This window comes from Roseateles sp., assembly GCF_052436255.1.
Lineage (GTDB): Bacteria > Pseudomonadota > Gammaproteobacteria > Burkholderiales > Burkholderiaceae_C > Pelomonas.
In genome coordinates, this window is record NZ_JBQVNP010000029.1 from 1 (window position 1) to 46,665 (window position 46,665).

49 protein-coding genes are annotated in these 46,665 nt (G+C 67.6%); 16 read left to right on the forward strand and 33 right to left on the reverse strand.

What is annotated here, in order from left to right; genetic code table 11:
• On the forward strand, nucleotides 1-297 hold a 297-nt coding region (locus ACT6S0_RS09200; RefSeq protein ID WP_444763602.1), incomplete at its 5' end, for an anion permease.
• Here the strand turns inward: ACT6S0_RS09200 and ACT6S0_RS09205 are convergent.
• Both ACT6S0_RS09205 and ACT6S0_RS09210 read right to left on the reverse strand, forming a co-directional pair.
• Entirely contained in the window at nucleotides 291-716 is a 426-nt protein-coding gene (locus tag ACT6S0_RS09205) for a hypothetical protein (protein WP_444763603.1), read from the reverse strand. The two genes, ACT6S0_RS09200 and ACT6S0_RS09205, sit on opposite strands and share 7 nt — an antisense overlap.
• Nucleotides 713-1,267, reverse strand: a complete 555-nt coding sequence (locus ACT6S0_RS09210) for a GNAT family N-acetyltransferase (RefSeq protein ID WP_444763604.1) — start codon at nucleotides 1,265-1,267, stop codon at nucleotides 713-715. Before ACT6S0_RS09210 ends, ACT6S0_RS09205 begins: the two co-directional genes overlap by 4 nt.
• 198 nt (nucleotides 1,268-1,465) lie before the next feature.
• Here ACT6S0_RS09210 and rpsP point away from each other — a divergent pair, with 198 nt between their 5' ends.
• From rpsP to ACT6S0_RS09255, 9 genes are all read left to right on the forward strand, one after another.
• Entirely contained in the window at nucleotides 1,466-1,723 is a 258-nt protein-coding gene (rpsP, locus tag ACT6S0_RS09215) for a 30S ribosomal protein S16 (RefSeq protein ID WP_056270756.1), read from the forward strand.
• Between the two features lie 80 nt (nucleotides 1,724-1,803).
• Nucleotides 1,804-2,319: a ribosome maturation factor RimM gene (gene rimM, locus ACT6S0_RS09220; RefSeq protein WP_444763605.1), complete on the forward strand. Its 516-nt coding sequence runs from the start codon at nucleotides 1,804-1,806 to the stop codon at nucleotides 2,317-2,319.
• A gap of 10 nt (nucleotides 2,320-2,329) precedes the next feature.
• Nucleotides 2,330-3,070: a tRNA (guanosine(37)-N1)-methyltransferase TrmD gene (gene trmD / locus ACT6S0_RS09225; protein WP_444763606.1), complete on the forward strand. Its 741-nt coding sequence runs from the start codon at nucleotides 2,330-2,332 to the stop codon at nucleotides 3,068-3,070.
• A 134-nt stretch (nucleotides 3,071-3,204) separates the two neighbouring features.
• Complete coding sequence (rplS, locus tag ACT6S0_RS09230) at nucleotides 3,205-3,558, forward strand: 50S ribosomal protein L19 (RefSeq protein ID WP_056270764.1); 354 nt, start codon at nucleotides 3,205-3,207, stop codon at nucleotides 3,556-3,558.
• 64 nt (nucleotides 3,559-3,622) lie between these two features.
• A complete protein-coding gene (locus ACT6S0_RS09235) occupies nucleotides 3,623-4,306 on the forward strand; it encodes a CoA pyrophosphatase (protein WP_444763607.1) in 684 nt (227 codons plus the stop codon).
• 29 nt (nucleotides 4,307-4,335) lie between these two features.
• Nucleotides 4,336-5,325 carry a CobD/CbiB family protein gene (locus tag ACT6S0_RS09240; protein ID WP_444763608.1) on the forward strand — a complete coding sequence of 330 codons (990 nt, stop codon included), beginning with the start codon at nucleotides 4,336-4,338 and terminating at the stop codon, nucleotides 5,323-5,325.
• Nucleotides 5,326-5,342: 17 nt separating this feature from the next.
• A complete protein-coding gene (gene cobT, locus ACT6S0_RS09245) occupies nucleotides 5,343-6,368 on the forward strand; it encodes a nicotinate-nucleotide--dimethylbenzimidazole phosphoribosyltransferase (protein WP_444763609.1) in 1,026 nt (341 codons plus the stop codon).
• 3 nt (nucleotides 6,369-6,371) lie between these two features.
• Nucleotides 6,372-7,136: an adenosylcobinamide-GDP ribazoletransferase gene (gene cobS / locus ACT6S0_RS09250; RefSeq protein WP_444763610.1), complete on the forward strand. Its 765-nt coding sequence runs from the start codon at nucleotides 6,372-6,374 to the stop codon at nucleotides 7,134-7,136.
• Nucleotides 7,136-7,666 carry a histidine phosphatase family protein gene (locus ACT6S0_RS09255; protein ID WP_444763611.1) on the forward strand — a complete coding sequence of 177 codons (531 nt, stop codon included), beginning with the start codon at nucleotides 7,136-7,138 and terminating at the stop codon, nucleotides 7,664-7,666. Before cobS ends, ACT6S0_RS09255 begins: the two co-directional genes overlap by 1 nt.
• On the opposite strand, the gene ACT6S0_RS09260 is transcribed toward ACT6S0_RS09255, so the two are convergent.
• The 5 genes from ACT6S0_RS09260 to ACT6S0_RS09280 all read right to left on the reverse strand — a co-directional run bounded on the left by ACT6S0_RS09260 (nucleotide 7,641) and on the right by ACT6S0_RS09280 (nucleotide 12,884).
• On the reverse strand, nucleotides 7,641-9,650 hold the full coding sequence (locus ACT6S0_RS09260) for a prolyl oligopeptidase family serine peptidase (RefSeq protein ID WP_444763612.1): 2,010 nt from the start codon (nucleotides 9,648-9,650) through the stop codon (nucleotides 7,641-7,643). The two genes, ACT6S0_RS09255 and ACT6S0_RS09260, sit on opposite strands and share 26 nt — an antisense overlap.
• A gap of 82 nt (nucleotides 9,651-9,732) precedes the next feature.
• The gene (locus tag ACT6S0_RS09265; protein ID WP_444763613.1) at nucleotides 9,733-10,623 is read right to left on the reverse strand and encodes a Tim44 domain-containing protein; all 891 of its coding nucleotides are present in this window, start codon (nucleotides 10,621-10,623) and stop codon (nucleotides 9,733-9,735) included.
• 56 nt (nucleotides 10,624-10,679) lie between these two features.
• Entirely contained in the window at nucleotides 10,680-11,384 is a 705-nt protein-coding gene (locus tag ACT6S0_RS09270) for an SDR family NAD(P)-dependent oxidoreductase (RefSeq protein WP_444763614.1), read from the reverse strand.
• A 7-nt stretch (nucleotides 11,385-11,391) separates the two neighbouring features.
• Complete coding sequence (locus tag ACT6S0_RS09275; protein ID WP_444763615.1) at nucleotides 11,392-11,982, reverse strand: RluA family pseudouridine synthase; 591 nt, start codon at nucleotides 11,980-11,982, stop codon at nucleotides 11,392-11,394.
• On the reverse strand, nucleotides 11,982-12,884 hold the full coding sequence (locus ACT6S0_RS09280; RefSeq protein ID WP_444763616.1) for a DMT family transporter: 903 nt from the start codon (nucleotides 12,882-12,884) through the stop codon (nucleotides 11,982-11,984). The genes ACT6S0_RS09275 and ACT6S0_RS09280 overlap by 1 nt, the downstream gene beginning before the upstream one ends.
• Before the next feature lie 62 nt (nucleotides 12,885-12,946).
• On the opposite strand from ACT6S0_RS09280, the gene ACT6S0_RS09285 reads away from it, so the two are divergent.
• Nucleotides 12,947-13,933 carry a quinone oxidoreductase family protein gene (locus tag ACT6S0_RS09285; RefSeq protein WP_444763617.1) on the forward strand — a complete coding sequence of 329 codons (987 nt, stop codon included), beginning with the start codon at nucleotides 12,947-12,949 and terminating at the stop codon, nucleotides 13,931-13,933.
• Between the two features lie 6 nt (nucleotides 13,934-13,939).
• Here the strand turns inward: ACT6S0_RS09285 and ACT6S0_RS09290 are convergent, their stop codons facing one another.
• Both ACT6S0_RS09290 and lspA read right to left on the reverse strand, forming a co-directional pair.
• Nucleotides 13,940-15,415: an ATP-binding protein gene (locus tag ACT6S0_RS09290; RefSeq protein ID WP_444763618.1), complete on the reverse strand. Its 1,476-nt coding sequence runs from the start codon at nucleotides 15,413-15,415 to the stop codon at nucleotides 13,940-13,942.
• Nucleotides 15,416-15,552: 137 nt separating this feature from the next.
• Nucleotides 15,553-16,044, reverse strand: a complete 492-nt coding sequence (gene lspA / locus ACT6S0_RS09295; RefSeq protein ID WP_444763619.1) for a signal peptidase II — start codon at nucleotides 16,042-16,044, stop codon at nucleotides 15,553-15,555.
• 134 nt (nucleotides 16,045-16,178) lie between these two features.
• Here lspA and ACT6S0_RS09300 point away from each other — a divergent pair, with 134 nt between their 5' ends.
• Nucleotides 16,179-16,685: a DUF1269 domain-containing protein gene (locus ACT6S0_RS09300; protein WP_444763620.1), complete on the forward strand. Its 507-nt coding sequence runs from the start codon at nucleotides 16,179-16,181 to the stop codon at nucleotides 16,683-16,685.
• A 3-nt stretch (nucleotides 16,686-16,688) separates the two neighbouring features.
• Here ACT6S0_RS09300 and ileS read toward each other — a convergent pair whose 3' ends face one another.
• The 11 genes from ileS to ACT6S0_RS09355 form a co-directional block, all read right to left on the reverse strand.
• Entirely contained in the window at nucleotides 16,689-19,511 is a 2,823-nt protein-coding gene (ileS, locus tag ACT6S0_RS09305) for an isoleucine--tRNA ligase (RefSeq protein WP_444763621.1), read from the reverse strand.
• Between the two features lie 72 nt (nucleotides 19,512-19,583).
• Nucleotides 19,584-20,612: a bifunctional riboflavin kinase/FAD synthetase gene (locus ACT6S0_RS09310; RefSeq protein WP_444763622.1), complete on the reverse strand. Its 1,029-nt coding sequence runs from the start codon at nucleotides 20,610-20,612 to the stop codon at nucleotides 19,584-19,586.
• Between the two features lie 22 nt (nucleotides 20,613-20,634).
• Nucleotides 20,635-22,608, reverse strand: a complete 1,974-nt coding sequence (locus tag ACT6S0_RS09315) for a hybrid sensor histidine kinase/response regulator (RefSeq protein WP_444763623.1) — start codon at nucleotides 22,606-22,608, stop codon at nucleotides 20,635-20,637.
• Between the two features lie 96 nt (nucleotides 22,609-22,704).
• Complete coding sequence (locus tag ACT6S0_RS09320; RefSeq protein ID WP_444763624.1) at nucleotides 22,705-23,439, reverse strand: pseudouridine synthase; 735 nt, start codon at nucleotides 23,437-23,439, stop codon at nucleotides 22,705-22,707.
• Nucleotides 23,436-24,002: a DUF3617 domain-containing protein gene (locus tag ACT6S0_RS09325; RefSeq protein WP_444763625.1), complete on the reverse strand. Its 567-nt coding sequence runs from the start codon at nucleotides 24,000-24,002 to the stop codon at nucleotides 23,436-23,438. The genes ACT6S0_RS09320 and ACT6S0_RS09325 overlap by 4 nt, the downstream gene beginning before the upstream one ends.
• Before the next feature lie 46 nt (nucleotides 24,003-24,048).
• Entirely contained in the window at nucleotides 24,049-25,176 is a 1,128-nt protein-coding gene (locus ACT6S0_RS09330; protein ID WP_444763626.1) for an acyl-CoA dehydrogenase family protein, read from the reverse strand.
• Between the two features lie 15 nt (nucleotides 25,177-25,191).
• The gene (locus tag ACT6S0_RS09335) at nucleotides 25,192-26,391 is read right to left on the reverse strand and encodes an acyl-CoA dehydrogenase family protein (protein WP_444763627.1); all 1,200 of its coding nucleotides are present in this window, start codon (nucleotides 26,389-26,391) and stop codon (nucleotides 25,192-25,194) included.
• A 144-nt stretch (nucleotides 26,392-26,535) separates the two neighbouring features.
• On the reverse strand, nucleotides 26,536-27,420 hold the full coding sequence (xdp1, locus tag ACT6S0_RS09340; RefSeq protein WP_444763628.1) for an exosortase-dependent surface protein XDP1: 885 nt from the start codon (nucleotides 27,418-27,420) through the stop codon (nucleotides 26,536-26,538).
• A 141-nt stretch (nucleotides 27,421-27,561) separates the two neighbouring features.
• Nucleotides 27,562-30,369: an XrtA/PEP-CTERM system TPR-repeat protein PrsT gene (gene prsT, locus ACT6S0_RS09345; RefSeq protein WP_444763629.1), complete on the reverse strand. Its 2,808-nt coding sequence runs from the start codon at nucleotides 30,367-30,369 to the stop codon at nucleotides 27,562-27,564.
• Between the two features lie 57 nt (nucleotides 30,370-30,426).
• Nucleotides 30,427-31,083 carry a retropepsin-like aspartic protease family protein gene (locus ACT6S0_RS09350; RefSeq protein ID WP_444763630.1) on the reverse strand — a complete coding sequence of 219 codons (657 nt, stop codon included), beginning with the start codon at nucleotides 31,081-31,083 and terminating at the stop codon, nucleotides 30,427-30,429.
• A 2-nt stretch (nucleotides 31,084-31,085) separates the two neighbouring features.
• Nucleotides 31,086-31,574, reverse strand: coding sequence for a YajQ family cyclic di-GMP-binding protein (locus tag ACT6S0_RS09355; protein WP_444763631.1), 489 nt, complete (start codon nucleotides 31,572-31,574; stop codon nucleotides 31,086-31,088).
• A gap of 71 nt (nucleotides 31,575-31,645) precedes the next feature.
• Here ACT6S0_RS09355 and murB point away from each other — a divergent pair, with 71 nt between their 5' ends.
• Entirely contained in the window at nucleotides 31,646-32,725 is a 1,080-nt protein-coding gene (gene murB, locus ACT6S0_RS09360; protein WP_444763632.1) for a UDP-N-acetylmuramate dehydrogenase, read from the forward strand.
• Between the two features lie 164 nt (nucleotides 32,726-32,889).
• Here the strand turns inward: murB and argG are convergent, their stop codons facing one another.
• From argG to ACT6S0_RS09375, 3 genes are read right to left on the reverse strand one after another with little or no spacing between them, the layout of a single operon-like run.
• Nucleotides 32,890-34,203: an argininosuccinate synthase gene (gene argG, locus ACT6S0_RS09365; protein WP_444763633.1), complete on the reverse strand. Its 1,314-nt coding sequence runs from the start codon at nucleotides 34,201-34,203 to the stop codon at nucleotides 32,890-32,892.
• A 12-nt stretch (nucleotides 34,204-34,215) separates the two neighbouring features.
• Nucleotides 34,216-34,482: a GNAT family N-acetyltransferase gene (locus ACT6S0_RS09370; RefSeq protein WP_444763634.1), complete on the reverse strand. Its 267-nt coding sequence runs from the start codon at nucleotides 34,480-34,482 to the stop codon at nucleotides 34,216-34,218.
• Nucleotides 34,479-35,039, reverse strand: a complete 561-nt coding sequence (locus ACT6S0_RS09375) for a YaeQ family protein (RefSeq protein ID WP_444763635.1) — start codon at nucleotides 35,037-35,039, stop codon at nucleotides 34,479-34,481. The genes ACT6S0_RS09370 and ACT6S0_RS09375 overlap by 4 nt, the downstream gene beginning before the upstream one ends.
• A 114-nt stretch (nucleotides 35,040-35,153) precedes the next feature.
• On the opposite strand from ACT6S0_RS09375, the gene ACT6S0_RS09380 reads away from it, so the two are divergent.
• From ACT6S0_RS09380 to ACT6S0_RS09390, 3 genes are all read left to right on the forward strand, one after another.
• Nucleotides 35,154-35,816 carry a hypothetical protein gene (locus ACT6S0_RS09380; RefSeq protein ID WP_444763636.1) on the forward strand — a complete coding sequence of 221 codons (663 nt, stop codon included), beginning with the start codon at nucleotides 35,154-35,156 and terminating at the stop codon, nucleotides 35,814-35,816.
• 81 nt (nucleotides 35,817-35,897) lie between these two features.
• Nucleotides 35,898-37,952, forward strand: coding sequence for a M3 family metallopeptidase (locus tag ACT6S0_RS09385; RefSeq protein ID WP_444763637.1), 2,055 nt, complete (start codon nucleotides 35,898-35,900; stop codon nucleotides 37,950-37,952).
• 61 nt (nucleotides 37,953-38,013) lie between these two features.
• Nucleotides 38,014-38,397, forward strand: a complete 384-nt coding sequence (locus ACT6S0_RS09390; protein ID WP_444763638.1) for a hypothetical protein — start codon at nucleotides 38,014-38,016, stop codon at nucleotides 38,395-38,397.
• Between the two features lie 18 nt (nucleotides 38,398-38,415).
• On the opposite strand, the gene ACT6S0_RS09395 is transcribed toward ACT6S0_RS09390, so the two are convergent.
• The 10 genes from ACT6S0_RS09395 to ACT6S0_RS09440 form a co-directional block, all read right to left on the reverse strand.
• The gene (locus tag ACT6S0_RS09395; protein ID WP_444763639.1) at nucleotides 38,416-38,784 is read right to left on the reverse strand and encodes a YbaN family protein; all 369 of its coding nucleotides are present in this window, start codon (nucleotides 38,782-38,784) and stop codon (nucleotides 38,416-38,418) included.
• Nucleotides 38,785-38,793: 9 nt separating this feature from the next.
• Nucleotides 38,794-39,564: an ABC transporter ATP-binding protein gene (locus ACT6S0_RS09400; protein ID WP_444763640.1), complete on the reverse strand. Its 771-nt coding sequence runs from the start codon at nucleotides 39,562-39,564 to the stop codon at nucleotides 38,794-38,796.
• A 10-nt stretch (nucleotides 39,565-39,574) separates the two neighbouring features.
• Nucleotides 39,575-40,699, reverse strand: coding sequence for a succinylglutamate desuccinylase/aspartoacylase family protein (locus ACT6S0_RS09405; protein ID WP_444763641.1), 1,125 nt, complete (start codon nucleotides 40,697-40,699; stop codon nucleotides 39,575-39,577).
• Between the two features lie 2 nt (nucleotides 40,700-40,701).
• Nucleotides 40,702-41,388: an ABC transporter permease gene (locus tag ACT6S0_RS09410; protein WP_444763642.1), complete on the reverse strand. Its 687-nt coding sequence runs from the start codon at nucleotides 41,386-41,388 to the stop codon at nucleotides 40,702-40,704.
• Between the two features lie 70 nt (nucleotides 41,389-41,458).
• Nucleotides 41,459-42,151 (reverse strand): ABC transporter permease, encoded by a 693-nt coding sequence (locus ACT6S0_RS09415; protein WP_444763643.1) that lies wholly within the window; start codon nucleotides 42,149-42,151, stop codon nucleotides 41,459-41,461.
• A 119-nt stretch (nucleotides 42,152-42,270) separates the two neighbouring features.
• Nucleotides 42,271-43,053 carry an ABC transporter substrate-binding protein gene (locus ACT6S0_RS09420; protein WP_444763644.1) on the reverse strand — a complete coding sequence of 261 codons (783 nt, stop codon included), beginning with the start codon at nucleotides 43,051-43,053 and terminating at the stop codon, nucleotides 42,271-42,273.
• Between the two features lie 19 nt (nucleotides 43,054-43,072).
• Nucleotides 43,073-44,029, reverse strand: coding sequence for an alpha/beta fold hydrolase (locus ACT6S0_RS09425; RefSeq protein ID WP_444763645.1), 957 nt, complete (start codon nucleotides 44,027-44,029; stop codon nucleotides 43,073-43,075).
• Nucleotides 44,026-44,763: a sulfurtransferase gene (locus ACT6S0_RS09430; RefSeq protein ID WP_444763646.1), complete on the reverse strand. Its 738-nt coding sequence runs from the start codon at nucleotides 44,761-44,763 to the stop codon at nucleotides 44,026-44,028. The genes ACT6S0_RS09425 and ACT6S0_RS09430 overlap by 4 nt, the downstream gene beginning before the upstream one ends.
• A gap of 22 nt (nucleotides 44,764-44,785) precedes the next feature.
• Nucleotides 44,786-45,886: an HD domain-containing phosphohydrolase gene (locus ACT6S0_RS09435; RefSeq protein ID WP_444763647.1), complete on the reverse strand. Its 1,101-nt coding sequence runs from the start codon at nucleotides 45,884-45,886 to the stop codon at nucleotides 44,786-44,788.
• 5 nt (nucleotides 45,887-45,891) lie between these two features.
• The coding region (locus ACT6S0_RS09440; RefSeq protein ID WP_444763648.1) for an ATP-binding response regulator at nucleotides 45,892-46,665 on the reverse strand (774 nt) is incomplete at its 5' end.

Sequence of the window (46,665 nt, forward strand, 5' to 3'; positions counted from 1 at the left end):
GGCGGCTGGCGCATCGTGCAGACCATGGGTCAGCGCATCACCAAGCTCAAGCCGGTCGGCGGCTTCTGTGCCGAGACCGGCGGAGCGATCACACTCTTCCTGGCCACGGCCATGGGCATCCCGGTCTCGACGACGCACACCATCACGGGCGCCATCGTCGGCGTGGGCTCGGTGCAGCGTGCCTCGGCCGTGCGTTGGGGCGTGGCGGGCAATATCGTCTGGGCGTGGATCTTCACGATCCCGGCGGCTGCAGCGATGGCCGCCGTCTGCTACTGGGCGAGCTTCATCCTTTACTGACCGGCCTGGGATTCGAAATAGCGTTGGGCGCTGAAGGCGATGGTCGCCATCAGCGCCGTGCCGCCGAACAGCAGGCAGAGCACGACGCCGATCACGGCGGCCCAGCCGCCCGACGCGGCCGGCCGGCCGGCGTTGAAGCGCGCGTTCCAGCGCTCATCCGGCATCAGGCCATAGACGATTCCGCCCAGCAGCGCCGCAACGAGGCTGACGCCTAGCCAGGGAATCAGCACCCAGGCCAGGCGATCATCCTGGCCGAGTTCTTCCATGCGCAGCATGCCGGCCAGCCCGAGCAGCGTCGGCACCGGAAAAACCCAGCCCCAGCGATCCTTCAGGCCGTGCAGGTAGAAGCGGTGCAGGCCCAGGGTGCCGCCGAGCAAGGCCAGCCAAGTCGCCGCCGCCTTGTGCCTGGTGCCATTCATTCAGGGGCCGCTGCGCTGTCGCCGAGGCCGAGCGTGCGCTGCATAAGCACGACGTCGAGCCAGCGACCGAATTTCCAGCCTGCGCTTTTGAGCACGCCGGTGTGCTCGAAGCCCAGCGCAGCATGGACACCCACCGAACCCCTGTTGGCCGCGTCGCCAATGACCGCCAACATCTGGCGGGCGCCCGCTGCCTCGCAGCGCGCGATCAGCTCGGCCAGCAACAGCCTGCCGACACCCTGGCCCTGGGCGGCGGGTGACAGATAGATCGAGTCCTCGACGCAGAAGCGATAGGCCAAGCGGGGACGGAAATAGTTGGCATAGGCATAGCCAAGCACGACACCGTCTCGTTCTGCGACCAGCCAGGGCAGGCTGCGTCCCAACACCTCCTGGCGCCGCCGGGCCATTTCGCCAATGTCGGGCACCTCGGTCTCGAAAGTGCCTGTGCCGTTCAGCACCGCCACGGCATAAATGGCCTGGATGGCGGGCAAGTCGGTGTCCGTACTGGGTCGGATGCGCAAGGCGGGCATGTGGGCCGAGGAGGGGAGAGACATATCTTCTCTTGAGTTGATGCTGATCGAGTTTATAATGCTGAGTTCTGGTGCCGGCCGCGGGGAGCTGCAGCGTATCTACGGCGCCAGAGACGGTGGCAACACCGGCGGGAACTCGCCGCGAACGATCTGCTCGCCCTGAGTGTCTCCTGGTGCGGTGATCGCCAAATCCATCATCACGTCATCAGTTTAGGAAACATCATGGTTGTCATTCGTCTTGCCCGCGGCGGTTCCAAGAAGCGCCCGTTCTACAACATCGTCGTCGCCAATAGCCGCCAGCGCCGTGATGGCCGCTTCATCGAGCGCGTCGGCTTCTACAACCCCGTCGCTTCTGGTGCAGCAGAAAAGCTGCGCGTCGAGCAGGACCGCGTGAGCTACTGGATCGGCGTCGGCGCCCAGCTGTCGCCCACGGTCGAGCGCCTGGTCGGCGACGCCAAGAAGGCCACCCCGGCCGCCTAAAACAAGTGGCAGGCAACAAGCCTCGGCAAGACGGCGCTTCGGCGCCGTCTTTTGCTTCCTGGCCCGAAGACTTGCAGCCAGTGGGCCGCATCCTCGACGCCTGGGGCATCAAGGGGGGCCTTAAGGTTCAGGCCTATTCCGTTGACGCGGACGCGCTGTTCAGCGCCAAGCGCTGGTATCTGAAATCCACCGGCCCCAAGCCGGCCCAGCTGGTGCTGGCCTTGCGGGCCGTTCGTGAGCAGGGTGAGGGCATCGTCGCAACGGCCGAAGGCGTGGATGACCGCAATGCCGCCGAGGCGCTGCGTGGCCATGAGATCTACGTCCCGCGCAGCGAATTCCCCCGTACGCCCGACGGCGAGTACTACTGGGTCGACCTGATCGGCCTGGAGGTCGTCAACCGCGAAGCGCAGCCCCTGGGTCGCGTCATTGGCCTCATTGACACCGGCCCGCATGCGGTGCTGCGCATCCTGCCGGCGGGCATCGACGAGCCGGCCAAACCAGACCAGGAAAGGTTGATTCCCTTCGTGGGCGCTTTCATCGACGATGTCAGCCTGGAGACAAGGCAGATCCGCGTCGACTGGGGCCTCGATTTCTGAAGGCCGAGGCATGCGCTTCGACGTCCTGACGATCTTTCCGGAGCTGTTCGGCCCGCATCTGACCCATGGCGTCACGCGGCGCGCCTTCGAGAGCCGGCAGGTCGACGTGCGCCTTTGGCCGCTGCGCGATTTTGCCGACGGCAACTACCGTCGCGTCGACGACCGCACCTTCGGCGGTGGCCCCGGTATGGTCATGTTGGCTGAGCCGCTTGAGAAGGCGCTCGCCGCCGTCACGGCTGAACGCTGCGAAGCGGCGCCGGCAGTCATCCACTTCACGCCAACCGGTGACCGCATCGACCAAGCCTGGGTACAGGCTCTCGCCGCTGGCCCCGGCGCCATCCTTCTATGCGGTCGCTATGAGGGCATAGATCAGCGCGTGCTGGACAGCCACGTGACGCTGGAGCTAAGCCTCGGCGATTTCGTGCTGTCGGGCGGAGAGCTTGCGGCGCTGGCATTGCTGGACGCCGTGGCGCGACTGCAGGATGGCGTGCTCGGCGACGTGCAATCGCACGAGCAGGACAGTTTTTCGGACGGCCTGCTGGATTGCCCGCACTACAGCCGACCCGAGGTGCTGTCGGATGGCCGCAGCGTGCCGCCGGTGCTGCTGTCCGGCCACCATGCCGACATCCGGCGCTGGCGCCGTGAGCAGTCGCTGGCGCTGACGGCTGCGCGTCGGCCCGATCTCATCCAGGCGGCACGGGCGGCCGGACGGCTGAGCAAGGCGGATGAGGCCTTCCTGGCCAAGCGCTAGGCAAAACCCGTAAGCCGCCGCTATACTCGCGGGCTGTCCGATCCTCTGGCGGGTCGAGTGGCTGGAACGTTCAAGACGTTCTGGCTGCAAACATCCCGATAAATAGCGCCCCGCCAAGATCCCCAGGAGCACAGATGAACCTGATCCAAACCCTCGAGCAAGAAGAAATTGCTCGCCTGAACAAGACCATTCCGGCCTTCGCCCCCGGCGACACGGTGATTGTCAGCGTCAACGTCGTTGAAGGCAGCCGCAAGCGCGTCCAGGCCTATGAAGGCGTCGTCATCGCCAAGCGCAACCGCGGCCTGAACAGCAGCTTCATCGTCCGCAAGATCTCCAGCGGCGAAGGTGTCGAGCGCACCTTCCAGCTCTACAGCCCGCTGATCGCAACCATCGAAGTCAAGCGCCGCGGCGATGTCCGTCGCGCCAAGCTGTACTACCTGCGCCAGCGTTCGGGCAAGTCGGCTCGAATCAAAGAGAAGCTGGCTTAATCAGCCGTCGCGCTTCACTGAAGCCGCCCGGAGCTACGCTCTCGGCGGCTTTTTGTTTTTTCGCATGAACCGACCTGCCATCACCCAGCCCCAGCTCGTGCCCGTCACGAGCATCGACGCGCATCTGCCGGCCGTTCCGGCAGACGCGCTGACGCCGCAGTCCATCCGCGCCAGGCTCGCCCCGCTGACCGTCTGGACACCCGAGTTCGCCGGTGACGGCAGCCCCTTCGCCGGCCGCGAGCCGGCCGGTGCGGCCGTCCTGGTGCCGCTGGTGCAGCGCGCTGCGGGCTTGAACCTGTTGCTGACGCGGCGCACCGACCATCTGCGCGACCACGCTGGCCAGATCAGCTTCCCGGGCGGTCGCGTCGAACCCGAGGACGACAGCCCGGTCGCAACGGCGCTGCGGGAGACCGAGGAAGAGATCGGTTTGTCCCGCGGCTACATCGAGGTCATCGGCCAGCTGCCCGTCTATTCGACGGTGACGGCCTTCCAGGTGACGCCGGTGGTGGCGTTGATCGAACCCGGCTTCACGCTCCAACTCGACGCCTTCGAAGTGGCCGAGGCTTTCGAAGTGCCGCTCGTCTTCCTGATGAACCCGGCGCATCACTGCCACCACACCTTCGAGTTCGCCGGGGCCGAGCGCCGCTTCCTGTCCATGCGCTGGCAGGGTGACGATCGCGAATATTTCATCTGGGGTGCAACGGCGGCGATGCTGCGCAACCTCTATCGCCTGCTCATCACCGGCTGAGCTGCGCGGCGCCACTATCATCCCGGCCCATGAATTTCTTCGCGGTGCTGCTGGCCCTGTTGTGTGAACAACTCAAGCCCTTGAGGCACGGCAACCGCGTGCACGAGTCCGTCATCGGCTGGGTGCGCTGGACCGGCCGCAACTTCGATGCAGGGCATGAACGCCATGCCGTGGTCGTCTGGGCCATCACCGTGCTCGTCCCGGGGCTGGCCATCACGGCGGTCTATCTGACGCTGCGCCATTTCAGCCTGCTGCTGGCGCTGGCGCTGGATGTGCTCATCCTCTACCTGACGCTGGGCTTCCGTCAGTTCAGCCATTACTTCACCGACATCCGCGACGCCCTGGAGCGCGGCGACGACGCGACAGCGCGTCAGCTGCTGGCCGAATGGCGCCATCTCGACGCCAGCGAGCTGCCGCGCACGGAGCTGATCCGCCATGTCATCGAGCACTCGCTGCTGGCGGCTCACCGCCACGTCTTCGGCGTGTTCTTTTGGTTCATCGTCTGCTCGACCTTCGGCTTAGGGCCCGCCGGCGCGGTCGTCTACCGCATGGCCGAGTTCGCCGGCCGCTACTGGGCCTTCAAGAGCCGCACGCTCGACGCGCCGACCAATCCGCGCCTGCTCGCACTGTCGCGCCAGGCCTTCACGGTCATCGACCATCTGCCCGCGCGGCTGACTGCGACGGGCTTTGCCATCGTCGGCAACTTCGAAGAGGCCGTGAACGGCTGGCGTCGCGACGCCAACCTCTGGCTGCATTCCAACGAAGGCATCATCCTGGCGTCCGCGGCGGGGGCGGTCGGACTGCAGCTAGGCGGTGCCGCGCCCCCCGGCATCACGCCGGACCGCAGCAAGACCTTCGATGCAGGCGCCGAACCCGATGCGACCGGCGCTGCCGGCTCGACCGCCGGGGCGCCACCGCAGCTTGGTCATCTGCAGAGCGTCGTCGGCCTGGTGTGGCGCTCCGTCGTCTTGTGGATGCTGCTGTTGGCGCTGTTGACGCTGGCCAACCTCGTCGGCTGAACGGCCGGACCGCCCCTATGAACTTCCCTGACCTGCCGGCGCTGGCCGAGCCCAGCCTCAGCGCGCGCGTGCGGCATGCGCTCGACCACAAGACCAAACCCCTGGGCGCCCTCGGCCGCATCGAGGCGCTGGCCCTGCAGATTGCGCTGATCCAGGGCGTCGAGCGGCCGGCGCTGCGTGCGCCTCAGCTGGTCGTCTACGCGGCCGACCACGGCCTGTCGCGCCGCGGCGTGTCGGCCTTTCCGCGCGAAGTCACGCCGCAGATGGTCGCCAACATGCTGGCCGGCGGTGCAGCCGTCTCGGTGCTGGCGCGCCAGCAGGGATTGGCGCTGAGCATCGCCGACTGCGGTGTCGACGCGCCGCTGGCCGAGGGCGCGATCGACCTGCGCATCGCACCCGGCACCGCCGACGCGAGCGCCGGCCCGGCGATGTCGCTGGAGCAGGCCGGGCGCGCCCTGCGCAATGGCATGGCCCTGGTCGAGCGGCTGCCCGGCAATGCGCTGCTGCTCGGCGAGATGGGCATCGGCAACACCTCAGCGGCCAGCCTGCTGATGCAACGCCTGACCGGCCTGTCCCTGGTCGATTGCGTTGGCCGCGGCACCGGGCTGGACGATGCCGGCCTGGCGCGCAAGCTCGCCGTGCTCGAGCAGGCGCTGGCCGCGAACGTCGCCGCGCAAGCCCCGTTGGAGCTGGCTGCGTCGCTCGGCGGCTTCGAGATCCTCACGATGGCGGGCAGCGTCATCACTGCGGCCGCACAGCGCCGCGTCATCGTTGTCGACGGCTTCATCACGACGGCCGCTGCTGCGCTGGCGCAGGCGCTGTGCCCCGGGGTGCTCACCGCCTGCGTGTTCGCCCATCGCTCGGCCGAGGGCCCGCATGCGCTGTGGCTGCAGGGGCTCGGCGTGCGTCCGCTGCTGGACCTGGACCTGCGGCTGGGCGAAGGCAGTGGCGCTGCCCTGGCCTGGCCACTGCTGACGGCGGCCTGCGCGCTGCTGGCCGACATGGCCAGCTTCGAAAGCGCCGGCGTCAGCAACCGGGACTGAGCCATGCGGCTGTTCCTTGTCGCGCTGCAGTTCCTGACCCGGCTGCCGGTGCGGCTGAGCCGCTTCGAGCCGGCGTGGCTGAACGACTGCGTGCGGCATTTCCCGCTCGTCGGCATGCTGGTTGGTGCGGTGGGTGCGGCGGTGCTCGTCGGCGCCGTGCAGTTCTGGCCCGCCTGGATTGCCGCGCTGCTGGCGCTGACCGCCACGGTCGCGCTGACCGGCGGCTTTCACGAAGACGGCCTGGCCGACACCTTCGACGCGCTCGGCGGCGTCGTGCCGCGTGACAGGGCGCTGGCCATCATGAAGGACTCGCGCATCGGCAGCTATGGCGCGCTGGCGCTCGGCCTGTCATTGCTGCTGCGCGCGGCGCTGCTGGCGGTGCTGGCGACCCGGCCCCTCTTGGGGGCGGTCGCGGCCCTGCTGGCCGGCCATGCGTTGGCCCGCGCGGCAGCGGTGGGCGTCATGGTCAGCCTGCCCTATGGCGGGGATGTCGAGCATGCCAAGGCCAAGCCATTGGCGCTTGCCGTCGCACCGCGCAACTTCGCCATCGCCATGCTCTGGTGCGGGCTGCTCACCGTAGCGCTTGCGGCTTGCGGCATCGCTTCTTGGTCGCGCCTGGGCGCCGCGTTGGCCGCCGCGGTGGCCACGGCGGGGCTGATGCGGCTATGGCTGAAGCGCCGCCTTGGCGGCTACACCGGCGACGGACTCGGCGCGACCGAGCAGCTTGCCGAGATCGCTGTGCTGCTGGCCTTCACGGCTGCGCTTTGATGCCTGCCCTGACGATCTGGCGCCACCCCAAGCCTTGCGGGGCCGAGGGGCGATGCATCGGCGGCGGCACCGATCTGCCCGTCGACCCACGCAAGGCCAAGCGGCTGGCGCACCGCATTCGCGCCCATGCCCGTCGGCACGGCCTGGCGCGCGAGGTGGTCACCTCGCCGCTGGCCCGCGCGGCCGACGTGGGCCGCTGCCTAAGACGTTGGGGCTTTCGCTGGCGCGTCGATCCGGCACTTGCCGAGATGGACTTCGGCGGCTGGGACGGCAGGCCGTGGTCGGCCATCCCGGCCGCCGGGTTCGACTGCTGGATGGCCGATTTTGTCCGCTTCGACTTCGAAGGCGGCGAGTCGCTGGAGGCACTGCTAGACCGTGCAGCGAAATGGCGGCCGACCTGCGCGCTGGCAGTTGGCCACGGCGGCTGGATCACGGCGCGCCGCTGGCCCGCCGGCGTTGTCCCGACGCCGGCGAGCTGGCCGCTGCCGCTCGCCTATGGCCGATCTACTTCAATACCGTCTGCTGCATGAACAGCACGGTCGCGTAGAACTGGAAGTCCTGGTTGTCCTTCTTCTGGAAACCATGTCCTTCGTTGTCGGCGCGCAGATACCAGACGGGCGTACCGCCCTTGCGCACCGTCTCGACGATCTGCTCGGCCTCGGTGTAGGGCACGCGCGGGTCGTTCTTGCCCTGGATGACGAAGAGCGGCTTCTTGATCTTGGCCGCATTGGTGAGCGGCGAGATCTTGTCGAGGTGGGCCTTCATCGCCGGGTCGCGCTCGTCGCCGTACTCGACGCGGCGCAGGTCGCGGCGGTAGCTCTCCGTGTTGTTCAGGAAGGTCACGAAGTGCGAAATGCCGACGACGTCGATGGCGCCGGCGATGCGGTCGGCATAGTTGGTCGACACGGCCAGCGTCATATAGCCGCCATAGCTGCCGCCGGTGACGAGCACGCGCGCAGCATCGAGGTCGGGCTGGGTCGCAATCCAGTCGAGCAGGGCGCCGATGTCCTTGACCGAGTCCTCGCGCTTGAAGCCGTTGTCCATGGCCAGGAAGCTCTTGCCGTAGCCGCTGGAGCCCCGCACATTGGGCTGAATCAGCGCCATGCCCAGTTCCTGCACGAAGTAGGCGCTGCGGCCCAGGAAACCGAAACCGGCCTGCGACTCGGGGCCACCGTGGATGGAGATCAGCACCGGGCGCTTGCCGGTGAACTTCTTCGGTGGCGCCGTCAGCAGGCCCGAGATCGTCGTGCCGTCGAAGCTCTTCCAGCGCACGATCTTCTGCTCGCTGAAGCCCGAGGTGTCCATGCCGGGCGCGGCCGCCGCGCGCGTCCATTGCTGGACCTTGCCGTCGGTGCCCAGCGAGTAGATCTGGCCGGGGCCCTGGGCATTGCTGATCGAGAACGCCAGTTCGTTGCGCGCCCGATGGAAGGAAGCCGCGCCGACGTTGCCATTCGGCAAGGCGGCGGGAGCGCGCACTTCCTTGGCGGTAGCGGCGTCGAAAAAGCGCAGCTCGTCGCGGCCATCGACGTTGAACTGGGCCGCCAGCTTGCTGCCGTCCTCGGTCAGGGTGACGCCGCTGACATCCCAGGGGATGTGGCTGCTGACGCGGTCGATGCGGCCGCTGGCCAGGTCCAGCTTCATCAGCTCGCGGAACTCGCCGGCGCGGTCGCTGGCGATCCACAGCGTGCGTCCGTCTGGTGTCCATCCTGCGGGTGAGTAGGTGGCCTTGGCCTCCTGGCTGCCGAGGGCAGGCGCGACCTGTTTGGCCACGCCGCTGTCCAGGTCCAGCATCCAGATCTGCGACTCGTTGGCCGACAGATAGCGGGTCAGCGACACCACTCGCTCGTCGGGCGAGGGCCGGCTCGCGGCCCAGCCGCCACCGTCCAGCTCGGCCAGCTTGCGGCGGCCTTCCGGCTTGGCCGGATCCATCAGCCAGAGCGTCGTCGTGATCTTGGCGCGCGTGCCGCCCTGCGCCGTGCGGTCGATGGGCACGGACGAGTAGATCAGCTGCCCGCTCTTGCGCAGCCAGGTGTTGATGGAGTGGCGCTCGTCGGGGCTGGTCAGCAGCACGGGCCGGGCGCCGGCTTGCCCGAGTGGCAGGCGATAGATCTGCGCCACCTCGTTGCCACCGGCGGCGCGCTCGAAGACGATGTACTGGCCGGTGCGCGGTTCATAGGTCGCGCGGGCCACGGGATCGGTGCCATCGGTCAGCTGCTCGCCCTCGGTCAGCGGCGTCGTGACGCGGAAGATCTGGGCCGTATTGGCGCCGGCCTTGCGGTGGCTGACCAGCATTTCGCGCTGGGTTGGATGCCAGTCGGAGAAAGCGTGGCCGCGGAAGTCGTTGTAGCGGCCGATGGCATCCGCCAGGCTCTGCGGCACGGGCGGGATGCCCTGGACCACAAGATTGGCATTGGGTACGACAACGGCCGTCGGAGCCGGCGGCGCGGTGGGAGAAGCGCAGGCAGCCAGCAAGGCGATGCCTATGGCGCAGAGGGAAAGACGCAAACGAATCATGGGGAGCCTCAAAGAAAAATGGGCGCTTGAAGCGCCCATTCTCATGCTGGTTCGGCTCGGGTCTAACCCGCTATGCCATTGGTCATGCCGTCTGCTGGATGCCGGCGATCAGCCAGCCCTGGTCGGCCTGCACCAGGTGCCAGACTTCGTCGAAGTCATTGGCAGCCTGGTCGCTGGCTTCGCGCACCAGGCCCCAGAAGCGCACCGAGACCACTTGCTGGCCGTTCTCGGTGGCGACGTCCACCACGCTGGCGTCGAGTTGCAGCACCTCGGTGCGCTGGGTCTGACTGCCGCGCTCCAGCAGGTCGCTCTGGATGCTGGCGTACATCTGCGGCGTCGTGAAACGGCGCAGATCGGCCTGGTCGCCAGCGTCGTTGGCGGCCTGCAGGCGGATGAAGACCTGCTTGGCGATCTTCTCGAAGCCTGCGGCGTCGAAGTCGGCCGGCACAGCTGCAGCCATCGGGCTCGCGGCTGCTGCGGCGGTTGCACCACCGGCGGCGGGCACGGGCTGTGGATTCCACGCCGGCTGGGCGGCCTGGAAGTTGGCGCCGTTCGCACCTGCACCTGCACCTGCACCTGCCAGTTGCGGCTTGGACCCGGCAAAGCGGCGCATCAGGAAACGGATCGCGAAAACCGCCACAAGACCGAACAGCACCATGGTCATGATGTTGGCCAGTTCGGCGCCGAAGCCGAGGTGGCTGGCCAGCGCCGCCAGGCCCAGACCCGCGGCCAGGCCGGCGATGGGTCCCATCCAGGAGCGCTTGGGCGCCGCGGCAGCGGCGGCCGGGGTGGCCGCAGCCTGCTTGGCGGGAGCGGCCTGTTGCGGCGACTGCGCAGGTGGCGTCTGCGGCGTCGTCTGGGTAGGCACGCTGCGTTTCATGCCGCCGCCGCCCAGGCGCTTGGCCTCGGCGTCGTGGGCAGGCAGTGCGAAGGCCAGCAGGGCGGCCAGGGTCACAGCGAGGATGCGGGTCACGGGGCGTCTCCAGAAAGGGTGAAACAGGTCAGAGCTTGGGCTCGTGGGGCGTATTTTCAAGCCTCGCGGATGTCCGCGACGATGTTTTGGCCGAAATCGGGTTTTACCAGGTAACGCAGCACGGCCGCTGCGGTGGCTTCGGCGGTCTGCAACTGGCCGCCCTGCTTGAGGCCCTGGAAGCGCGCCTGCTCGGGGAAGCGGGCCGGGTCGGCGCTGCGCAGCCGGGTTTGCATGTCGGTGTCGATGACGCCGGGCGCCAGCGACACCACGCCGACAGCCGGCTCCTCCAGCGCCAAGGCGCGGCTCAAGTGGTCCAGCCCGGCCTTGACGGCGCAATAGGCGGCGCTGCCAGCCATCGCACGCCGGCCCAGTCCGGAGGAGATGTTGAGGATGCGGCGCTGCGGCACCGAGGTCGTTTCAGCCAGGAACACGCGGCTCAGCAGCGTGGGCGCCTCCAGCCCGACCCGCAGCGCCGCAGACAGGTCTGCCAGGTCGGTGGCCGCCAGCGGGCCCGGCGCGCTCAGCAGCGCGGCGTTATTGATCAGCGTGGCGCTCGCCCAGCCGTTGTTGGCGCGCAGCCAGGCCTGCAGGCGCTCGGCGGCGCGCAGAGGCTCGGCAAGATCCAGCGCCCATTGCTCGGCTTTCAACGCCGGGTTGCTGCGGCGCGCGATCCCGATGACCGTGTGTTCGGGCTGGATCAGCTGTTCGACAAGGGCAGCGCCGAGGCCGCGGGAGCTGCCGGTCACGATATAGAGGTGCATGGTCTAGCTAGAACTCCGGTGGGCAGAGGAAGTGCATGTCGCCGATGTGCAGCTCGCTGGCGTGCAATAGCAGGCGTGGGCTGGCCGCAGCGATGTCGGCGCCAGCGTATAGCGTGTCGCCCAGGATGGCATGGCCGAGATGGGCGAGGTGGACGCGCAGCTGGTGGGTGCGGCCCGAAAGCGGCTCCAGCGCGACGCGCGTGTGAGCGCCTTCACGGGCCAGCACACGCCAGCGCGTCTGCGAGGCTTTGCCGTGTTCATGGTCGACCTGCTGGCGCGGGCGGTTCGGCCAGTCCGCCCCCAGCGGCATGTCGATGAGGCCTTCGCCTCCAAGTCGGCCGGCGACGACGGCTACATAGAGCTTGCCGACCCGGCGCTCCGCGAACTCGGCGCTGAACACGCGCTGGGCCTGCGCGCCGCGGGCGAACAGCAGCAGGCCGGAGGTGGCTTGGTCGAGGCGATGCACGACGAGCGCGTCCGGGTGGACGGCCTGCACGCGCGCGCTGGCGCAATCGGGTTCACTGCGGCCCGGCACGCTGAGGAGGCCGGCCGGCTTGTCGATGACGACCAGGCGGTCGTCGGCATGCAATATCCGCATCAGCGCGACGACACGACGATGCCCGCGACGATCAGCGCGAAGGCCAGGCCGTGGTACCAGGCCGGCGCAATGCCCAGCAAGGCGGCCGAGATGATGGCGGCGAACACGGGTGTCAGGTTGACGAAGAACCCCGCCAGCGCCGGGCCGGCTTGCGCCACGCCCATGCCCCAGCAGCGGTAGGCGATCAATGAGGGGCCGATGGCGACATAAACCAGGGCCGCGACCAGGATCGGGCTCCAGCGGATGTCGGCGGGTGCGATGACCTGCTCGGCCCCCGCGGCAACGCCCGAGAAGACGACGCCGAACATCAGCTGGGCCATCAGCGCCTCGGCCCAGTTCCAATCGGGCCTCTCGCCGGGCCGCAGGCCTTTGGCAGGCCGGGCGAGCATCCATGAGTAGACCGCCCAGGTGAAGATCGCCAGCAGCATCAGCAGGTCGCCGGGCACGAAGCGCACCGCCAGTAGCGCCGCCGGCTCGCCGCGGGCGATGACGACGGCCACGCCCAGCAGCGACAGCCCCGCGCCGACGAGCTGGCGGCGCGCTGGCTTGACGCCGTAGAAGAGGGCGCCGACGCCCAGCATCCACACCGGCATGCTGGCGGTGATGAGGGTCACGTTCAGCGGCGACGAGGTGTGCAGGGCCAGGTATTGCAGCGCGTTATAGCAACCCATGCCCAGGAAACCCAGCCAAGCCAGGCCGCGCCAGCGCACCAGGGCCTCACGCGGGTTGGCCAGCAGGCGAGTGGCCCAGGGCGCCAGCAGCACGAAGGCGAGCAGCCAGCGCAGCGCGTTGAGCATCATGGGCGGAATGTCGTCCCGCACCAGACGGCCGACGACGGCATTGCCGGCCCAGAGCAGAGGCGGCAGGGTCAGCAGCAGGGCAAGTCGTGGGGTCAGCTTCATCGCCGGCGACGAGGTGGGCAAAGGGCTGGCACGATAGCCGACCTCGGAACAGGAGACCCCGCATGAATGAAAAGGCCGTCGTGATCGAAGCCCCGGGTGAGCCAGAACGGCTCGAGCTGGTGGACGTGGAGGTCGGTGCGCCAGGCCCCGGCGAGATCCGCATTCGTCACCACGCCTGCGGCCTCAACTACATCGACGTCTATCACCGCAACGGCAGCTATGCCCTGCCGCTGCCCGCGCGCCTGGGCATGGAGGGGGCTGGCGTGGTCGAAGCGGTGGGCGAGGGCGTTACCCACCTGGAGGCGGGCGACCGCGCCGCCTATGCCAGCCAGCCGCCCGGCGCCTACGCGACAGCGCGCGTCATGCCGGCCAAGTGCGTGCTGAAGCTTCCCGAAGCCATCGACTTCGAGACGGGGGCGGCCATGATGCTCAAAGGCCTGACGGTCCAGTACCTGCTGCGCAAGACGCTGCCCCAGGGCGGGCTTCAGGCGGGGGACTTCGTGCTCTTCCATGCGGCGGCAGGTGGCGTGGGCCTGATCGCCTGCCAGTGGGCGCGGGCCTTGGGCCTGCAGCTGATCGGCACGGCGGGTAGCGACGAGAAGTGCCAGCTGGCGCTGGAGAACGGCGCGGCGCATGCGATCAATTACCGCAGCGAGGACTTCGCCGCCCGGGTGCGCGACATCACGGGTGGCCGCGGCGTCAAGGTGGTCTACGACTCGGTGGGTGCCGACACCTGGGAGGGCTCGCTGAACAGCCTGGCGCCTTTCGGCCTGCTCGCCAGCTTTGGTGCGGCCTCGGGGCCGGTGCCGCCGGTCAATATCGGCAGCCTGGCGGCCAAGGGCTCGGTCTATGTGACGCGGCCGACGCTCTTCACCCACATTGCCAGCCGCGAGGCTACGCAGGCGATGGGCGACGACCTTTTCGACATGGTGGCCAGCGGCCGGGTCAAGATCCGCATCGACAAGCGCTACGCGTTGGCTGATGTGGCCGAGGCCCATCGCGAACTCGAAGCGCGCCGCCTGACCGGCAGCGCCGTGCTGCTGCCCTGATTCGGCTCAGATGACTCGCCGAACGGCAATCTCGAAACTGAAGCAGGAACCCAGCCCCGGTGCGCTTTCCACGCCGATGGTGCCGCCCATCAGCGTGACCAGGCGCTGCACGATGGTCAGGCCCAGGCCGGTGCCACCGTAGCGCCGCGTGATGCTGCCGTCGGCCTGGATGAAGGGGTCGAAGATCTGGCCGATCTGGTCGCGTGTCATGCCGATGCCGGTGTCGGTCACCGCCACACGCAGGCGCAGGCGCTCGGGCGGATCGCCTTCGAGCACGTCAGCCAGCGCAATCTCGATGCGCACCTCGCCATGCTCAGTGAACTTGAGCGCGTTGCCGATCAGGTTGATCAGCACCTGGCGCAGCCGCAGGGCGTCGCCGATCAGCCAGGACGGCACGCCCGGCTGTACGCGCGCGTGCAGCTCGATGCCCTTGTCGTGGGCCTGCAGCAGCAGCGGTTGAAGTGACTCGCCAAGGCAATCGTGCAGGCTGAAGGGCGTTTCCTCGATGACGATGCGGCCGGCCTCGATCTTGGCCACGTCCAGCAGGTCGTTGATGATGGTCATCAGCCCCTTGGCCGACTGGTGGGCCATGCTGATGAATCGGCGCTGGCGGTCGTTGAGCTCGGTCTGCAGCACCAGTTCGGTCAGCCCCAGCACGCCGTTCATGGGCGTGCGGATCTCATGGCTCATGTTGGCCAAGAATGAGCTTTTGGCCTGGCTGGCCGTCTCGGCGGCCTCGCGCGCGGCGACCAGCGCGGCTTGGCCGGCCTTCAGCTCGGCGATGTCGCGCGCGTTGAAGAGCATGACGGTGTCGCCGGTGACGGGGTCGCGCATCGGCCGCGCGTCGAGCGCGTGCCAGCAGCGGCCGGCCAGGGTCTGCAGCTCGACGTCCTGGCGGCAGGTCTCGCCACGCAGCACGCGGCCTAGGATGCCATCGGCATCTGCCGCATGGGCGAAAAGGCGGGTGAACTCGGTCTGGTCCCGCGGTGGCGGCGTGTCGCCGAAGGTCAGCGCTGCGGCGGGGTTGCGCATCAGCAGCTCGCCACGGCTCGGGCCCATCAAGCCGAACACGGCGATGCGCGCCGAGGTGTGCTGCAGGGCCTCGACGCCACGCAGCATCGACAGATCGGCGCCGCCGCCCAGCGAGTCGGCCGCGAACAGCATGACCTGGCGGCGGTCCGGCGTGCGCATGCCGCGCGAGACCAGCATCACGGTCGTCGGCTCGCCCTTGGGATAGAGCGTCCACTGCTCGCGGACGATCTTGCCCTGGGCGTGGTCGGCCGCCGTGACGGCCAGGCGTTCGCGCACCGCGTTGCCATGCTCGGAAAAGTCGCGCGACAGGAACTCCTCGGCGCTGTCGGCATGCCAAAAGCGCAGGGCCGCGGCATTGGCCCAGAGGTTGCGCTGGTGTTCGGGGTCGAAGACCCACAAGGGCACATCGAGCCAGTCGTAGTGGCTCAGGCTGGCGAAATCGAGGAGCATCGGCGGCGGCTGAAAGAGCGCCGCATTGTCTGCGAGCGCCTCGGTGGCCGCGCCGCCGCGGCAGTGCGAAAAGACCGATACCGGCGACTGAGAGCGCCCGGTCGGCGTCCAGCGCACGCTGGCGTCTTCCCTGTCCGTCAACTGCGCCGCACGCGGCGCAGTTCGTCGACGATCAGCAGCGCGGCGCCCACGCTGATGGCGGCGTCGGCAATGTTGAAGGCCGGGAAGTACCAGCCGCCGGCATGGACCTGGATGAAGTCGACGACATAGCCATGCACCGCGCGGTCAATGACGTTGCCGAGGGCGCCGCCGAGGATGAGCGTCAGCGCCCAGGCGAAGAGCTTCTGCTGGCCGTGGCGGCGCAGCATCCAGATGATGAAGCCGGCCGCGACGATGCCCAGCACCAGGAAGAACCAGCGTTGCCAGCCGGATGCGCCGTGCAGGAAGCTGAAGGCCGCGCCGTAGTTGTGCGCCCGCACGAGGTTGAAGAAGCCGGTGACCGGGCGTGTGTCGCCGAGCTGGAAGGCACCGATGACCAGGATCTTGGTGAACTGATCGGCCAGGATGATGAGGGCGGCGATCAGCAGCCATTGGGTCAGGCCGGTAGCGGCGGTGGAGCGGGAAGCCATGGACAGCAGTCGAATGCGAGGGGCGCCAATGTAACCCGGCGCCCGCTGCGACTGGCCAGCAGGCTGCGCGGGCTTGTGGTGGCCGGCAAAGCGGCGTAGAAGCGAAATTCTCCCGTCATCGCTGGAGGACAGACATGCGCAAACGCATCTATTGGCTGCTGCCCAACCTGGGCAGCGCCCGGCGCACGATGGACGAGCTGCTGCTCGCCCGCATCACCGAGCACCACATCCACTTCGTCGCGACCGAGGGCGCGTCCATGGAGGGCCTGCATGCGGCCAATGTGGTGCAGACCTCGGACCTCGTCGAGGCGGCGCAATCGGGCGCGCTGATCGGCTCGGGGCTTGGCGCGGCAGGCGGCGTGGCGGCGGCGTTGGCCATCAGCGCGGCGTCGCCGGCCGCCGTGGTCATCGGTCTGGCGGCGGCCGGCGCCGTGCTGGGGACGTGGTCGTCCAGCATGATTGGCAGCTCGACACCCAGTCGGCGCCTGAGGCGCTTCGAGCAGGCGGTGGCCGACGGCCAGTACCTGCTCATCGTCGACGTGCCGCGCACGCGGGTCAACGAGATCGAGCAGTTGCTGGCCCGCACCCACCCCGAAGCGCACTTCGAGGGGGTGGAGCCGAACGTGCCGGCCTTCCCGTAAGAGTCAGGCGACGGTGCGCGTCTCGCCCGCGCCGTGCAGGTTGCTGTCGCAGCGCCCGCACAGCGTCGGGTGGTCGGCAATGCTGCCGACGTCGGCGCGGTAGTGCCAGCAGCGCTCGCACTTGGCATGCGTGCTGGGCGTGACGACCACGCCCAACTCGCCCGCCGACGCCAGGCGCACCGCCGACGTAATGAAGACGAAGCGCAGGTCGTCGCCAAGGCTGGCCAGCAGCATCTGGTCCTGCTCGTTCACTTTCAGCACCAGCTCGGCCTGCAGCGAGGCACCGACAGCGCCCGTTGTGCGTACCGCCTCGACGGCCTTGTTGACCTCGTCGCGGATCTCGTGGACACGGTTCCACTTGGCGAGCAGCGAGGCCTCTGTCTTGCCGAACTCCCAATAGGTCTCGGTAAAGATGCTCTCGCCCTTGCCGAACAGAGCCCAAGCCTCCTCGGCCGTGAAGCTGAGGAAGGGCGCCATCCAGCGCAGCATGGCATGCGTGATCTGCCATAGCGCCGTCTGTGCCGAGCGGCGCGCCAGGGACTTGGGTGCCGTGGTGTAGAGGCGGTCCTTGAGCACGTCAAGGTAGAAGGCGCCCAGGTCTTCGGAGCAGTAGACCTGCAGCTTGGCGACCACCGGGTGGAACTCGTAGCGCTCGAAGTGGGCCAGGATGTCGGCCTGCAGCTCGGCCGCGCGGGCGAGCGCGTAGCGGTCGATTTCCAGCAGTTGCTCGGTCGGCACGGCGTCGGTCGCCGGATCGAAGTCGCTGACATTGGCGAGCAGGAAGCGCAGCGTGTTGCGCACGCGGCGGTAGCTGTCGACGACGCGGGCCAGGATCTTGTCGTCCAGGCCGAGGTCACCGGAATAGTCCGTCGCGGCCGTCCACAGGCGCAGGATCTCGGCGCCGTACTTGTCCGACACCGCCTGCGGTGCCACGACGTTGCCCACCGACTTGCTCATCTTGCGACCCTGACCGTCGACGACGAATCCGTGGGTCAGCAGGCCCCTGTACGGCGCGCGGCCATAAAGAGCGCAGGCGATCAGCAGCGAGGAGTGGAACCAGCCGCGGTGCTGGTCGTGGCCTTCGAGGTAGAGATCGGCCTCGGGGCCGCTGTCGTGGCCGGCACCTTGGTGGCTGCCCTTGAGGACATGCTCGAAGGTGGAGCCAGAGTCGAACCAGACATCGAGGATGTCGTTGCCCTTGGTGTATTGGGCGGCCTCGTCACCCAGCCACTCGGCGGCGTCGAGCTTTGACCAGGCTTCGACGCCGCTGGCCTCCACCAGTTGCGCGGCGCGCTCGATGAAGTCCAGCGTGTTGGGATGCGCCTCGCCAGTGTCCTTGTGCAGGAAGATGGGCAGCGGCACGCCCCAGCTGCGCTGGCGCGAGATGCACCAGTCGGGTCGGCCGGCGATCATGTCGTGCAGGCGAGCGCGGCCGTTCTCGGGGTAGAAGCTGGTCGCCTCAATGGCCGCCAGCGCGGTCTTGCGCAGGCTGTCGGGCGCTTTCTCGGTCGTGAACAGGCCGTCGCCTTCGTCCATGCGCACGAACCACTGCGCCGCCGCACGGTAGATGACCGGCGACTTGTGGCGCCAGCAGTGCGGGTAGCTGTGGGTCAACTTGCTTTGCGCCATCAGGCGGCCGGCGTCCTGCAGCGCCTGGGCGATGACGGAGTTGGCTTTCCAGATGTGCTGGCCGCCGAACCGCGGCAGGTCGGCCGCGTAGGCGCCGTTGCCCTGCACCGGGTTGAGGATGTCGTCGAAGGCCAGGCCGTGGGCGACGCAGCTCTGGAAATCGTCCAGGCCATAGGCGGGCGCGGAGTGGACGACGCCGGTGCCGTCCTCGGCGGTGGCGTAGTCGGCCAGGTAGACCGGGCTTTCGCGGTCATAACCGGGGTCGACATGGGCCAGCGGGTGCTTGAACTTCAGCAGCTCCAGCGCACGGCCCGGTACGGTCGCGACGGCGCTGCCTTCGAGCTGCCAGCGCGCCAGGCACTTCTCGACCAGCGCCTCGGCGACGACGAAATAGCCCTTGGGCGTGTCGACCAGCGCGTAGGGCAGCTCCGGGTTGAGGTTCAGCGCCTGGTTGGCGGGGATGGTCCAGGGCGTCGTCGTCCAGATGACGGTGAAAGCCTCTTTGGTCAAAGGCGCAACGCCGAATGCTGCGGCGAGCTTGTCCGGCTCGGCACTCAGGAAGGCGACGTCGACGGCCGGGCTCTGCTTGTCTGCATATTCGATCTCGAACTCGGCCAGCGACGAGCCGCAGTCGAAGCACCAATAGACGGGCTTGAGGCCGCGGTAGACGAAGCCGCGCTCGAACATCCGCTTGAGCACGCGGATCTCGCCGGCTTCGTTGGCAAAGTCCATCGTCTTGTAAGGGCGGTCCCATTCGCCCAGCACGCCCAGGCGCTTGAAGTCCTGGCGCTGGCCGTCGATCTGCTCGGTGGCGTAGGCGCGGCTTTTGGCCTGCACCTCGTCGCGCGGCAGGCCGCGACCGAAGGTCTTCTCGATCTGGTTCTCGATGGGCAGGCCGTGGCAGTCCCAGCCGGGGATGTAGGCCGCGTCGAAGCCCGCCAGCTGGCGCGCCTTGACGATCATGTCCTTGAGGATCTTGTTGGCCGCGTGGCCGATGTGGATCTGGCCGTTGGCATAGGGCGGGCCGTCGTGCAGCACGAACTTCGGCTTGCCGCAGCGTGCGTCGCGCAGGCGCTTGTACAAACCCTCCTCCTGCCAGACCTTGACCCAGCCCGGCTCGCGCTTGGGCAGGTCGCCGCGCATCGGGAAGGGCGTGTCGGGCAGGTTGAGCGTGGAGCGGTAGTCCGGGGTGGTCATGGCATGCGGCCAGGCAGCGAGCCTGGCGGTCGAAAAGCGGAAGAGGGCGGACGGGAGCGGCGGGGAGCCGCTTCAAATTCGGTCGCGCGTGGTCTGGCGGCTGACCTGGGCGTGCGAAGCGGCGTGGCTGGCCAGCAAGGCGCGCGCCGCTGCGGTGTCGGCCGCGATGGCAGCCGTGAGCGCTTCCAGCCCGTCGTACTTGGCTTCGTCGCGAAGTTTGTGCAGCAGTTCCACGCGGGCGAGTTTACCGTAGCCCCCCTCCGGGGCCAGGGGCCATTCGAGGCAGTGGACCTCGAGCAGCACGCGTCCCGCGTCTTCGACGGTGGGGCGCCGGCCGAGGCTGGCGACGCCCGGCAGTGGTGCGGGCGTGAGGCCGTGCACCAGCACCGCGAAGATGCCCCTGGCGGCCGGCTTTTCGTGGTCGAAGCGCAGGTTCAATGTCCGGAAGCCGTCGGCCGCGCCGGGCGAGCTTTCGCCCAGCTGTCGGCCGAGCTTGCGGCCGTGCGTGACATGACCCGAAACGGCGTAGGGCCGGCCGAGCAGCGCCGCCGCGGCGGCCATGTCGCCGGCTGCCAGCGCCTCTCGCACGGCCGAGCTGCTGACGCGCAGGCCATGCACCTCGTAACTCATCATGCGGGCGACGTCGAAGCCACGCGTCTGGCCGGCGGCGTCCAGCGTCGCGTAGTCGCCCTGGCGCTTGGCACCAAAGCGGAAGTCGTCGCCGACCAGCACATACCGAGCGCCCAGGCCTTCCACCAGCACCTGACGGATGAAGTCCTGCGCCGGCAGGGAGGCCAGGGCCTCGTCGAAGCGCTGGATGACGACCTGGTCGACGCCACAGCGCTCCAGCTCGACGAGCTTGTCGCGCAGGTTGGCGATGCGAGCCGGGGCGAGTTCCGGCTTACCGGCCTTGGCGGCGAAGAAGTCGCGCGGATGAGGCTCGAAGGTCATCACACAGGTCGGCAGGCCGCGGTGGCGGGCCTCGGACTGCAGCAGGGCCAGCATGGCCTGGTGACCACGGTGCACGCCGTCGAAATTGCCGATGGTCAGCGCGCAGGCCGGCGCGATGCCGCGGTGTTGGAAGCCTCTGAAAACTCGCATGCCGAATTATCGCGGCGCCCTTTCAGCTCGGCTGCAAGGTCTCGCGCACCCGGGCGACAAGGTCTTCCAGCATCCTCTCCTTGTGCAGCACGGCGCGCGCGCCGTGTGCCGCAGCCTGCCGCGCCAACGTTTCGCTGACATAGCCTGAGCTGATCAGCACCGGCAGCGCCGGATGGCGGCGGCGCACCGTGCGGGTCAAGGCCAGGCCATCGCCATCGGGCATGTTGAAGTCGGTCACCAACAGCGCGGCCTCATCCGCCACCTCCGCCAGCAGGGCCAGCGCTTCCTGCGCGCTGCCGCACAGGCCGACGCGGTAGCCGGCGCGTTCCAGCAAGGCCCGCACGGTCAGGCGCATCACATCGTCATCGTCGACATAGATGATCAGAGCCTGCTCCGGCGCTGAGAGGTCGGCAGGCAGGCCGGCCCAATCGGAGCTCCCGGCCTCGTGCGGCTCGGCTTCCAGGCAAGGCAGGTCGATGCGGAAGCTGGTACCGCGCCCCGGCTGGCTGTCCACATGGATGGCGCCGCGGTGGGCGAGCACGATGCCATGCACCACCGACAGCCCGAGGCCGCTGCCCTGGCCGGGCGCCTTGGTTGTGAAGAAGGGCTCGAAGACGCGCGCACGCGTCGCGGCGTCCATGCCGCTGCCGTTGTCGCGCACGGTCAGTCGCGCGTAGTCGCCGTCCGGCAGGCCTTGCCCGGGCGCGATCAGGTGCAGGCGCTGCAGTTCCACCTCCACACGGCCGCCAGCGGGTGGCAGTGCCTGCAACGCATTGGTACAAAGGTTCATCAGCAGTTGCTGCATCTGCGCGGCATCGGCCTTGACCCACAGCGCCGGTTCGCGGTGGCTGAGCAGTTGCTGGACACCGGGCTGGCGGTTTGCCTGCAGCAGGTCCAGCGCGTGCCGTGCCTCGGCCACCAGGTCGACCGCCTGCAGCTCCAGCACCTGCTGGCGGCTGAACGACAGGATCTGCTGCACCATGCCGCGCGCCCGCCGCCCGCAGCGGGCGATCAGCTCCAGCTGGACCAGTGCGGGGTGGGCCGGCGGCAGCATCTCGCGCGCCAGGTTGACGTTGGCCAGCACGGCGCCGAGCACATGGTTGAAGTCGTGGGCTATGCCGCCGGCCATGGTGCCCAGCGCTTCCATCTTCTGCGCCTCGCGCAGCCGCGCTTCCAGTTCCTGGCGCTGGGCCTCGGCCGCCACGCGATCACTGAGGTCCACGTCGACGCAGTACAGCAGCGCCTCGCCCGACAGGCTGCGCTGCATGGTGTGGCTGGAGAAAACCGGGACCGGTGAGCCGTCTTTGTGCCGCAGTACCAGTTCCTCCGCCGGCACCGACACCACGCCGGAGGCCAGCCACTGCTTGGTGCCCTCGATGACCAGCTCCCGCATCTGCGGCGGGATGATGAGGTCCTCCAGTTGCCGGCCGAGCGCCTCTTCGCGGCTGTATCCGTAAAGCCGCTCGCTGGCGCCATTCCAGAAGATGACGCGGCGCTGGCTGTCATAACCCTGTACGGAGACTTGCTGCAAGCCCTCGACCAGGGCCTGGAAACGGGTCTCTGTCTCGGCCACGGCCTGCTCTGCGCGTTTGGACGCGGTGACGTCGTGGCACACACCGTTGACCCTTACCGCCTCGCCCTTGGCATCGCGCACCGCCTCGGCGCGAATGCGCAGCCACCGCGGCGTGCCGTCTGGCCGCTTCATCCGGAAGTTGCGATCGACGGGCCCGCGCGATGACAGACAGGCCGCCAGCGCCTGGCGCAGGCTTTGCTGGTCACCGGGCTCGGCGCTGCTCAACGCGGCTTCCCAGCTGATCACGCCGCCGACCTGCTGGCCGAACGCGGAGGCCGCCTGATCCGACAGCGTGAGGCGCAAGTCGCGCAGGTCAAGCGTCCATGTGCCCAGCGCAAGCATGTCCGTGCCCAGCCGCAGCAGGTGCGATGGGTCTTCCGCTTTGAGCGGGCTGCCCTCAGCGGGCGCGGTGTGGACGTCCATTTGGATCTCCCCTGACCCAAAGACTAGCCCATGCCGGCCGCCGCTGCAGCCGCCGGGGGCGGATTCCCCCTATGAATCGCTGAATCCTGCCGCGCTTCAGCCCGACGCGATTTCGCCCGGTTCCACCCAGCGCCATTGCCCCGGCGCCAGGTCGGTTGGCAGGCTCAGCGCACCAAACCGGGACCGGTGCAGGGCCTCGACACGGTTGCCCACCGCCGCGACCATGCGCTTGACTTGGTGGTATTTGCCTTCAATCAGCGTGAGGCGCAGCAAGGTCTCGTTGGCGATCTCGGCGCCTTCCGCGCGGGTGGTTTCCGGCGGTCGCTGGAACTTGCCCGGCGGCTTGCCTTCGGGTTCGCGCAGCTCGACGCCGGCCAGCAACTGCTCGACCATGGTGGCCGTCAATGGATGCTTGCAGTGCGCCTCGTAGACCTTGGGCACATGGTGCTTGGGCGAGGTCAGCTTGTGAATCAGCGCGCCGTCGTCGGTCAGCAGCAGCAGGCCGGTGGTGTCTTCGTCCAGGCGGCCGATGGGCTGCACGCCCCGCTCGCGCAGCGGCGCGGGCAGCAGGCTCATGACGCTGGGATGGTGCTTGGGCTTTTGCGAGCACTCGTAGCCGGCGGGCTTGTTCAGCAGGATCAGCGCCTTGTCGACACAGGGCCACTCGTGGCCGTGGATGATGAAGCGCAGGCCCTCGGTCTCGAACTCGGTGTCCGGCTCTTCGACCACTTCGCCGTCGACGCTGACTTCGCCATTCCACACCAGGCCCGCACACAGGCGACGGGTGCCGAAGCCCTGGCTGAAAAGGATCTGGGAAAGTTTCTGTTTCAAGGTTTTGCCTGGGACTTCAACGGCTTGACGTCGCCACAGTCGGCGCCGAGCCAGCGGCCTTCACCGTTGACCTTGGTCGTCTCGGTCTTGCCCTGGCGCTGCTGCCGAATCGTCACGTCGTTCGTGAAACCCTCGTTACCGCGCAACGTGACGATGGCCTCGCCCTCGGAGGCGGGGTTGGTGCAGACGAACTGGGTCTGGATGACGTTGCCGCTGCGTTTGCTGTCCTGGCTGCAGTTGCCCTGTTGCATGAGCGGCGCCAGATTGCGTGCGGCCTGTTCCTGGGTGATGCAGGCCTTGACCGTGATGACGCCACCGCTCATGTTCACGCTGACGCCCCGCTGGGCCATCATCTGCTCGACCATCTTGCGCTGGTCGGGCGACATGCCTTCCATGGCCTTTTGAGCCTGTGCCATTTGGGCCGCCATCTCGGTCTGATGGGCAGCGCCGAGCTGCGGCGTCTGTTTGAACTCCCACAACCCGGGCTTCAGGCCCTGGGCGTGGGCCATCGTCGGACTGGCGGCAGCCAGGCCGGCCATCAGCAAGAGAGCAGTTGACTTCATCGGGTGACCTCCGCGAGGGGTGTGAGGGCAGCGCCGCTGGCGCTGCCTAAGCAAACACCCCCGCAGTGTCCTGCATCCCGCTGCTCACCTCGCCGAGGTGATGCAGGGTGTCGCCCCACTGCATCTCCATGACGGTCAGGCGCTTGAAGTAGTGGCTGCCCGCATATTCATCGGTGACGCCGATGCCGCCGTGCAGCTGCGTGCATTGCTGGCCGACAAAGCGCATGGCGTGGCCGAGCTGGACTTTGGACTGGGAGAGGGCTCGACGGCGCACGGCCGGCACATCGCCCAGGCGCAGGGTTGCGTAATAGCTCATCGAGCGGGCCAGCTCGAGCTGCATCTTCACATCTGCCGCGCGATGACGCAGGGCCTGGAAGCTGCTGATGGCGACGCCGAACTGCTTGCGCGTGTTCATGTATTCGACGGTCAGCGCCAGGTATTTCTCCATGACGCCGACAGCCTCGGCCGCTTGCGCGGCGATGCCGATATCCGCTGCCAGCTCCAGCAGTGCCAGGCCCTGCTCCGGACCGGCGATCAGCTTGCCGGGCGTGTCGTTGAAGTGGACCTCGGCGGCGCGCGAACCGTCATAGATCGAATAGGACCGTGTCTGCACGCCGGCGGAGGAGCGCTCGACGAGGTAGAGGGCGACACCCTGCGGCGCGTCGTCCGCGCCGGCGACACGGGCCGGCACGATGAACGCGTCCGCCATGTCGCCTGCGGGCACCAGGCTCTTCACGCCGGTCAGCCTGCCGTCGACGGCCCGGGTCGCGACCTGGTTGAGGCGGTAGCGCGACCGGGCTTCCTGGTGGGCCAGCACGACCAAGGCTTCGCCACCGGCAATCCGCGGCAGCCAGGCTGCCTGCAGTTCGTCCGGCGCATGGCCGAGCACGGCCGGCGCGATCAGCGCGCCTTGGGCGACCGGCTCCATGACGAGGCCGCGACCAAGTTCTTCCATGACCACCATCGCCTCGACGGCGCCAAACCCCAATCCGCCATGAGCCTCGGGCACGGCCAGCGCGGTCAGGCCCAGGCCGGCCAAACCCGCCCAGACGCTTGGGTCGAAACCGCCGGCGCGCTCGATGCGTGTGCGGCGCTCGAAGCTGTAGTCCTTGTCGACGAAACGGCGCACGGCATCGCGCAAGGCTTCCTGGTCTTCGCTGAAATCGAAATCCATGTTTTGTCTCCTCAATCAGCCGAGCACGGTCTGCGCAACGATGTTGCGCTGGACTTCGTTGGACCCGCCGTAGATCGTCGTCTTGCGGACGTTCAGGTAGTTGCCGGTCAGCGGGATGGCATGGTCCGCACCGCCGATCCAGGCGCCGCCCAGCCACTGGTCGCCCTGCCAGCCCGCCTCCATGGCGTCGAGGATGTGGGGCAGGGCCAGCGGACCGCCGGCCAGCATCATCAACTCGGTGTAGCGCTGCTGAAGTTCGCTGCCGCGAATCTTGAGCAGGCCGGCGACGTCGAGCGGCTGCTTGCCGGTGCGCTCGCCCGACAGGACGCGCAACACCATCATCTCCAGCGCCACGACATCCACCTCGCAGAGCGCGATCTGGTCGCGAAAGCGCGCGTCGTCCATCAGGCCCTCGGCCCTGGCGATGCGCTTGAGCCGCTCCAGCTCGCGCTTGGCCCGGTTCACGTCGGCGATGTTGGTGCGCTCGTGGGAGAGCAGGTGCTTGGCATAGGTCCAGCCCTTGTTCTCCTCGCCGATCAGGTTCTCGGCCGGCACCTCGACGTTGTCGAACCAGACTTCGTTCACCTCGTGCTCGCCGTCGAGCATGATGATGGGCTTGACACTGACGCCGGGCGTCTTCATGTCGATCAGCAGGAAGCTGATGCCGGTCTGCGGCTTACCCTCGGTCGACGTGCGCACCAGGCAGAAGATCCAGTCGCCGTACTGGCCCAGCGTGGTCCATGTCTTCTGACCATTGACGATGTACTTGTCGCCTTGCCGTTCGGCGCGGCACTTCAGCGAGGCCAGGTCCGACCCGGAGCCGGGTTCGCTATAGCCCTGGCTCCACCAGACTTCGCCGCTCATGATGCCGGGCAGGAAGCGTTGCTGCTGCTCGGGCGTACCGAAGGCCATGATGACGGGCGCCACCATGACGGGCCCGAACGGCACGATGCGCGGCGCGCAGGCGAGGGCGCATTCCTCTTCAAACAGGTGGCGCTGCACGGCGTTCCAGCCTGGTCCGCCGAACTGCTTGGGCCAGGCCCAGCCATGCCAGCCCTTGGCACCGAGGATCCTGGCCCAGCGCTGCAGGTCGTCCTTGTTCAGGCGCAGCGCATGGCGCACCTTGTGCGCGATGTCGGCCGGTAGATTGGCGCGCACCCAGTCGCGTACCTCGGTACGGAACGCCAGCTCCGCCTCGGTGAAGTTGAGGTCCATGTCTCGCCTGTTGTGATGGGAATGGCGGGCTTTTTAGCACGGTCGTTCGCAGCCTGGCTGTCCGGCCTGGGACAGAACCCCGCGTCCATCCGCAAAAGAAAAAAGGCACTCCGAAGAGTGCCTTTCCTAATCAGGTGACTCGGATCAGGCTGCGAGCTTTGCCTTGCGGCGACGCAGGCCGGCCACGCCCAGCAGCGCGACGCCGGTCAGGGCCAGCGTCGCCGGCTCGGGCAGGCGCGTGCCACCGCAATCGGCGCCAGCCACGTTGGCGCAGGTCTTGCCGGTCACGCCGAACAGCTTGAAGTAGTCATTGCCGTTATCCAGCGTCGCGGCATCCCGCGTCTGCGAAGCCGTGCTGGTGAACGCCGAGTTGTAGGCGCTGATCAGCCACCAGCTTGAACCCTTGTTGCCACTGCCGGCCACGCCCGACCCATTGGCCTGATTGGTGTTGACGACGTTGTAGATCGGCGTGATGTCTTGCTTCATGTCGCCGTACTCGCCCACCAGCTCCCAGCCGGTCATGTTCTTGGCGGATTGGCCGATCAGCGCGGATGGCGAACCGGTCGGCGTGCCGTTGCCAGTCCAGCGGAATAGCGCGAGATCGACCGAACTGCTGCTGTTGGTCCAGCCCAGGCCGATGCTGCTCAGGATGACGCTTGAGCTGAACTTCAGCAGCACGCCTTCAGTATTGATGTTGTTATCGACGGCATGGTCTGGGCTGCCGCAGTTGTTGCCGTCGTTCGTCGAGCAGACACCCTGGCCCGAGCTGCCCTGGTTGCTCAGCGAGGCTGCCGCCCAGTTGGCAGTGCCGAACGTCGAGTTGGCCGCGTAGACAGCGGCCATCTGAACAGTCGCGGTGCTCGATGCGGCATCCTTGCTGGTGAACGTTGTTGCGCCACTGCCGATGGAAGTCACCGTGGTGTTCTCAAAGGTCCAGTTTGCGGAAGCGGCCCCCGACAGGCTCAACCCAGCAATCACAGAGGCCCATTTCATCAAGCGGGTGTTCTTTGTCATTTTTAATGCCGACATGGGTTAATTCGTTGCGGGGTATTTAGCAAGTTCGGTGCCAGGGCTGTATTTGCTTGCACATCAATCACTTGGCGATTGACCCCCGACGACTTGCTTTAAATTGTAAGAAGGCTCGACATAATTTGGGTGAGCCCTGCCCCCTCACTTAAGTGTCGACTGCAACCTTTTCGCGTCTTCAATGCTTTGTAGGCCTTCGCTCGCTTGCAGTGCAGCCGTCAATTCGGCGCGCGCCTCGGAATGCCGATTGCTTCGCGCCAGTGCGGCGGCGAGGTGATAGCGGATTTCCCCGTTGTTTGGCGCGCGCAGCCGCGCTTCACGAAGCAGCTGCAGGGCCCGGTCGGTGCTACCGCCGGCCACCAGATGCGCCCAACCCGCAGTGTCCAGGACTGTCGCACTGCGACTGTTGAGTGCCAGCGCGCGCTCGGCCATCTGGACGGCGCCCGGATCCTTCAGCGCGATCAGCACGTTGCTTAGATTGTTGAGAACGTCCACGCGGTTGGGCTGCACCTTGAGGATCGCCTCGTAGTGCGTGCGTGCGCTGCCAAAGTCCTTGGCGCGGACATTCAGCTCAGCCAGACCGTTGTGCACGATCAGGTCACCGGGATTGCGCTTGAGCCATGCCGCGCCGGCATCGAGTGCCGCCTTGTTGTTGCCCTGGCTGCTCATTGCGCGCAGCAATTTCATCAGGCTGGGCCCAGTCTTGTCGATATCGTGAGCCTGCTTCAGCGCATCGACTGCAGCGGACCCTTGCCCGCGCGAGGTGGCGATATCGGCGAGCAGGTTGTAGCCAATCGCATTCTTGGGCGCCGCCTGGATGACTTGGCGCGCACGCTTGTCAGCCTTGGCGGGATCCCCTTGCGCCAGTTCCACACTCGTGAGCAGGGCCTGGGCTGGCAGAGATTCCGGGTTGCCGCTGAGGGCTTTCTCAAGGCTATAGGCGGCGCCGCTGAGATCGCCGACCAGGATTTGCTGACGGGCGACCTCCACCAGCTTTGGAGCCTCGAAGGCCGCGCGGCGGGCCGCGCTGGTCAGCGTGGATTTGGCACCGGCCGGGTCGCCGTTGGCTGCCTGCGCCGCCGCATAGGCTTGCAGTGCCTCGACATCCTCGGGCAACTTGGCAAGCAAAGTCTTGGCCGCCTCGACGCCACGTGCGGCTTGGCCTTTGCGCAGATGCCAGGCCACGAGCGCGAAGTTGGCGCGTGTTTGCCGTGGGCCGCTGGCGGCAACCGACTCTTCCAGCCACTTGAGCGCCTCATCGTCCTTGCCCCAAAGCTCCTGCAGCAGCGCCAGCTCGAAAAGCAAGTCGACGTTGCGTGGTTCGGTTTTGAGCAGGTCCTTGAGCCGGCGGTCGGCCTCGGCGAAATTGCCGGTCAGGGTATCGAGGCGAGCCAGCCCAAGCCGCGCCTCGGTCAGCTTGGGGTCGATCCGCAGCGATTTCTCGTAACTGGCGCGGGCACCGGGGTAGTCCTTGGCCTGGGTCTTGGCATAGGCCTGGACCATCAGCACGGTGGCGTTGCCCGGGTTGGTCCGCGCAAGGCTGTCCGCGGCCATCACCGCCTTGGCGGTCTCTTTGTCGCGCAGATACACCGTCACCAGCGCCAGGCCCGCGACGGTCTGCTTGGGATCGGCTTTGTAAGCCCTGGCCAGTTCGTCGGCCCCCAGCGGCGTATTGCCGCTCTGCAACAGCGACAGGCCAAGTGCGGTGCGGTATTGCGGCGAATCTTGCGCCTTGAGCGCTTCCTGCATCAGCGAAGCTGCACGCGAATGCTTGCCCTGGCCCATATAGGTTGACGCCAGCATCAGCAGCGCCTGTCCATCACCCGGCCGCGCCTTCACATAGGCTTCGAGCAGGTCCGCAGCGCGGCTGGGGTTGGGCTCGGCCAACGCAATTTGCGCGAGCAGCTTGTTGAGCGGGTTGCTGGCCTGCTGGCGCACCGCGAGTTCCAGATAGGGCTTGGCCTTCTCCAACTCGGACAGGCTGTAGTGGGCCAGGCCATTGAGCATCAGGAACTGGGGGCGGTAGCGGATGTTGGCAATCGGGACCGGGTCCAGCAGTTCCGTGATTTTCTTCAGCGCTGCCTTGGCCGCGGCCGCATTGCCGGCGCGCTCGGCCAGCACGGCGCGCAGATAGGTGCCGCGTGGGTCGCTCGGCCTGAGTTTTTGCAGTTCGTCGATCTCGGCGAAGGCCTCTGCATCGCGATTCATGTCGACCATCAGGCCGGCCCGCGCCAGCCGGGTCTCCGCGTGTGTCGGCTGGATCTTCACGCCCCGGTCGTACATGGCCATCGCCTGAGCGATATCGCTGGTCGCGTGGAAGATCGCCCCCTTTTGATAGACGGCTTCCGCGTTAAGGGGATCCAGCTTGAGGGCCTGATCGGCGGCGGCATGAGCTTCATCGAACTGGCGCGCGCGGATGCGCAGCGGGACCTCGGCTAGCCAGCTGTTCAGATCGTTGACGTTGAGCGCGCGCGCTTCCAGCACGGTGGCCAGCGAGGCCCGGTTGTCGCCCATGTCGGACTGGGCGAGGGCGCGCTCGAGCATCAAAGCCTGTCTGACGCCTGCCGGCAGGCCGGCCGGCTGCAGGCGAGGATCTTCCATCATCTGCGGCTGCTTGCCCTGGGCATTCATCGCTACGGCCAGCGGCACCACGACCTCCGCCCGGTCCACACCCAGGCGGATTGCCTCGCCGAGCTGGAACTCGGCTGCGGCCGGTTCGGTGTTGGCCAGCAGGGCCTTGCCGAGCAGCACATGCACGGACAGCTGGGACTTGTCGGCCTGCAGCGCATTCTTGAGCTGCACGATGGCGCCGGGAATGTCACGCTTCTCGTAGCGTTGCAGCGCGTCTTCGTAGAAACGCGACGCCTTGGCGGCGTCCTGGGCCAATGCGGGTGCGCCGGCGATCAGCAAGGCGGCCAGCAGGCCGGACAGCGAGGCAGGGTGACGGGTCATCAGGGCGGGCCGGCGGAGGAAGGGGCGCCGGATTCTTGCAGAAGCCCCCTGGTGCAATCAGTAGCGAAGCTGCAAGGTCATGACGTCGTCCACACGTCGCATCTGAAATCGATTCAGGAAGCTGTTGCCCAGCAGCACATGATGCATGACGCCGGGAATGACGATGGCTTCGACATCACGCACCTCGACGTCGCCGATGCGCACCACGGCCAGCTGCAACTGGTAGGCCGGCACGATGCCATTGGCCGTGTGCGTGACGATGCGCTTGCCGTAAAGGTAACGCAGGCCGAGCTTCTCGGCTTCGACCTGGCTGATGGCGATGCTGGTCGAGCCGGTATCGACGAGGAAGCTGGTGACCTGCCCGTTGATCGTGCCTATCGTCGTGTAGTGCCCTCCCGGACCCATGGGCAGCACGATCTGGCGCGGCGGCGCCGGCGTTTGTGCGAGGACTCGGCCAGGCGCCGCACCCAGCGTCAGTTGGTGGCGCCGGCCCCCGAACTCGACGGTGGCGCGGCCATCCTGCAGTGAGACGAGCCGGACGCCGTTGATCATGGCGCCCACTTCAACGATGCGATGCTCACCGTCGATGATCAGCAAGGCCGAGCGCGCGCCCAGCATGCCATTGAGCTGCACCTGAGCCGGTGGCAGCGGGAGCGGTTGAGCCATCGCAAGGCCCAGGCCCAGCAGCAACGGCAGGGGCGCAAGGCCACGCATGCTCAGTCGCGGAAGTTGTTGTAGGTCAGCGGCGTGTCGCTGAAGTTCTTCTTGAGGTGGGCGATGGCCGTCTGAAGGTCGTCGCGGTTCTTGCCGGTCACGCGCACGGCGTCGCCCTGGATGCTGGCCTGGACCTTGAGCTTGCTGTCCTTGAGCGAGGCGACGATCTTCTTGGCGAGGGCGGCTTCGATGCCCTCCTTGATCTTGTAGACCTGGCGCACCTTGTCGCCACCGAGCTTCTCGATCTTCTCGACCTTGTCGAGAAAGCTGATGACGACGTCCTGCTTGGTCAGCTTGCCGTAGAGCACGGCCTCGATCTGCTCGAGCTGGAATTCGCTGTCACCGGTGGTATGGATTTCCTTGTCCTTCAATTCGACCTTGGCACCGGTACCCTTGAAGTCGAAGCGGGTGCCGATCTCCTTGATGCTGTTGTCCACGCCGTTGCGGATCTTGACGTGGTCGGGTTCGAGAACGGTGTCGAAGGAGGGCATTTGAACGATCGGTAGATGAATCAGCGAAAATTTTGCCGCATGCGCATTGCGCAAGCGTCCAAAAGTGTCCCATGCCCGCCGCCTCTGTCAGCCCTTTGCCCCCCTCGAATGAAGCCCTCGGCCTCCAGATCGAGACCGACGTCAACCTCAAGCCCTACAACACCTTCGCCCTGCCAGCCATGGCGCGGCGGCTCGTGCGCATCCGCGAGGCGGCCGATGTGCGCCGCGTCGTCGACCACCCGCAGCTGGGCCGCGCGCCCAAGTTTGTGCTGGGGGGCGGCAGCAACCTTGTGCTGACCAAGGACGTGGAGGCGGTTGTGCTGAAGGTAGAGATTCCTGGCATCCGCCTGCTGGAGGAACGGGCGGACGCTTGGATCGTCGAGGCCGGCGCGGGCGTCGGCTGGCATGAACTGGTGACCTGGACGTTGGACCACGGCTTCCCCGGCCTTGAAAACATGGCGCTGATTCCCGGCAGCTGTGGCGCGGCGCCGGTGCAGAACATCGGCGCCTATGGCATCGAGGTCAAGGACAGGCTGGAGGCCGTCGAGGTCATGGACCTGGTGACGGGTCGGCCGGCACTGCTGCCCGCCGAGGTCTGCCGCTTCGGCTACCGCGACAGTGTCTTCAAGCACAGCGACTTTGGCGGCCTGGCGGGCAAGAGCGTCATCACCAAAGTGAGGTTCCGCCTGCCGCGGCCCTGGCAGCCGGTGCTGGGTTATCTGGAGCTCGAGCGCAAGATGGCCGAGACCGGCATCGCAGCGCCCGATGCGCGCCAGATCTACGACTGGGTGGTGGCGGTGCGCCGCGCCAAGCTGCCTGACCCCGCCGTCATCGGCAACGCCGGCAGCTTCTTCAAGAACCCCGTCGTCACGGCCGAGCAGTGCCGCGACATCATTGGCCGCGACCCGGGCATCGTCCACTATCCGATGCCTGATGGCAGCGTGAAGCTGGCCGCCGGCTGGATGATCGACGCCTGCGGCTGGAAGGGGAAGACCGTGGGCGGCGCTGCGGTCTACGAGAAGCAGGCGCTAGTGCTGGTCAACAAGGCGGACGCGCGCGGCGCTGAGGTGGTGACGCTGGCGCGGGCCATCCAGGAAAGCGTCTACGGGCGCTTCGGCATCCGGCTGGAGCCGGAGCCCGTCGTGGTTTGAGGCCGCGGCTTCAAAGCCAGCTCAGCAGCTTTTGCAGCCACCGGGGCAATGGGCGGCCGGGGACGTAGTTCTGACGGTACTGGCTGTACATGGCGGGCTCCTCAAAAGCGAATACTGTTTATTTATACAGTATTTGCCCAGGCCGCGCCAGCTGGCGCGCCTAATTACTCCAGCTTGGGCAGGCCGCCACCCGCCAGCAGGCCGACGCCCGAGTAAATGCCCAGCTTGCTGCGCGTGTCGCTGATGTCGAGGTTGCGCATCGTCAGCTGGCCGATGCGGTCGGCCGGGCTGAAGGCGCCCTCGACCTTCTCCATGCTCAGGCGCTCGGGCGCGTAGGTCAGGTTGGGGCTCTTGGTGTCCAGCAGCGAGTAGTCGTTGCCGCGGCGCAGCTCGATGGCCACCTCGCCCGTCACGGCACGGGCAATCCAGCGCTGGGCGGCCTCGCGCAGCATGATGGCCTGCGGGTCGAACCAGCGTCCCTGGTAGAGCAGGCGGCCGAGCTTGCGGCCGTTGTCGCGGTACTGCTCGATGGTGTCCTCGTTGTGGATGCCGGTGACCAGGCGCTCGTAGGCGATGTGCAGCAGCGCCAGGCCCGGGGCCTCGTAAATGCCGCGGCTCTTGGCCTCGATGATGCGATTCTCGATCTGGTCGCTCATGCCCAGGCCGTGGCGCCCGCCGATGACATTGGCCTCGGCCAGCAGGGCCACCGGGTCGCGGTACTCGACGCCGTTCAGCGCGACCGGCATGCCTTCCTCGAAGCGCACGGTGACTTCTTCCGCCTTGACGACCACGTCGTCGCGCCAGAAGGCCACGCCCATGATCGGGTTGACGATTCTGATGCCGCTGTTCAGATGCTCCAGGTCCTTGGCCTCGTGCGTGGCGCCCAGCATGTTGGAGTCGGTCGAGTAAGCCTTCTCCGCGCTCATCTTGTAGGCGAAGCCCTTCTCGGTCATGAAGGCCGACATCTCGGCGCGACCACCCAGCTCGTCGATGAAGGTCTGGTCCAGCCACGGCTTGTAGATGCGCAGCGCCGGGTTGGTCAGCAGGCCGTAGCGGTAGAAGCGCTCGATGTCGTTGCCCTTGTAGGTGCTGCCGTCGCCCCAGATATGCACGTCGTCGGCCTGCATCGCGGCCACCAGCATCGTGCCGGTCACGGCGCGGCCGATGGGCGTCGTGTTGAAGTAGGTCACGCCTGCCGTGCTGATGTGGAAGGCGCCGGCCTGCAGCGCGGCGATGCCTTCGGCCACCAGTTGCGCGCGGCAGTCCACCAGCACGGCTTTCTCGGCGCCATAGAGCATGGCCTTGCGCGGGATTTCGTCGTAGTCGGGCTCGTCGGGTTGGCCCAGGTTGGCTGTGTAGGCATAGGGCAGGGCGCCCTTGAGCTTCATCCAGTGCAGGGCGGCCGAGGTGTCGAGGCCGCCGGAGAAGGCGATGCCGACCTTCTGGCCGAGAGGAACGGATTTGAGAATCGTTGACATGCGTGGGTCTCTTCAGGCGACGAGGTGTTGCCACTCGGGGTGGCGCTGGATGTAGACATGGACATAGCTGCAGGCGGGCACGACCTTGAGGCCGTCGTCGCGCGCCCACCGCAGGCCGGCTTCGACGAGCTGGGCCGCCAGACCCTGCCCCCGGCAGGCCGAAGGCACACCGGTGTGCGTGAAGACGACACGGCCCGGTTGCAGCTCGTAGTCAAGCACGCTGGTGGGCGTGCTCGCAAGCGTGAAGCGCTGTCGGTCGGGTTCGTGCTGCGGGGTCATTCGCTCGCCACCTTCAACGCGACAGGATGGATCTCGACCGATGCGCTGTCGGTCGACACATAGATGCTGCTGTCCTGGATGCTGATCTGCAGCTGCATGCTGCGCTCGGCCAGTGCGATCAAGGCTTGCGACTGATCCGCCGGAATCTGCCAGACCGCCAGGCGGGGCGCACGGGTCAGCTTGTTCTCCAGGCCGGCCCACCACACCGGCGTGCTGGACGCGAAGCTGTAGACGCTGACGCGGCGGGCGCGGCCATGGGCCTTCATCAGGCGGCGCTCGTCAGGCTGGCCGAGGTCGATCCAGTGCTGCACTTCGCCGGTCAGGTCGAGCTGCCAGAGGTCGGGCTCGTCCACGTCGGACAGCCCCTTGGTGAACTCCAGCCGGCCGTTGTGGTCGTCGGCCGGCACGTTCAGTGCGTAGGCCAGTACGCGGATCATCATGCGCTCGTCGGTCTCGCTGGGGTGGCGGGCAATCGTGAGGGCATGGTCGCCGTAGACATGGCGGTCCATGTCGGCGATCTGGAGCTGGGCTTTGTGGATGGTGGCTTTGAGCGCCATGCGATGTGAGGGCCAGGTGGTAACCAAGAGCAGCCCGCAATTATCGGGGCGAAGCCTCATGGCATCATCCCGCCTCCCGTTCTGAACCTTCGCAACCCTGCTTGCGCGCTCGCCATGAAACGCATCCTCCTTCCGCTGGCCCTGGTTTTCGCCTTCTCCGCCCAGGCGCAGGTCGTCAACAACCCCAAGGCCAAGGTCGACCCGAAGAACAACAAGGTCAGCAACCCGGTTGTCGAGAAACCGCGCCCCAAGCTGATGACCCGAGACGAGCTGCGAGCCTGCATGGACCAGCAGGAGGCCAACGGCAAGGAAGCCGAAGCCATCAAGGTCGACCAGGCTTCGTACAAGGCCAATGCCGAGAAGCTCAAGGCCGAGAAGGCCATCATCGAAACCGGCGAGGCGGCGCTGGCCAAGCAGATCAACGAGGTGAAGGCCGAGAAGGAAGCCATCCTGAAGACCCACGAAACGCTGACGGCCGAGGCGCCCAAGCTCGAGAAGGCCGACCTGAAGGCGCGCAACGAAGCCTATGTGGCACGCACCACGGCCTTCGGCACGATGGTCGAAACCGTCAAGGCGGCCGACGCCGAACAGGGCGTCAAGCGCAAGGCCTTCTCCGACAAGGTCGACGCGTTGGACGCGCAGTTCAAGGCCCTCGAGGAGCGCACCGAGAAGCACTTCGACGCCAACGACAAGTGGAAGGCCGAGTGCCAGAACAAGGCCTACGACGAAAACGACGAGAAGGCCATCCGCAAGGAAAAGGCCGCCGCCGCCAAGTGATCCGCAACGTCCACTGACGACCCAAGCCGGGCCGCCTCCCCACCAGGGAGCGGCCCTTCTTCATTCACGGGAGATCCCCGCATGAACAGCAACCCCCTGATGCAGCCCTGGGCCGGTGCACACGGCCTGCCGCCGTTTGCCGACCTCGCGCCCGCGCACTTCCAGCCGGCCTTCGACGCAGCACTGGCCGAACACCGTGCCGAGATTGACGCCGTCGCCGCCCAGCCCGATGCGCCGAGCTTTGCCAATACCCTGGCCGCATTCGATGCCAGTGGCCGCGGGCTCACGCGGCTGGAGCATCTGTTCTACACATTGGCCGCATCGGCCACTTCGCCCGAGCTGCAGGCCGTGCAACGCGCGCTGGCTGCGCCGCTGGCCGAGCACAACAGCGCCGTCTACATGCATCAGGGCCTGTTTGCACGCATCGAGGTCCTGTTCGAGCAGCGCGAGCAACTTGCCCTGTCCTCCGAACAGCGGCGCCTGCTGGAGCGGGTGCACCTGGACTTCCTGCGCGCCGGCGCCCGGCTCGCACCCGAAGCGCGCTCGCGCTATGCCGCTGTCATGACCCGCCTGGCCGAGCTGAACACCCGCTTCGCCCAGAACGTGCTGGCGGCCGAGAACGGCTACCAACTGCGCCTGACGACCGAGGCTGAGCTGGCCGGCCTGCCGGACTTCGTCCGGGCCGCTGCGCGCCAGGCCGCCATCGACCGCGGGCTGGGCGATGACGTCCATGTCATCACGCTGTCGCGCTCGCTGATCGTTCCCTTCCTGTCCTTCAGCGCCCGGCGCGACCTGCGCGAGCAGGCCTGGCGCGCCTGGGTGGGCCGCGGCGACGGTCATGCGGAAGACGGCGGCGCCACCGACAACCGCGAGATCTGCCGCGAGATTCTGCAACTGCGGGCCGAACAGGCCCGGCTGCATGGGCACGCCTGCTATGCCGACTACGCGCTGGAAGACACCATGGCGCGCAGCCAGGCCGCCGTCATGGGGTTGCTGGAGCGCGTCTGGCATCCCGCCCTGGCCGCGCAGGCGCGCGAGCGCGAAGCCGTGCAAGGCGCGATGGCCGCCGCCGCTGCGACGCATGGCCTCCAGCCCTGGGACTGGCGCTTCTATGCCGAGCAGGCCAAGCGCGCCCGCTTCGAGCTGGACGAGGCCGAGGTCAAGCCGTACTTCGCGCTGGATCGCATGGTGGCCGCGATGTTCGACTGCGCGAGCCGCCTGTTCGGCCTGCAGTTCAAGCCCCGGCCCGACATCACCGCCTATCACGCCGACGTGCGCGCCTACGAGGTCTTCAATGCCGACGGCTCGCTGCGCGGCCTCTTCCTGCAGGACAACTTCGCCCGCCCGACCAAGCGCAGCGGTGCCTGGATGAATGCCCTGCGCAACCAGAGCCGCGCGCTCGGCAGCACGCCGGTCATCCTGAACAACAACAACTTCGCGCGAGGCGCGGCGGGCGAGCCGACCTTGCTCAGCTTCGACGATGTGCGCACGCTTTTCCACGAGTTCGGCCATGGCCTGCACGGCCTGTTGAGCAGCGTCGAGTACGAGCGCCTGGCCGGCACCCAGGTGCTGCGCGACTTCGTCGAACTGCCCTCCCAGCTCTACGAGCACTGGATGGCTGAGCCGCAGGTGCTGAAGCAGTTTGCCCGTCACTGGCAGACCGACGAACCGCTGCCCGACGCGCTGCTCGCCAAGCTGCAGGCCGCGCGCCAGTTCGGCCAGGGTTACGAAACGCTGCGCTACACCGCCAGCGCCATCGTCGACATGGCGGCCCATGCACTGCCGACCGCGCCCGCGGATGTTGTCGCCTTCGAGCGCGACACGCTGGCGCAATGGCAGCTGCCGCACGAGGTCGGCCTCAACCACCGCCTGACCCACTTCCAGCACCTGTTCAGCAGCGCCGGCTATGCGGCGGGCTACTACGTCTACCTGTGGGCCGAGGTGCTGGACTGCGATGCTTTCGATGCCTTTGTCGAGGCCGGCGATGTCTTCAATGCGCAAGTGGCCGCGCGACTGCGCGAATGCATCCTGTCTGCAGGCAACAGCGTCGAGCCCGGCGAAGCCTTCCGGCGTTTCCGGGGTCGCGACCCGGTCGTCGAGCCGATGTTGAAGGACCGGGGCCTGTTGCCGGCTTGAGGTGGAACCTGACCCGCCCGGCCGCCATGCGTGCGAGCCGGGCGTTAGTTCAGGGAGAACCATGTCAATTCATCTCACCGGCCGGTCGGCCGTCACCGTCGCTTGCGCGCGCGCACTTGCCGCCTGCGGCGGCGGCGGCGGCGCGAAGAAGGAATCCATGCGCCGCGACACGCGGCTGTCGCTGCGCACCGAGACCGTGGGCATGGCGCGCACCAGCATCGGCTACACCAGCAAGCTCGGCAGCAGCCAGTTCGGCGTCGGGGAGGTGGCCATCACCACACCACAGCCGCTTGTCATCACCGGCAGCGACAGCTATCCGGGCAGCGGCCAGCTGCTGGTGCGCGGCAACGCGAATTCGGCGGTGCGCATCACCGCGCTGAACGATGCCCAGGGCGATGGCACTTACGAGACGCAGACCGTGAAGACCTGGGCCGAACTCGAATAGGCATGCGCCCGTCTTGAGCTAAGCGTCCGGCCGCAGCCACAGCCATCCGGCCACGACGACCATCACGGCCGGCGCTCCCAGCTGCAGCGCCAGCGGCAGCGGCAGGAACTGCATCATCACCGCGCTGCAGGCCATCATGACCGTGGCCAGCCACTTGGCACGGCGAGGCACGGCGCCGCGCTCGCGCCAGCTGCGGATGCTGGGGCCGAAATGCGCGTGCGCCAGCATCCACTGCTCCAGCGCCGGCCAGCCATTGCTTGCCGCCCAGGCCGCCACCAGCAGGAAGGGCACGGTCGGCATCACCGGCAAGACGACGCCGATCAACGCCAGCAGCAGCATCAGCAAGGCCAGGGCGCGCCACAGCAACCGGATTGCCGCCTTGCGCATTGCCAGGTCCTATTTCAGGCCGCCGCTGAGGAACTGCTGCAGGCGCTCGGTTTGCGGCTTCAGCAGCATCTCTTTCGGGTTGCCTTCCTCCTCGACACGCCCCTGGTGCAGGAAAAGGCAGTGGTTGGAAACCTCGCGTGCAAAGCCCATCTCATGCGTCACGACGATCATGGTGCGGCCTTCGCCGGCCAGGTCGCGCATGACCTTGAGCACTTCGCCGACCAGCTCTGGATCGAGCGCCGACGTCGGCTCGTCGAACAGCATCACCTCGGGGTCGACGGCCAGCGCGCGGGCGATGGCCACGCGCTGCTGCTCGCCGCCCGACAACTGGGCCGGGTAGACATGGGCGCGGTGCGAAACGCCGACCCGCGCCAGCAGCGCCTGCGCCCGCTCGACGGCCTCGGCCCTGGGCTTGCCGAGCACGTGCATGGGCGCCTCGATGACGTTCTCCAGCACCGTCATATGGGCCCAGAGGTTGAAGTTCTGGAACACCATGGCCAGCTTGGCGCGCCAGCGCTGCAACTGTCTGGCGTCGCTCGCCTTCAGGCTGCCGTCGCGGTCGCGCGTCAGCTTCAGGGTCTCGCCGCACAGGCTGAGCTCGCCCTCATGCGGCTGCTCCAGCAGGTTGAGGCAGCGCAGCAGGGTGCTCTTGCCGGAGCCGCTGGAGCCGATCAGCGTGACGACATCGCCGGCCTTTGCGGCGAAGGAAATGCCCTTGAGCACTTCGCGCTCGCCGAAGCGCTTGTGGATGTTGGTAGCCTGGAGTTGGATGTCGCTCATGGGTTGGATGTCATGCGCCGAGCAGCTTGCCGGTGCGCAGCGCTTGCTTGCCGGCGACTTTGGCGACGCGCATGCCGGCGTTGGCAAAGCGCAGGAAGTCGCGCGCAAAAAACAGGCCGTCTACGGGGCTTTTCAACTCGGTGACCGTGGCGGTGATGGGGTCGATGACATGGGCCAGCACGTCGCCCTCACGCACTTCGGCGCCGACCTCCTTCAGGAAGGTCAGCACGCCCGGCACCGGGGACTTGATCGGCATGCTGCCGGCCAGCGGTCGGGCGTCGCCGACGGCGGGCGGCAGCTCGGGTTTGTCGCCCGCGATCAGGCCGCGCCAGCGCAGGAAGTCGACGATATGGCGCGCATCGGCCTCGGCGAGTTCGTGCGTCACGTCGGTGGCGCCGCGCAGTTCCACCGTCACCGACAGGCAGGCCTGCGGGATGGGGAAGCGCTGGCCCTGGCTGTTGAAGTGCCTGTCCCACTTCCACCAGACCTGGGAACAGGCTTCGTCGAAGGGGTTGTCGCCCGAGTCCTGCGCCAACAGCGTCAGGCGCGAACGCAGGAAGCGCGCGAGCGGCTCGCAGTCGGGCCAGCAGGGCGTCTCGGTGTAGAGATGCATCAGCGCCTGGGCATCGCAGTGCAGGTCCAGCACGATGTCGGCGTCGCAGGACAGGCCGAGCAAGCTGCGGCGCAGCGACTGCAGTTCGGTGTCGACCGGCGCAGCCAGTACCGCGGCCTTCAATGCACGGCGCAGGACGGTGACGTTGGCCGCCGCGTCCATGCCCAGCTCGGGCTCGACCGCGGCGGCGACGGCAGCAATCTGGTCGGGGTAGTGGCGGTTGAAGTTCTCGCCCGACATCAGCTCGAAGCGGCCCAGGTGGCCGTGCAGCAGGAACTGGCTCAGGCCGATGGGATTGGCCATCGGCACGAGGATGATCTCGCCGCTGATCTGGCCTTGCGCTTCCAGCGCGCCCAGCTGCAGGCGCAGGTGGTGGGCCACGAGCATGCCGGGCAGTTCGTCGCCATGCAAGGAGGCCTGGATATAGGCCTTCTGCGCACCGGGCTGGCCATAGTGCAGCGAGACCAGTTCGCGCTGGGTGCCGGGGGCGGGCGCGATGAGGGGATGGCGGCGAGTCTGCATGATCAGCGCGACATCATCGGCTTGAGCCAGCGGTTCTCGGCCCAGCGGAACAGGCCGACCAGGCTGAGCGTCAGCGCGAGGTAGAAGGCGCCGGCGGTGATGAAGGCCTCGAAGGGCAGGTAGTACTTGGCGTTGACGGCGCGTGCCGCGCCAGTCAGGTCGAGCAGCGTCACGACGCTGGCCAGCGACGTGCCGTGCAGCATGAAGATGGCCTCGTTGCCGTAGGCCGGCAGCGCGCGGCGCAGCGCGGCCGGCAGCACGATGCGGCGCAGCATCAGGCTGCGGCTGAGTCCCAGCGCCTTGGCCGCCTCGATCTCGCCGGCCGGCAGGGCACGGATGCTGCCGGCAATGATCTCGGTGGTGTAGGCCGCGGTGTTCAATGTGAAGGTCAGCCATGCGCAGAAGGTGGCCGACGACAGCCAGGGCCAGGCCCAGCTCTCGCGCACCGTGTCGAACTGCGCCAGCCCGTAGTAGCACAGGAAGAGCTGCACCAGCATCGGCGTACCGCGGAACACATAGGTGTAGGCCCAGACGATGCGCGATGCGATGCCGCGCGAGACGGTGCGGACCAGGGCCAGCGGCAGCGCCAGCAGCAGGCCGGCGGACAGCGATAGCGCCAACAGCTTGAGCGTGACGAGCAGGCCCGAAAGGTACATCGGAAAGTTGTCACCGACGGCTTCGAAGTTCATGGTGCGCCCCTGGCGCTGAATGTCGCCTCGCCATGCCGGGCGCGAGGCCCCCCGGGCAACCGTGCGGCCCTCACAGCTTCCCCTCTCTCACGCCGATGGCCAGGCGCCGCTGCGCCCAGGCGAAGGCCAGCTCCGACACGGTCGTGAACGCGAGGTAGATCAGCGCCACGGCCAGGTAGAAGCTGAACGGCTCGCGGGTGGTGCCGGCGGCCTGCTGGCCGCGCGTCATCAGGTCCGACAGGCCGATGATCGACACGATGGCCGTGCTCTTGATCAGTACCAGCCAGTTGTTGGAAATGCCCGGCAGCGCGTGGCGCAACATCTGCGGCGCGGTGATGCGCCACAGCACCTGGCGCGGGCTCATGCCGAAGGCCAGGCCGGCCTCGCGCTGGCCCGGCGCCACGGCCAGGAAGGCGCCGCGGAAGGCCTCGGTCAGGTAGGCGCCGAAGATGAAGCCGATGGTCAGCACGCCGGCGATGAAGGGGTTGATGTCGATGTATTCCGCATAGCCCAGCATGGGTGCAACGCTGTTGACGACCACCTGGCCGCCGTAGAAGACGAGCAGCATCAACACCAGGTCGGGCACGCCTCGGATCAGCGTCGTGTAGAGGCCGGCGAGGGCTTGGGCAATGCGCGAGCGCGACAGCTTGGCCAGTGCGCCAATCAGGCCCAGCAGCGCCGCGATCAACAGCGACGACAGCGCCAGGCCAAGCGTGACGGTGGCGCCTTCGAGCAGGCTGGGAAGAAATCCGTGCAACAACATGCAGAAGGCCGATGCTCAGCGCACAGGGCTGACGAGGGGCAGGAAGCTCTTTTGACTGGTGCTGCGCTCCATGCTGTTGCGCATGCCCTTCATCCCGGCCGGGGCGGAGCGGCGCCGCATCACTTCTTCTGCGGGGAGATGTCGTAGTCGAAGTACTTGTCGGCCAGCTTCTTGAAGCCGCCATTGGCCTGCAGCGCGTCGATGGCGGCGTTGAACTTCTTGCCGAGCGTGGCCTCATCGGCCTTGCGCATGCCGACGCCGGTGCCGACGCCGAAGATCTTGTCGTCCAGGATGGCCGGGCCGGCAAAGGCAAAGCCTTTGCCCTCGGGCTTCTTCAGGAAGCCGAAGTCCGCGGCGGGCGCGTCCATCAGCGTCGCGTCCAGACGGCCCGACTTCAGGTCCAGGAAGACCTGGTCCTGGCTGCCGTAGCGCACGATCTCGCTCTGCTTGAAGACGGCCGTGGCATAGGTCTCATGCGTCGTACCGCGCTGCACGCCGATCTTCTTGCCCTTCAGGCCGGCGGCCGTGGGTTCGAGCTTGGCGCCGGTCTTGGCGACGAGGCGGGCGGGCGTTGCGTAGTAGGGCTTGCTGAACGCGATGACCTTCTGGCGCTCCTCGGTGATGGAGACGCTGGCGAAGATGGCGTCGACCTTGCGCGACTGCAACGCCGGGATCAGGCCGTCGAAATCCTGCTGCACCAGCGTGCATTGCGCGCCCATCGAGGCGCAATAGGCCTGCACCAGCTCGATCTCGAAGCCCTTCAACTTGCCGTCAGGGCCGATCTCGGAGAAGGGCGGGTAGGCGCCTTCGACGCCGATGCGCAGCTTCTTCCATTCGGGAGCCTGGGCCTGGGCCAACGAGGCGGCAGCCAGGAGGGTCAGGGCAAGGAGGCGGGTCTTCATGGGAGGTCCTTTTTGGGGATCAAGGTTTGACTTGAGGTAGCCAGTCGCGCAAGGCCGCAAGGGTAGCAGTCGGGTCTTCCTCCTGCGGCACATGGCCCAGCTTCGGGAAAACCACCAGGCGGCTGTCCGGGATGCCCTTCTGGAATTCGCGGCCCCATTGCGGCGGGATCAGCCGGTCGCGGTCGCCCCAGAGGATGAGCGTGGGCACCCTGATCTCGCCCAGCCGCTCGACCGGGCCCGCACCGAGCTGGTCCATGCGCCGCATCAGCGCGACACGGTTGCCCTCGCGCAATGTCAGCTCGTAATAGCGGTCCACCAGTGTTGCAGTGACTCGGCTCGGGTCGCCATAGACATCCAGCACGCTGGCCTCGATGGCTCGGCGCGGCAGCAGCCAGCGCATGGGCTCGCGGACCACGGGGATGCGGGCGATGCGAAACCCCAGCGGCAGCGACTCGGGCACGAACTCAAAGCCGGCGGCATCAACCAGCACCAGGCCGGCGACGCGCGCCGGGTCGGCCAGGGCCAGCTGCCAGGCGATCTCGCCGCCGAGGGAGTTGCCGCCGACGATGGCGCGGCCCACGCCCAGGCGCGACAGCAGATTGCGCACGAAGGCGATGTAGCGGGCGTTGCTGTAGTCGTGGTCCGCGTTCGGCCCGGTCAGGCCGAAGCCGGGCAGGTCGAAGCTGATGACGCGGCGTGTGGCGCTCAGCTCGGCCACCCAGCCCTCCCACGTGTGCAGGCTGGCGCCGGTGCCGTGGATGAGCACCAGGGGCAGCGGGTCGCCGCTGGGCCCCTGGTCGCGGAAGTGCACGAGCTGCCCGTCCAGCTCGATGAAGTCCGACGGTGGCGGCGCCCAGCGCGCCACCAGGCTGTCCAGCGAGCGGTCCGGTGCCTTGCTGACGGCAAAGCCCAGGGCGGCCAGCATCAACAGGATGCCGAAGGCCTTCAGGGCAAGGTCGCTGAATCTGCCGCTCACGTCGGGCTCAGGTCGGCGTTGACGCCCCTGCGATCGTCGAAGACGAAGCAGTTGCCGTGGTAGTGCTTGCCACCGGTGTCCTCGAAGAATTTCAGGATGCCGCCGTCCAGTTGCCAAGCCGTCAGGCCTTGTTCCTCCAGCACCATGGCGGCTTTTTCGCAGCGGATGCCGCCGGTGCAATAGCTCACCACGGTCTTGCCGACAAGCTCGTGCTTGTGCGCGGCCACGGCCGCGGGGAAGTCGCTGAACTTGTCCAGCCGCCAGTCGATGGCGTTGTCGAACGCGCCCTGGTCGACCTCGAAGCCGTTGCGCGTGTCCAGCAGCACGACCTCGCGGCCGTCGTCGTCATGGCCCTGGTCCAGCCAGCGCACCAGCGTTGCTGGCGCCAGCGCGGGCGCGCGCGGCGCCCGGTCGGGACGAACCGTGGGCCGGTTCATGCGGATGATCTCCGGCTTGACCTTGACCTTCAGGCGCTGGAAGGGCTGTACCTCGCTCCAGCTTTCCTTGGGTGTCAGCATGGCCAAGCGCGCGTCGGCGCGCAGCTCGTCCACCCAGCGGCGCACCGCGTCGGCCGCGCCGGCCAGGAAGAGGTTGATGCCTTCCTCGGCGATCAGCACCGTGCCCTTGAGGCCCAGCGCTTCGGCGCTGGCGTGCAGGCGCTCGCGCAGCGCCGCCGTGTCGGTCAGAGAGACGAAGAGATAGCAGGAGATGTTGAGGATGGGGCCGGTCTGCATGAGGCCGCGGATTATCCCCGGCTCAGTCTGCCCATTGCGAGGCGATGCCCCGCACCGCGTCCAGGCAGGCGTTCAGCGCATCGACGACGCGCGGGTCGAAATGGCTGCCGCTGCCGTTGCGGATGAAGGCGAGCGCCTCCTCGTGCGTCATGGCCTGCTTGTAGGGGCGCGCACTGATCAGCGCGTCGTAGACGTCGGCGACCGCCATCAACCGGGCGGACAACGGGATGGCCTCGCCGGCCAGGCCGTCGGGGTAGCCGCTGCCGTCCCACTTCTCGTGGTGGTGGCGGGCGATCTGCTTGCCGAAGGTCAGCATCGGGCCGGCGTCGTCGCCGAGGCGGTCGATGGCGCGCTGCAGCAGGTCGGCGCCATGCTCGGCATGGGTCTTCATGACCCGCCATTCGTCGGGCGACAGCTTGCCCGGCTTGAGCAGGATGCCGTCGGGGATGGCCACCTTGCCGATGTCGTGCAGCGGCGCGGCCTTGGCCAGTTCGTCGATGGCGTATTCGGTCAGGTCGGCCGGGCCGTCGGGCTGGGCGGCGATCCAGCGTGCCAATGTGCGTACGTATTCCTGCGTGCGCTGGATGTGGTTGCCGGTGTCGGCGTCACGGAACTCGGCCAGGCCGACCATGACGAAGAGGGTGGTGTCGCGCAGGCGCTCGACCTCGCGCCGGCGCGCGTCCAGCTCGTGGCTCAAGTGCGCGTTGTGGCTCAGCAGGTGGTCCTCGGCCAGCTTGAGCTGCAGATGGGTGTGCACGCGCGCCAGCACGGTGGCCGGGTTGAAGGGCTTGTGGATGAAGTCGGCGCCGCCGGCTTCGAAGCCGGCGCTCTCGTCCTCGGGCCGGGTCAGCGCGGTCAGGAAGATGACGGGCACGCGGCGCGTGGCCGGGTCGCATTTCAGTTGGCGGCAGACCTCATAGCCGTCCAGCCCAGGCATCATCACGTCCAGCACGATGAGGTCGGGTGGCTGGCGGCGGCAAATCTCCAGCGCCTTGGCGCCACTGACCGCCAGCTGCACCCGGTAGTCGGGCTTGAGCACCTGGGCCAGCAGCGTCAGATTGGCGGGCGTGTCGTCGACGACGAGCACGGTGGCCTGGGTGGCAGCAGCGATATCGGGCGGCATCGTCGTCATTGCTTTGGAGCATCCTCGCTGGCATGGACAGGGCCGCGCAAGGCGGCCTGGGCCTCGTCGAAATCGAAACGCTGCATCGCGCCGGCCAGGGCCTTGGCCTGGCGGGCAGGCAGCGCATCGATGAAGGCGGACTCATGTTGCTCCCACAGCGTCAGCGCGTTGCTGTCGGCATCGCCCAGCAGCGTGTCGAGCTCGCTGATCAGCGTGGCCGGGTCGGCGCTCGTCGCGTCAGGGTCCCCCACTTCGGGCAAGGGCATGTCGACCGGCAGCGGCCGGTCCAGGTCCAGCAGGCGGCGCAGCAGGTGAGGCAGCAGCGGCTTGGGGCAAAGCGCCTCGGCACCCTGGCGTTGTGCGCGCTCGCGCAGCACCGGTGTGTCGAAGGCGCTCAGCAGCACGATGCGGCGGGCGCGCGGCGGCCCGCTCTGCGTCAGCCGGGACAGCAGCTCGCCGCCCTCCATGTCGGGCAGCACCCAGTCGATGACGAGCAGGTCATAGGGCTGGCTGGCGGGCACCGCCACCCGCCGCGCCAGCGCCTGGCGACCCTGGGCCAGCAGGTCGACGCGGGTGTTGGGGGCCAGCGCCTTCAGCAGGGCCAGCAAGTACTCGTGGCCGCCACTGTGTGCGGCCTGCACGAGCAGCACGCGGCGCGCCGGCGGCGGCGGTGGCAGCGTGTAGTCGGCGCAGGGCGACGGCGGCAGGGCCAGCTCGAACTCGCTGCCGCGCCCTGGTGCGCTGCGGGCGGACAGCGTGCCGCCCATGCGCTCGGCCAG

Bases quoted from the DNA above. Each gene is read 5' to 3' on its own strand.
- ACT6S0_RS09205 (WP_444763603.1), bottom strand. From the start codon at position 716: ATGAATGGCACCAGGCACAAGGCGGCGGCGACTTGGCTGGCCTTGCTC.
- ACT6S0_RS09210 (WP_444763604.1), bottom strand. From the start codon at position 1,267: ATGTCTCTCCCCTCCTCGGCCCACATGCCCGCCTTGCGCATCCGACCC.
- rpsP (WP_056270756.1), top strand. From the start codon at position 1,466: ATGGTTGTCATTCGTCTTGCCCGCGGCGGTTCCAAGAAGCGCCCGTTC.
- trmD (WP_444763606.1), top strand. From the start codon at position 2,330: ATGCGCTTCGACGTCCTGACGATCTTTCCGGAGCTGTTCGGCCCGCAT.
- rplS (WP_056270764.1), top strand. From the start codon at position 3,205: ATGAACCTGATCCAAACCCTCGAGCAAGAAGAAATTGCTCGCCTGAAC.
- ACT6S0_RS09235 (WP_444763607.1), top strand. From the start codon at position 3,623: ATGAACCGACCTGCCATCACCCAGCCCCAGCTCGTGCCCGTCACGAGC.
- ACT6S0_RS09240 (WP_444763608.1), top strand. From the start codon at position 4,336: ATGAATTTCTTCGCGGTGCTGCTGGCCCTGTTGTGTGAACAACTCAAG.
- cobT (WP_444763609.1), top strand. From the start codon at position 5,343: ATGAACTTCCCTGACCTGCCGGCGCTGGCCGAGCCCAGCCTCAGCGCG.
- cobS (WP_444763610.1), top strand. From the start codon at position 6,372: ATGCGGCTGTTCCTTGTCGCGCTGCAGTTCCTGACCCGGCTGCCGGTG.
- ACT6S0_RS09255 (WP_444763611.1), top strand. From the start codon at position 7,136: ATGCCTGCCCTGACGATCTGGCGCCACCCCAAGCCTTGCGGGGCCGAG.
- ACT6S0_RS09260 (WP_444763612.1), bottom strand. From the start codon at position 9,650: ATGATTCGTTTGCGTCTTTCCCTCTGCGCCATAGGCATCGCCTTGCTG.
- ACT6S0_RS09270 (WP_444763614.1), bottom strand. From the start codon at position 11,384: ATGCACCTCTATATCGTGACCGGCAGCTCCCGCGGCCTCGGCGCTGCC.
- ACT6S0_RS09275 (WP_444763615.1), bottom strand. From the start codon at position 11,982: ATGCGGATATTGCATGCCGACGACCGCCTGGTCGTCATCGACAAGCCG.
- ACT6S0_RS09280 (WP_444763616.1), bottom strand. From the start codon at position 12,884: ATGAAGCTGACCCCACGACTTGCCCTGCTGCTGACCCTGCCGCCTCTG.
- ACT6S0_RS09285 (WP_444763617.1), top strand. From the start codon at position 12,947: ATGAATGAAAAGGCCGTCGTGATCGAAGCCCCGGGTGAGCCAGAACGG.
- ACT6S0_RS09290 (WP_444763618.1), bottom strand. From the start codon at position 15,415: ATGCTCCTCGATTTCGCCAGCCTGAGCCACTACGACTGGCTCGATGTG.
- lspA (WP_444763619.1), bottom strand. From the start codon at position 16,044: ATGGCTTCCCGCTCCACCGCCGCTACCGGCCTGACCCAATGGCTGCTG.
- ACT6S0_RS09300 (WP_444763620.1), top strand. From the start codon at position 16,179: ATGCGCAAACGCATCTATTGGCTGCTGCCCAACCTGGGCAGCGCCCGG.
- ileS (WP_444763621.1), bottom strand. From the start codon at position 19,511: ATGACCACCCCGGACTACCGCTCCACGCTCAACCTGCCCGACACGCCC.
- ACT6S0_RS09310 (WP_444763622.1), bottom strand. From the start codon at position 20,612: ATGCGAGTTTTCAGAGGCTTCCAACACCGCGGCATCGCGCCGGCCTGC.
- ACT6S0_RS09315 (WP_444763623.1), bottom strand. From the start codon at position 22,608: ATGGACGTCCACACCGCGCCCGCTGAGGGCAGCCCGCTCAAAGCGGAA.
- ACT6S0_RS09325 (WP_444763625.1), bottom strand. From the start codon at position 24,002: ATGAAGTCAACTGCTCTCTTGCTGATGGCCGGCCTGGCTGCCGCCAGT.
- ACT6S0_RS09330 (WP_444763626.1), bottom strand. From the start codon at position 25,176: ATGGATTTCGATTTCAGCGAAGACCAGGAAGCCTTGCGCGATGCCGTG.
- ACT6S0_RS09335 (WP_444763627.1), bottom strand. From the start codon at position 26,391: ATGGACCTCAACTTCACCGAGGCGGAGCTGGCGTTCCGTACCGAGGTA.
- xdp1 (WP_444763628.1), bottom strand. From the start codon at position 27,420: ATGTCGGCATTAAAAATGACAAAGAACACCCGCTTGATGAAATGGGCC.
- prsT (WP_444763629.1), bottom strand. From the start codon at position 30,369: ATGACCCGTCACCCTGCCTCGCTGTCCGGCCTGCTGGCCGCCTTGCTG.
- ACT6S0_RS09350 (WP_444763630.1), bottom strand. From the start codon at position 31,083: ATGCGTGGCCTTGCGCCCCTGCCGTTGCTGCTGGGCCTGGGCCTTGCG.
- ACT6S0_RS09355 (WP_444763631.1), bottom strand. From the start codon at position 31,574: ATGCCCTCCTTCGACACCGTTCTCGAACCCGACCACGTCAAGATCCGC.
- murB (WP_444763632.1), top strand. From the start codon at position 31,646: ATGCCCGCCGCCTCTGTCAGCCCTTTGCCCCCCTCGAATGAAGCCCTC.
- argG (WP_444763633.1), bottom strand. From the start codon at position 34,203: ATGTCAACGATTCTCAAATCCGTTCCTCTCGGCCAGAAGGTCGGCATC.
- ACT6S0_RS09370 (WP_444763634.1), bottom strand. From the start codon at position 34,482: ATGACCCCGCAGCACGAACCCGACCGACAGCGCTTCACGCTTGCGAGC.
- ACT6S0_RS09375 (WP_444763635.1), bottom strand. From the start codon at position 35,039: ATGGCGCTCAAAGCCACCATCCACAAAGCCCAGCTCCAGATCGCCGAC.
- ACT6S0_RS09380 (WP_444763636.1), top strand. From the start codon at position 35,154: ATGAAACGCATCCTCCTTCCGCTGGCCCTGGTTTTCGCCTTCTCCGCC.
- ACT6S0_RS09385 (WP_444763637.1), top strand. From the start codon at position 35,898: ATGAACAGCAACCCCCTGATGCAGCCCTGGGCCGGTGCACACGGCCTG.
- ACT6S0_RS09390 (WP_444763638.1), top strand. From the start codon at position 38,014: ATGTCAATTCATCTCACCGGCCGGTCGGCCGTCACCGTCGCTTGCGCG.
- ACT6S0_RS09395 (WP_444763639.1), bottom strand. From the start codon at position 38,784: ATGCGCAAGGCGGCAATCCGGTTGCTGTGGCGCGCCCTGGCCTTGCTG.
- ACT6S0_RS09400 (WP_444763640.1), bottom strand. From the start codon at position 39,564: ATGAGCGACATCCAACTCCAGGCTACCAACATCCACAAGCGCTTCGGC.
- ACT6S0_RS09405 (WP_444763641.1), bottom strand. From the start codon at position 40,699: ATGCAGACTCGCCGCCATCCCCTCATCGCGCCCGCCCCCGGCACCCAG.
- ACT6S0_RS09410 (WP_444763642.1), bottom strand. From the start codon at position 41,388: ATGAACTTCGAAGCCGTCGGTGACAACTTTCCGATGTACCTTTCGGGC.
- ACT6S0_RS09415 (WP_444763643.1), bottom strand. From the start codon at position 42,151: ATGTTGTTGCACGGATTTCTTCCCAGCCTGCTCGAAGGCGCCACCGTC.
- ACT6S0_RS09420 (WP_444763644.1), bottom strand. From the start codon at position 43,053: ATGAAGACCCGCCTCCTTGCCCTGACCCTCCTGGCTGCCGCCTCGTTG.
- ACT6S0_RS09430 (WP_444763646.1), bottom strand. From the start codon at position 44,763: ATGCAGACCGGCCCCATCCTCAACATCTCCTGCTATCTCTTCGTCTCT.
- ACT6S0_RS09435 (WP_444763647.1), bottom strand. From the start codon at position 45,886: ATGCCGCCCGATATCGCTGCTGCCACCCAGGCCACCGTGCTCGTCGTC.